Origin of the sequence: Streptomyces sp. URMC 124, from assembly GCF_051386455.1 — a bacterium.
Classification (GTDB): Bacteria; Actinomycetota; Actinomycetes; order Streptomycetales; family Streptomycetaceae; genus Streptomyces.
The window spans coordinates 56,271-112,387 of record NZ_JBPQTS010000001.1 but is presented as its reverse complement, the minus strand read 5'-3'; the positions used below and the strand labels follow the sequence as shown (position 1 = coordinate 112,387).

The following is a 56,117-nucleotide window of genomic DNA, read 5'->3' as shown; positions in this document are numbered from 1 at the left end:
CGTGATCCCCAAGGACCACGTCGTGGCGGCGGTCGAGGAGGTGTCCCCGGAGGACCTGGCCGACGAGATCGTGCTGCACCCCCTCGACGACGTCCTCGGCTGGGAGACGCTGCCCGGGCAGCCAGCGATCGAGCGCCCCGCCACGACGGCGGACGCGATCGAGCTGGTGGCGGCGGGCATCGGTGTGCTGATCGTGCCGCAGTCGCTCGCCCGCCTGCACCACCGCAAGGACCTCACTTACCGGCCGCTCTCGGACGCCCCCGAGTCCCGCGTCGCCCTGTCGTGGCCGCAGGAGGAGACCACCGACCTGGTGGAGCACTTCATCGGGATCGTCCGCGGGCGGACGGTCAACAGCTCGCGGGGCCGGCCCCTGCCCCAGGCGGCGCAGGGCGAAGGGAAGACCAAGGCGAAGGCCAAGGCACAGCCCCAGCAGAAGCGTCCCGGGACGGGCGGCGCGCAGCGCAAGCCCGCCGCCGGCAAGTCGGGCGGCAAGGGCCCCCGGGGCGGTGCGGCCGGCGCCAAGCGCGGAAAGCCGCGCCGCAAGTCGTGAAGTGACCCGGACGGCCCCGGTCCCGCACGGCGCCGCGCGGCGCCGGGGGACCGCCGTGCGCGTCGGCGCCGCGGGCCCCGGCAGGGCGAGCGATGGGAATGCGGCAAGGTTCGGCCGGGCCGTGCAGGCCTCTTGTCGCCGCAACCGGACGGGTGTTCGCTGGAACGAGGACACCGCGCGTCGAAGGAGGACAGCCGGCCATGACCCTTCACGAGCCCGCCCCGGCGAACAGCGACGGTTGCACGTGCGGACCGGGCTGCTCATGCGGATGCCAGTCGGGCGGCCCCTGCCAGTGCGGCGGATGACGTAGGAGACCCGGACGGCTCGGGACCGTCCGCAGGACACGGGGCCGGTCGGCCAGGCACCGACCGGCCCTTCGCCGTGCGCCCGCCCGTGGAATGATCATGCTCATGTGGAATCGCGGGGGCGCGTGCAGGCGCTGTGGAAGGGAAGGCCGCTTCCGACGGCGCACGTGCCGGCGCTGCCGGGGCCCGGAGCGCGCCGAGATGGCCGTCGACGCCGCGGACACCGCCATCGAGCTCGGTGCCCTGGGCTGGGTGTGGCGCGGCGTGCGGATCGTGGTGCGGGCCCTGACCGACTGAACGGCGGGCCCGCTCCGGAAGGGCCGTGCCCCGGGCTTCCGGTCGGCCGGAAACCGTCCGTGTCAGGCGCTCCCGGCCCGGCGGACCGTCACGTCGCCGACCGACGTGGTCGCGTACACCTCGGCCGTCTCGTCGGCGCGGCCGGGCCCGTCGGAAGCCGTCAGGAGGTTGTGGACGGTGCCGAACTTCGTCCGGACGTCGAGCCGCGCGGCCGTGCCGGAGCGGATGCCGATCTCGATCCCGCCGCTGGACGTGGCGAGCACGGCCGAGCCGCGCACGACCTCGGCGACGCGGATGTCGCCGTGAGCGGTCTTGGCCTCCACGGCGGCGTGCGCCGTGCCGATGGAGACGCTGCCGGCGGCCGACCGCACCCGCAGCTCCCCGGCGGCCTCCCCGACCCAGCTGTTCCCGTTCGAGTTCTTGATCACTGCGGGCCCCGCCAGCTCGCCGGCCCGGATCGCGCCGGTTCCGGTGGTGATCGTGGCGGGGCCGTCCACGCGCTCGGCCGTGATGTCGCCGAGGGAGGTGGTGGCGGTGAGCCGGCCGGTCTCCTGGACCAGGATGTCACCCGCCGACGTCCTGATCCGGCATTCGCCCAGCCGCCCGCCGCAGCGGAAGGCGGCCATCTGCCCCGTCCCCTCGACGGCCGAGCCCGAGGGCAGGCCGATCGTCACGTCGACGGAGCCGGTCCGGCCGAAGGTGCGCGCTCTGGGCCCCTTCACCAGCAGCCGGCCCCCGGCGTACTCGACGCGGGTGTCCTCGGCGGCCTTCGCGTCCGCCGCGCTGCCTGGGTCGCTCGGGCGCACCTCGACGACCGTGTCGGTGCGCTCCTCGGCCTGGAGGCGGACGTCTCCGAGCGCGAGGTCGACGGAGACGGAGATGGGCTGCGACGTCTCGAAAACAGGCATGGGGGTTCCCCGCTGGTCGGAAGGGTGGTGGTCTCCGGCTGCGGCCGGGGTCAGGTCACCCAGCCCGTGAAGTGCTGGCCGCCGCGCGGTGCGCGGCGCTCGGGGCGCCGGGCCTGCTCGTCGTAGTCGAGCATCGCGGACACCGCGCGGACGAGCCAGGCGTTGACCGACAGGCCCTCGCGTCCGGCCGCCTCCTCGATCCGCGCCTTCAGGTGCTCGGGCGGGCGGAAGTTGATGCGGGACGTGGCGCCGTCCTCCCCGCCCGCCGCCGGCGGGGCGGGCAGCGAGGGCACCGCGCCGGCGTGCGGGCGCTCGAAGGCGCCCTCGGCGTCGGCGGGGCCGGGGTCGGCGGGGGGGAGGGTGACGACGAAGCTCGGGTCGAGCCCGCGCAGCCGGACCTCGACCGAGCCCGGCGCCAGATCGCTGGTGATCTCGTCCGCGGCGGCGGACAGGGCGTCGAGCAGGACGAGCCGGACCGCGGAGGACAGCGGCGCGACGAGGCGCTCGGCGACCTCGCGGGCTTCCGCGTCGCCGGCCTCGGCTGCGACCAGGAGTTCCTGGCGCAGGTTGTCGACATACCGCATGAGTTCCATGGCGCCATCCTCACACCGTCGTGGCGCCATGTGCAAGCCGCCCGGCCCGCGGCCGGACCGGGCGCGGCCCGGCAGTCCTCTATTCGGAACGGGACTCCCGAATTCACGTTCCGCTTGAATATCGGATTCCGTGCCGAAAACCGCTGATCGCGAGCCGGTCCGGGGCCGGCCCCGGACCGCGATCAAAGGCCGCGACCGGACACGAATGCAGGAGAGTTCGCGGGTATTGACAGTCAACTCACCCTCGGTGATAGTCGGATACCAGCGAACATGCGAGCGACTGGGTGAGCCTTGCGATCTGATGCAAGGGCGAGAGAGAAGAGAAATTCTCCGCAGGTACCCTCCCTCAGCGTCTGCTGGGGGTGCTCCCGCACGACGTCCCTTTTCCGGTCCCTCATGCAGTCGACGCAGCCGGAGCAGCCGAAAAACAAGGGAATCGCTCAATGACCATAGATTTCGTGCCCACGGTGACCGCGGGCGCCATCACCAGGGAAGCCGTCCAGCAGCTCCTCGAGGAGTACCGGTCGGCATATGACCGCTGCGACCAGGGGTACTTCGACCTGTTCGCGGCCGACGCCACGTTCTTCATTCTGTCGTCGCCCACCCGCATCGACAGCCGTGAGGAATTCCAGCGGGTGTTCACCCTCTCCGCCGGTGCGGCCCGGCGCAGCCAGCTGCTCTCGCCCGAGATCCGGATCCTCGGCGACACGGCCCTCGTCAGCCTGCACTGCCGGGTCGCCCTCGGCGAGGAGCAGCACTACCTGCGCGAGACCCTCGTGGTGACCCGCGGGGCGCGCGGCGACCTGCGCATCGCCCACCTGCACGTCTCGCCCCAGGACATGCCGTCCGTACCCGACTCGCCCGAGCGCGCCGTCGAGGAGATCTCCGTCATCGAAGAGCGCACGGCCACCACGGCCAGCACCGTCGGTACCCCCAAGTAGCAGCGGGGGAACCGGAGCACCCGACGACCGCCGGGGCTCTCGTGCTCACCGGCGAGGGCCCCGGCGGTTCACGTCCGTCCCGCGCGCGATCGGCGCGGACGACGACGGAGACCATGGAGGGGAACGTTGCTGCAGCACCTTTCGTCCTGCACGCCCGCATACGCCCGGCGGCTGCCGCCGAAGACCCGGCCGCTCATCCGCTACCGCCGGGAGGACTTCGGCTGGCTGGCCGCATTCCCGGACGGTTCGGTGGCCATGTACGACGAGGGCGCCGAAGCCCTGCTGCGCGCGGGCGAGCCCCCCGAACGCTGCGCGGACCACCTCGTCGAAACGCTCTCCGTGGAGACGGATTTCCGCTTCCGGGCGCCCGCCATGGTCTGGCTGGAGATCACCCGCTCCTGCAATCTCCGCTGCCCGCACTGCTTCGTCGAGGGCGGCCGGGCGCGCAGCTCGGAATTGCCGACCGAACTCATCATGCGGCTGCTCGACGAATGGGCGGCCATGGGCGTCTTCTCGCTGATCGTGACCGGCGGCGAACCCACGATGCACCCCGATTTCTGCGACATCGTGCAGCGCGCGCACGACCTGGGATTCGTCATCGGCATCGCCACGAACGGCACGACGCTCGGCGAACGCCTGCTCTCCCGCATACCGCAGGACGACGTCATCATCAGCATGAGCATCGACGGCCTGCACGGACAGGGGAAGTACCGCAACGAGGGCGAATTCGCCTACGTCACCCGCCGGCTCACCGAACTCCGGGACCGTGGATTCAACACCAGCATCATGACCACCACGACCCACGAGAACGTCGACGACCTCCCCGTCATCATCGGCTGGGCCAAGGACAATGACATCAGCCTGCGCAGCGTGCCGTTCATCCCGATGGGGCGCGGCGCCCTCCACCGGGACCTCGCGAGCTCGATGCACGACGTCGAGCGGACCGCCCGGTTCTGGATCGACGAGGAGGAGTGGGGCCGCGAGAAGGACCGCGACCTCGGCCTGTGCGCGGGCAAGGTGCTCGACTTCCTCTACACCATGGTCTTCGCCACGCGCCGCTGCATGAGCGGACGCGGCGTCTGCTACGTGAACTCCGCCGGGGACGTCTTCCCGTGCAGCACCTGCGCGGGGAACAAGGTGCTGTGCGGCGGAAACGTCCAGCTGACGCCGTTCACCGGCATCTGGGAGAGCGAGGACTGGCTCGTCCGGAAGATCACCTGGGACAACTACCGCGACACCTGCGAAGGCTGCCCCATCAACGACGACAAGTACTTCTGCACCGGGCGCTGCCCGAGCCAGTCCAGCATCCTCAACGGCACCTTCGACGGCTGCGGCACCAGCGACTTCCAGCGGCAGAGCATCCTGCGCAGGGAAGAGCTCTTCCGCGAGCGCATCATGGCCGAGCCGCGCGTCGAACTGCGCCGCGGCGAACGGGCCGGGCCCGCGGAGCAGGGCGGGCCCGCGGAGCAGGGCGGGACCGCCGGGCGGGACGCGATCGCGGCCGGCAGCACCGCGCCCGGGGAGCGCTCGTGATGAGGGTCGCGCTCGCCACCAGCCCGCACCTCAACCACGGCGGGATGTCCCTGCGCACCGAGCCCGGCGACCCGCCGCCCATGCAGAACTTCGTCCCCGTCGGCCTGCTCTCCCTCAAAGCCGCCGCCGACGCGGCCGGGGCACCCGCCACCGTCGAGGTCGTGGAGACCAACCAGCTGCTCCTCGACGGCGCCGTCCCCAACGACGACGCCCTCTACGACCACCTCGCCCGGGCCGTGCTCGAAGCCGGCGACTCCCTGGTCGGCCTGATGACCGACGCGGACTCGCTCGTCCACACCGTCCTCCTCGGCCAAGCCCTGCGCAGGCGCTCCCCGGACACCCGGATCTGCCTCGGCGGGCCCGCCGTGACCCCCATCAGCGCCGAGTTCATCGACCGCTTCCCCTGGGCCGACTTCATCGTGCGCGGCGAGGGCGAGGCGACCTTCACCGAACTCCTGGAGACCCTGCACGCGGGCCGGGACCTCTCGGGGATCCGCGGCCTCACCCACCGCAAGGGCGGCCGGGCCGTCGTCAACGCCGACCGGCCGCTGGTCCAGGACCTCGCCGACCTGCCCTGGCCCGCCTACTACGCCTACGACATGTCCAAGGGCGCCCGCCTCTACCTGGACGTCGGCCGCGGCTGCCCCTTCCGCTGCTCCTTCTGCGCCACCGCACCCTTCTGGGAGCGCAAGTTCCGCATGCGGCCCATCGACGACATCATCCGGCAGCTGGAGTACGTCCGCGACGCGTTCGGCCGCACCAGCGTGAACTTCTCCCACGACATCTTCACCTGCAACCGCCCCTGGACCCACGAGTTCTGCGACGCCCTGATCGCCCGCGACCTCGGTGTCACCTGGGGCTGCAGCACCAGGACCGACCTCATCGACGCCGAACTCCTCGACAAGATGGGCGCGGCGGGCTGCGAGGAGATCTACTACGGCATCGAGAGCGGCTCGCCGAAGATGCAGCGCTGGATCAAGAAGAACCTCGACCTCGAACGCTCCCTGGAGGTCGTCCGGGCGACGAAGGCCGCGGGCATCCGCCCCGTCACCGGCTTCATCGTCGGCTACCCGACCGAGACCCGCGAGACCATGACCGAGACGCTGACCCGCTTCTTCCAGTTCCTGGAGGAGGGCCAGGGCCGCAGCCAGCTCTTCACGCTCGTCCCGCTGCACCAGTCGCCCATGTACAAGCAGTACGCGCCCACCCTCAACCGCCCCGCCGAGTACTACGACATCCCCGTCACCGACCGGCCCATGGCACAGATCCAGCAGTACCGGCGCGAGCACAAGGACATCTTCTGCACCGACTACCGCTTCGCCTGCCCGGACGTGGGCGACGCGCTGATCGACGCGGCCGAGGAGCTCTCGGGCCACGTCGTCGTCCTCGCGTCCCTGTGGCCGCGGCTCCTGCCGTACTACGACTCGCCCATGGACTGGTACGAGCGCTGGGTGGCCTGGATCGAGAAGTACAACGCCGAACACGCGCCCGGCACCCGCTTCCCCCACCAGAGCGAGGCCCGGGACCTGCTGGTCTTCGCCCAGGAGGAGACCGTACGGCTCGGCATCGAGGACTCCCCGGCCGCGTCCCTCGTGCGCTACGAGATGATGCGGCTGGCCGCGGCCGACCTGCCCGAGCCGCCCCCGCGCCCCGCCGCGCCCAGTGTCGGCCCCGAATCCGCCCTGCGCGCCGGGGACTTCCTCAGCGCCGAGTTCCCGCACGACCTGCACCGGATGCTGCGCGGCCCGGCCGACGCACCCGCCGCCGGGGACGGCACGGGTGCCGACGGCAGCAGCTATGTGGTCACCCGTAAGAGCGCCCACGACCGGATCGAGACCATCCAGCTGGGCCGCAGCGCGCGCGACCTGCTGGAGCGCGCCGACGGCAGGCGCACCGCCCGGCAGCTCATCGCCGAGGTCTTCCCCGAGGACTCCGGCGACCCGGACACCGCGCTGCGCCGCGGCCTGGAACTGGTCCGCTCGCTGGCCGGGATGGGCCTGCTGCTGGAAGCACCGGCGGGCGGCGACACCGATGCCCGCTGACGGCCCGGCGGGGGAGAGCGTCGCCTGCGAACTGGCCGTCGGCGCCGTGGTGCGGGCCGGCCCCCGCGGGACGTCCGTCCACCGCCTGTCCACCCGCATGGGCCGCCACGACCGGGGCCCGGGCCGCGGGACGCGCATCTTCTCCGGCGACCCGCCCGGCCCCTGGCGCATCGACCTCCCCGACCCGGAGCCGCCCGACGCCCCCGGGGACGTCCTGGCCGCCCTCACCGCCCTCCGCGACCACTTCGGGGGCCGCGCCGTCCTGCAGTTCACGCAGGTCTCCTCCGTCCGCGTCGTCGCGGGCACGGCCCACGGCACCGGCGCCCCCCAGGCGCGCCGCGTCTGGTCGCTGACCGGCGACCTGCTCACGCCCGGCGGACACGAGGTGCCCGTCGGGCGCAGCGGCCGCGGCCCGGCGCTGCCCCGGCTCACCGACCCGGCGTGGCGCGCGTCGGCCGCCCGGCTGCTGGACGCCGTCGACGCGGCTCGCGCCGCGGACCCGGGGGAGTGCGCCGCGGTGCTCATGCCCCAGGCCGCGGGCGTCCTGCTGCACGAGGCCGCGGGGCACTTCGCGGAGGCGCCCCCCGGCGGCGCGCCCGCCCTCGTCCACCGCCTCGGCTGCCGCGTGGCGGGCGAGCTGATCACCCTGGACGACGACCCCCTCGCCGAGGGCGGACCGGCCCGCTACGACACCGACGACGAAGGCGTCCTGTGCCTCGGCCGGCAGCGGATCGTGCACGAGGGCAGGCTGGTCCGCCAGCTGCACAGCCTCTCCAGCGCCGCGGCCGCGGGGGCGATGCCCACCGCCAGCAGCCGGGCCGCGTCGGTGCTGCACCGGCCGCTGCCCCGCATGTCGAACGTCGTCTGCCGGCCCGGCGACGCCGAGACCGGCGCGCTCGTCGAGAACGCCGGACACGGGCTCCTCGTCCACCGGCTCGCCGACGGGGTCCGCACCGGCGCCACCCTCGAAGCCCGCCTGGTGCTGGGCGAGCGGATCCGCTCCGGCCGCCGCACGGGCGAGTACGTCCGCGGCCGCCTGCGCGAGCGCGCCGACGTCCTCACCCGCGTCGCGGAGACGGGCGCGCACGCCGAGTTCGGCGACAACGCCCTGTGCGGGAAGGACGGCCAGCTGTTGTTCGACGTCGGCATGCGCGCACCCGCCCTCCGGCTCTCCCGCCTGCGGTGCACGCCGTGACCGCCGCCGTCACCGTCACCCGCGGCCACGACATCGTGCGCCTGGACCCCGGCACCGGCGAGACGCGCACCCGGCTCGCCGTGACCGCCGCGTCCGACGAGCCCGGCACGTGGTGGCTGTCGACCGCGGCGCCCCGCACCGGCGAGGACCCCGGGCGCCGCGCCCGGGCCGTCCACCGCGCGCTCCGCGACCGCGCCGCACCCGCGCTCGGCGAGGACGGCCTGCTCGTGGAGACCGGCCGCGTCACCACGGACGTCAGGTGCGAGGGCCGCCGCGTGGCCGCCTCCACCCGGACCTACCTCCTCGTCCGCGACCGCGACCGCGTCCTCCACCTGAAGGACGGGACGAGCCCGCCCCGCTCCCTGCCCTGGGCGTCCGCCGCCGCTCCCGGCGACATCCGCCCGGACGACCCCGTCGTCCTCGGCCCCGCCGCGCTGCTGGCGCTGACCGCCGCCGCGCAGGAGGAGGACGGCACGGCCGGCCCGCCCGGCAGCGGCTGCTCCTCCCCCTACCCGCCGCACGACTTCGCCCTCCGCGGGCTCGTCACCGCCACCGGCCGCCGGCACGCCGACCTCTGCCGGGCGTGCGAGCTGCTGGCCGAGCCGGAGCGCTGGCTGGTGCCGCACGGCACCTTCGGCACCGCCGGCCGCCCCGCGGCCGCGCCGGACCACCGCCCCCGCACGGCCTTCCCGCGGCGCGCTCTCCTCCTCGACTCCCTCACCCCCTGCGGCCGCTCCGCCGACGGCCGCCCCGACTGGCTCGCGGCGTACTGCGTCGTGGACGGCGGGGAACAGGCCCGGGGGAGAGGCCTCCTGCGGGCGAGGGGCGCGCCCGGGACCCTCCTGCGGGAGACCGGAGCCGCCTGCGCCCCGGCCCGCCCGGCGCTCGCCCGCGACCCGATCGGCCGGGAGTCCTACGCGCAGGTCCCCTGCGTGACCACGGAACTGACGGCCGGCCGGCTGATCGTCCCCGCGCATCCGTAACCCGCACAGCATCCGTAACCCGCACAGCGCCCGCAATCCGACAGCGCCCGTTCCCGCACGGCGCCCGTCCCCCGGCACCAGGACCCGGTGCCAAGACCGGTGACAAGCCCCCCGGTACAAGGAGGAACAGCCATGTCCCGCACGGCTCCCCACGAAGAGGAACAGCTCAACCTCGACGGCTCCCACGACGTGGCCCTGGCGCCGGTGCGCGGCACCGACACCCGGCGCGGCCTGCCGACGGCCTACTTCGAACGCCGCCCGCGCCGCTTCATCGCCAAGATCGCCGTCGCCTTCGCCGTGATCGTGGTCTGCTGGACGGCCCTGCTGGAATTCCGCAACCCCGTCACCTGCGTGGCCGCCGTCCTCGTCCTCGGCGTGATGTACGCCTACCTCGTGGAGCTGCAGCACGAGTGCCTCCACGAACACGCCTTCCACGCCCGGTGGGCCAACCGGACCTGGGGCTTCGTCTGTGGCGTGTTCATGTTCAGCTCCTACTCCCACTACAAGTACGAGCACCTGCGCCACCACGCCTTCCTCGGCACGCCCCGCAACCAGGAGTTCTTCAACTACCGCTTCCACGGCCTCGACAGCCTGCACGGCTTCGCCCTCGCCGCGTTCCACCCCGGCCGCTACGCCGACGTCCTGCGCAACCTGGGCCGCGGCGCCGCCCGGCGCCCCGTCCCCGGCGTCGAGCGGCCGCGCGCCGCACGCGCGATCCAGAACGAATACGCCCTGCTGCTCCTCCTGCTGGCCGGCGCGGTCGCGGCCGGCGTGCTGACCCGCGACTGGTTCGTCGTCCTGGCCTGGTTCGCCCCGGCGCTGCTCGTGAGTGAGGCGGCCCACTTCCTGATCGAGATGCCCGAGCACTTCGGGCTGAACACCCAGACCGACGACAACGTCCTCAGCAACACCAGGACCATCCACGCCTCACGCTTCGGCCGCTGGCTCACCAACTACAACAACCTGCACACCGCGCACCACTACCACCAGGGGGTTCCCATGGTGAACGTGCCGCGGCTGCACGCCGCCATGGAGGAGAAGATCCTCGTCACCGAATCCTCGTACTGGAGCTTCTACCGCAAGGTCCTCAAGGGCGAGATCGCCTACCAGGGCGGCCGGGAGAGCGGCGAGAACTGCATGACCCGCTAGCTCCCGCCCTGCCGCGCCCGCAACTCCCCTCAGGGACCTCACGGAAGGAAGTGCGCCATGCCCGTGGTCTCCTCGCACAACGAATGGGACCCGCTGGAGGAAGTCGTCGTCGGCAGGGTCGACGGCGCGATGACGTCGTCGTGGGAGCTGATCGACCGCATCTCCGTACCGCCCGCCGCACAGGAGCGCCTCAGCGCCTCGGCCGGCACCCCGATGCCCCAGGACGTGGTGGAGGAGGCGCAGCGCGGTCTGGAGGAGTTCATCGGCATCCTCCACGACGCCCACGTCACCGTGCGCCGCCCCGATCCGCCCGCGTCCTCCCGCCCGTTCGCGACCCCCGCCTGGTCGGTCGCCAACGGCATGTCCGCCGCCAACCCGCGCGACCTCCTGCTCGTCGTCGGCGACGAGATCATCGAAGTGCCGATGGCCGACCGCAACCGCTACTTCGAGACCTGGGCCTACCGCGGCCTGCTCACCGAGTACTTCGAGCGCGGCGCCCGCTGGACCGCCGCCCCCAAGCCCCGCCTCCTCGACGCGCAGTACCGCCCCGGCTACGAGATCCCGCCCCCGGGCGAAGAGATGACGTACCTGGTCACCGAGGCAGAACCGGTCTTCGACGCGGCCGACGTCATGCGCTGCGGACGGGACCTGTTCATGGAGCGCAGCCACGTCACCAACGCCCTCGGCCTGGAGTGGCTCCGCCGGCACCTCGGACCGGAGTACCGCGTCCACGAGGTCGTCTCGCGCTACCCGCGCGCCATGCACATCGACACCTCCCTGCTGCCCCTGGCACCGGGAAAGGTCCTGGTCAACCCCGAGTTCATCGACCCGGACGGGCTTCCCTCCGTCTTCCGGTCCTGGGACGTGCTCATCCCCCCGGACCCGGTCGTCACCCCGGTCATGCAACGGGGGCTGATGAGCGCGTGGAGCAGCCTGAACGTGTTCATGCTCGACCCGGAGCACGTCGTCGTCGAACGGTCCCAGACGCCGCTCCTGAAGGCCTTCGAGCAGTGGGGGTTCGAGCCCGTCCCCTGCTCGTTCGAGCACTACACGGCCTTCGGCGGCGCCTTCCACTGCGCCACCTTGGACATCCGGCGCACCGGGGCCCTGGAGACGTACTTCTGATGGCCGCGTTCGCGCAGCACGCAGCCCCGCATCCCGACGAGCCCGGCGGACCGGGGCGGCCCGCCCCGGCAGTGCCCTGGCCCGCCCAGCAGTGGTCGCCGGGCACCGAAGCCCGCCCGGCCCTGCCGTCCTCGTCCCTGCCCGGCCCGGTCACCGAACGGCTGCGCCGGCTCGCGCGGAAGGCCGGGCCGGAGCCGCTGTGCGCCTACGTCCACGACCCGGCCGCGGCGGGCCGCAGGGCGGCGCTGCTGCGCGCCGCCCTGCAGGACCGGGCGGACGTCTTCTACGCCGTGAAGGCCAACTCCTTCCCGGCCACGCTCGCAGCGCTCGCCCCCGGCGTCCACGGCTTCGACGTCTCCTCCGCGGGCGAGGCCGAGGCGGCCCGGGCGGCCTCCGCCGGGGCCCTGATCGCCACCGGGCCCGGCAAGACCGACGCCATGCTGACGGCCGTGGCCCGGGCGGGCGTCGACTTCGTCAGCGCCGAGAGCACCCTCGAACTGCACCGGATCGCCGCCGCGGCGGCCCGGGCCGGCCGCCGCATCCCGGTGGTGCTCCGCGTCAACGCCGCCACCGGGCCGCTGCGGGGCGCCCTGTGCATGGACGGCCACGCCACGCAGTTCGGCATCGGCGAGGACGCCCTGCCGGAGGCGGCCGCCGTCGCCCGCGCCCTGCCCGGCCTCGACCTCGTCGGCTACCACTTCCACGTGGTGTCCAACAACCTCGACGCCGACGCCCACGCCGCCCACGTGCAGACACGGCTGCGCTGGGCCGTACGGGCCGCCCGCGAGCACGGCTTCTCCCTGCGCGTGCTGGACGCGGGCGGCGGCCTCGGCGTCGCTCCGCGCGGCACGGCCCCCTTCGACCTCGGCAGGTTCGCCGCCCGGCTGCGCGCCGACCCGCCGCCGCCCGGCGTACGGGTGGTCCTCGAACCCGGCCGCTGGCTCGTGGCGGACAGCGGCTACTACGCGGCCCAGGTGACGGACGTCAAGGAGGTGGCCGGCACCCGGTTCGCCGTCCTGGCCGGCGGCATCAACCACTTCATGCTGCCCGCCCTCCTCGAAGTCGCCCTGGACGCCGCGGTCGTGGACGTCGACCACTGGCCGTACGCGTGCCCCCGGCCCGCCCTGACGGACACCACCGTCTCCCTCGCCGGGCCCCTGTGCACGCCCGAGGACATCCTCGCCCGCGGCATCCGGGTCCGCCGGCTGCGCGCCGGGGACCTTGTGGTCTTCCCGCTGGCCGGCGCCTACGGCTGGGAGTTCGCCCTGCGCGGCTTCCTCGGGCGCCGGGCGCCGGTGCACACGGTGGTGAACACGGAGGCGAGTACGCGAATGAGTACGGGGACGAGTACGGGGACGAGCGCTTCTCAGAGGGTGTCGGCCCGCTCCGGCACCGGCCCGGCGGCAGCGGCGGGCGCGGGACCGTCACCGGGGGAAGCCAGCAGCAGATAAAGGCCGGGCAGCCCGGCGCAGCAGGTCATCGTCACGGCCGCGGCGGTGAGGTTGCCACCCGCCAGCAGCGGGGCGGCGATCACCGATCCGAGCGGCGCCGTGCCCTGCATCAGCGTGCGCAGCCCGGCGAAGGCCCGCCCGTGCAGCTCCGGCGGGATGCGCCGCATCCGCAGCGACTGCGCCCACACGGTCATGGGCGCGCTCAGCAGCCCCACCGCGAAGAAGCCGGCGCCGACCACGACTTCCAGGGGCGCGCCCAGCACGGCGAGGAAGGCGAGCGCGGCCCCCGTCTGGACCAGCCCGATCAGCCGGACCGACGCGGGCCCGAGGCGGCCCCCGCCCGCCACCGCGGCGCCGAGGACCTCACCGGCCGCCAGGGCCGCGGTGAGCGCGCCCAGGACGGAGGCGCCGCCGTGCAGCTCGTTCTTCGCCAGCCACGGCCCGACGACCAGGACCAGCATTCCGTCGGCGATGTTGAAGAGCATGAACGCGACCGTCGTGGAGACGATCACCCGGTCGCGCGCGACGCCCTTCAGCGACGCCCTTGGCGTCTGCCTTCCGGCCTGCCGCCTGGTCCGCCCGGTCCGCCCGGGAGGTGCCAGCGGCCGGCGTACGGTCGCCACCAGCGCCGCGAAGACCAGGTACGACGCCGCGTCGACCAGCAGCACCCAGGGAGCGCCGACCGCGCCCACCAGGACGCCGGCCGCCGCCGGGCCCACGACGGTCGCCACGCTGAAGCTCAGCGATTCGAGGGCGTTCGCGGTGTCGAGGTCGCGGTCCCCGACGAGCTGCGGGATGGCGGCCGGGAAACCGGCGAGCGGCACCATCTTGAGCAGCCCGTAGACCGCCGCCACGAAGAACGGCAGCCACACCGGGACCCCGCCGACGGCTGCCGCGAGCGGAACCGACGCCACGCACGCCGCCCGGAACACGCTGTCCGCGATCAGCAGCACCCGCTTGTCGAACCGGTCGAGCAGCGGCCCCACGAGCAGGCCGCCCACGACGACCGGCGCCGTGAAACAGACGCCCAACAGGCCCAGTCGGCCCGTGCCGCCCTCGTCGAGCACCAGCCACGCCAGGGCCAGGAACGTCATTCCGTCGCCGAGCAGCGATACGGAGGCGCCCAGCCACAGCCGCCCGAAGTCCCCCGACCTCAGCACCCGCCAGTACGCGTTCACCTGCGGCCCGCACCCCTCTCGTGATCGAGCAGCCACCGCTTGACCGCGAGGCCGTAGTAGTAGCCCCCGAGCGTGCCGTCCGAACGGCGGATCCGGTGACACGGGACGACCAGCGGCACCAGGTTGTACGCGCAGGCGGCGCCCGCGGCCCGCGCCGCGCCCGGGCGGCCCGCGGACGCCGCCAGGTCCTGGTAGCTCACCGTCGTGCCCGGACGGACCCGGCGCATCTCCCGCCAGGCCGCCATCCGGAAGCCGCTGCCGCTCTGCACGACCGGCAGCGTGTCGATCGCCTCGACGTCACCGTCGAAGTAGGCGGCGAGCGCGGACGCGTACGGCTCGGGCAGCGCCGCGGGCACCGGCTCGCGGTCGCGCCACGGGGCGGGCAGCTCGGCCCGGAGCGCGGCAGGGTCCGCCGTGAAGCCCGCGGCGAGGATGCCGTCCTCGGTCGTCAGCAGGCTGAAGGGGCCCAGGGGGGTGGGCAGCGTGGCGCTGCGCATGCCTTGCGCTGTCATCGTTCTCCTCGGGCTCCGGGCTCCGCCCGGTGGCTGGTCGGTCGGCTGGGGGCCATGGGTGGCTGGTCGCGCAGTTCCCCGCGCCCCTTACGGGGCGTGAAGCCGCGGCGGTCGTCAGCGAGGTCGCCGGACCGGGATCGCGGGCCTTGCGCGCCCGGCCTCCCTCAGGTGCAGGGCCGCGTACGAGCGCCACGGCTGCCAGCCGCGGGCGTGTTCCGCCAGGCCCACGGCCAGGCCGAGGGCCTTCGCGGCGGTCCGTACCTGCGGGTCCTGGGGTGCGAACGCGTCGGGGTCGCCCAGTGCGTGCATCGCGATGCGCTGCGCGGCCCATTCGCTCACGCCGGGCAGCTCGCGCAGCCGCGCCGCGGTCTCCTCGCGGTCGGCGTCCCGTTCGAGGGACAGCTTCTCCGCGGCGACCGCGCCGGCCAGGGCGTGGACGGCGGCCGCCGGTCTCCCGGTGAGGCCGAACGCGCCCGGGCCGGCGTCCGCCAGCGCCTGGGCGGAGGGGAAGAGCCGGCAGGGACGGCCCTCGCCGGCCGCCGGGACCGGCTCGCCGCAGTGCGCGGCCATCCGTGCGCAGACCGCGCTGACCTCGGCCAGGGAGGTGAACTGTTCGAGGACGACGCGCAGGGCCGGCTCGAAGCCGTGCGTGCACCCGGGCATCCGCAGTCCGGGCGCGGCCCGCACCAGCGACCCGATCCACGGGTCGGGGCGCAGGGCGTCCCCGATCGCCGCGGGGTCGGCGTCGAGGTCGAGCAGGTCGCGGCAGCGCCGTACGGCGGCCGTCACGTCGCGCAGGTCGGCGAGCGTGAGCCGTAACGTCACGTGCTGCTGCCCGGTCCGGCCGCGGGCGGCCGCCGAGACGGTGAGGTCGAGTTCGGCGGTGCCGCTGCCGCGCGGCAGGCGCAGCGTGCGGCGGTAGCGGTTGCCGTCGGTCTCCTCGACGCCGGGCACGGCCCGCTCGCGCAGCCACGCCAGCATGCCCGCGCCGTCGAAGGGCGGGCGGTAGCGCAGGCGCAGCACCAGCGGCCCGGACCGGCCGGGCGTCCGCTCGCCCGCCCGCGGGTCCGCCCGGGCGCCGCAGGCCCTGCGCAGCTCCGTGGGCGAGCAGCCGAAGGCCGCGCGCATCCCGTCGTTGAACTGCCGCACGCTGGAGTAGCCGGCGGCGAGGGCCACTTCCGACAGCAGCAGCGCACTGGACTCGATCAGCAGCCGCGCCACCTGGGTGCGGCGGTTCAGCGCCAGGGCGAGGGGGCCGACCCCGACCTCCGCGACCAGCTGCCGGTGCAGGTGGCGCTCGCTGACGGCCAGCTGCCGGGCGACTCCGGCCACCCCGATCTCGTCGACGGCGCCGCCCGCGATGAGCCGCAGCGCCCGCGCCACGAGGTCCCCGCGCACGTTCCACTCGGGGGAGGAGGGCGCCGCTTCGGGACGGCACCTGCGGCACGCGCGGAACCCCGCGGCCTCGGCCGCCGCGGCGATCCGGAAGAAGCGCACGTTCTCCGGCTTCGGCGTCCGCGAACCGCACACCGGGCGGCAGTAGACGCCGGTCGTGGTCACCGCGACGTAGAAGGAGCCGTCGAAGCGCGCGTCGCGGCTGGCCATGGCCCGGTAGTAGCTGTCGAAGTCGAGCACGTGGTCATTGTTCCCAGGCCGCGGCCGCCTGTCTGGCGGTCATCGGACATCGTGATGGGGCGGCCCGGGGGCCTTTTGGCAGACTCCTTGGCCCTCCGCGACGGCGCCGCATACGATGTCCCGGCGCGCACTTCCGAAGGTCTTTCCCGGCCGCCCGGGCCGAAGCCGGCCGCCGGCCGGCGCAAGGTGGGGGCTCGATGACGACCGATCAGCGAAACGGGCGGCACCGGCGGGCCGTGGTGGACCAGGGGGAAGCGGAACGTTTCGTCCGGCAGTTCCACGACGAGTCCGGGCTGGACGACGACGCCCTCCACGCCCGCCTGATCGCGGTGCGCCGGCAGATCGCGGAGACCGGCACCTACCGCCACACCCCCGACGAACTGGCGTTCGGCGCCAAGGCCGCCTGGCGCAACTCCGCCCGCTGCATCGGCAGGCTCTACTGGCAGAGCCTGCGCGTGCGCGACCGCAGACACGTCACCAACGCCGCGGACGTCGCCGCCGAGTGCCTGGCCCACCTGCGGGTGGCCACCAACGCCGGACGGATCAGACCGGTCATCACCGTCTTCCCGCAGGACGACGCCGAGGGCCCACCCGTCCTCATATGGAACGAGCAGCTCGTCCGCTACGCCGGCTATCTGCGCTTCGAAGGCGGCTACACCGGCGATCCCGCCGGGTTCGGGCTGACCGAGCTGGCGACCGCGCTCGGCTGGGAGGGCGCGGGCGGCCGCTTCGACGTGCTGCCCCTGATCATCCAGACCCGGGGGAACCCCTTACAGATGTTCGAACTCCCCCCGGAAGACGTGCTGGAGGTGCGGCTGAGCCACCCCTCCCTGCCGTGGTTCGAAGAGCTCGGCCTGCGCTGGCACGCCGTCCCCGCCATCTCCCATATGCGGCTGCGCATCGGCGGGATCTCGTACCCCGCGGCCCCCTTCAACGGCTGGTACATGGGCACCGAGATCGGCGTCCGCAACCTGTGCGACACCGACCGCTACGACGTCCTGCCGGACGTCGCCCGCAGGCTCGGCCTGGACACCTCCAGCAGTCGCACCCTCTGGCGCGACCAGGCGCTCGTCGAAGTCAACCGCGCGGTCCTGCACTCCTTCGACACCGCGGGGGTGACCATCGCCGACCACCACACCGAATCCGCCCGCTTCCTGCGCCACGTGGCCCGGGAGGAGCTCGCCGGCCGCAGCTGCCCGGCGGACTGGTCGTGGATCGTCCCGCCCATGTCGGGCGCGCTCACCCCCGTCTTCCACCGCTACTACGACGAGAGCCGGCCCCGTCCCGACTTCCACCTCGACGACGCCGCCCGGCTGCGGGCCCGGGGCGTCCCCGCACCGCCGCACCGGCGCTGCACCGGCCCCGGCCCCGCCCGGTGCGACGCGACGCGGCTCAACGGCTCGGGCCGGGCCACCCCGTGAGCCCGCCCGGCGGCCGGACGACGGCGGGGCCGGCCAGGAAGGGCGCGAGGTACTGCTGCAGGTCGACCGCGGCGTTGCTGACGATGAAGGGCCGCAGCCCGCGTCCCGTCGCGCTCGCGTAGCCGAGCATCAGCACCGGTTGCGTCAGCGCGTCCAGGGACAGCACCAGATCGGCCTCGTCGAAGCCCGCCGGGTCACCGAAGTCCTGCGAGGCCACCGCCTCGAACCGCATGCTCGCCTTGAACGTGAACAGCCCCGGCCGGGGGATGTGGCCGTAGAGATTGGGGTCGTCGCCCATCGTGGCCCACGCGTACCCCTTCTCGCGGGCCACCCGCATCGTCGCGAGGTAGAGGTGGCGCGGCAGACTCGCCTGCCGGGTCTCCTCGGTGACCGCGGACCAGCGCAGCCTCACCGCGCTCTCGTCCGGGCACTCCAGCGCGAGCGTGCCGCCCTCCAGGGCGTCCCCGCGGTAGAGGAACACGCCGAAGTACTTCTCCGGGCCGTACAGGATCCTCTCCCGGTGCCTGCGCGCGAAGGCCACGCCGTAGGGCATCCGGGCCACGCGGTCCTCGTAGAGGTCCAGGAACAGGCCGAGGCTTCCGGGCGATATCCGGTCCTCGACCACTTCCCGCAGGCCCTCGCGCGCGATCAGTCTGCGCGCCTGGTGCACGTACTGCCGGCTCTTGCGGGGCAGCCGGCCCAGGAACTCCTCCTCGCTCGCCCCCAGGGCGGCCCGCCACGTCACGGTCGACGGTTTGCGGACGAAGCCGCGCCGCGCCAGCTCGCCGTGGAGCTCCGGTGGGGGGTCGGTCACCCGGACGACGGCCACGGCTCCGGCGGGGGCCCGGGTCCAGGGGGCCGAGCCGAGCTCGTCCGCGCCGATCGCGGCTACCGGAAGACCGAAGTCGTCGATGATCTCCATGGACCCAACTCCCCTCGCCCTGACCTGGATTCAGGGTTCCGGGGTCTATCAGTCCCGTAGGTCGGGGTCAAGGAATCCGGGGCGCCGCACGCGGCAATCAGACCGGGGGGACCAAGGCGGCGTAGCGGTCCAGGACGCCCCGGTCGCCCCGCACCGCGAGCCGGCCGGCGGAGATCCGCCCCCAGAGGAACAGCATCAGATCGGACGCGGTACCGGACACCTCGACGTCCCAGGAACCACCGTCGCCGACCCGGTCGCCGGCCGGGCCACCGACCCGGACGTCGTCCCCGTCGAAGCACACCGTCCACACGCCGGCGCCGTCCGTCCGCCGGAAGCGGTAGCGCTCGCCGGAGCCGGGCGGCGCGGCGCTGCGGGCGCGGGCCCACGGCACCATCACCTCGAACGAGTGGTCCACGGCGTCCGCCGCGAGTGCGGCGTCGACGGGCCGGGGTGATCCCAGGGCGTTCTCCGCGTCCCAGCGGTGCACGGCCGCCTCGATCGTCTGCACCCGCAGCCAGAACCCGGTGGTCCGCTCCCGCGACCACGTCCACGCGGGCTCCTGCGGATCGCGGCTGCGGAAGAGCGCCTCCAGCGCGGCCGCCCCCTCCGCGAACCAGTCGGCCAGGCCCGGCGGCAGCGGCCCGCGGTTGGGCGCCTGCTCCGGCCGCGGCCAGCCCGCGGTGTCCTCGGGAAGCCCGGCGGAGAAGGCCGGATCGGAGGGGTCCGGCGGGCCCTGGAGCCGGTCCCGGATGATGTGCGCGACGCCCCGGTGCACGCTGCCCAGGTGCACGACCAGGTCGGACACCGACCAGCCGGGGCAGGACGGGACCAGCGGCGCCCCGCCGCCGGCGGCCGCCCGGCGGGCCGCGGCCTCGAACGCCCGCACCTCGCGGTGGAAAGCGGAAAGCCGGGAAGGAAGGTCCACGTGCCCCATCCTTCCCGCGACTCTTCCGGAACAAGCCGGTGAACCTGCTGGCCACGACGGCGCTCCTGAGGGATCTTGTACTGGCCGATCGTTTCGGCACCCTTCCGCGCTGCGGAGACGTCACACACGAGAGGACCTCAGAACTGTGAGCTCGCGAACCACGGGGGACCCGGGCGCCGGCACCGAGGGGTACAAACGCACCCTGGGCTCCCGGCAGATGCAGATGATCGCCATCGGCGGCACCATCGGCACCGGTCTCTTCCTCGGCGCCGGCACCGCGATATCGCAGGCCGGCCCCAGCCTCATCATCTGGTACGCCGCCGCCGGCATCGTGCTCTTCTTCGTCATGCGGGCCCTGGGCGAGCTGCTCACCCACGACCCGGTCTCCGGCAGCTTCGCCGACTACGCCCACCGCTTCCTCGGCCCCTTCTGGGGGTACGCCACCGCCTGGACGTACTGGATCATGTGGGTCACCACCGGCATGGCCGAGATCACCGCGGCCGGGCAGTACGTCAACTACTGGGCGCCCGGCTTCGACCAGTGGAAGACGGCGCTGATCTCCCTGGTGGTGCTCGCCTGCGCCAACCTGATCTCGGTGAAGATCTTCGGTGAGCTGGAGTTCTGGTTCGCCATCATCAAGGTCACGGCCATCATCGGCATGATCCTCATCGGCCTCGGCGTGCTCATCATCGGCTTCGGCGACGCCGGCGACACCGCGTCCGTCAGCCACCTCTGGGCCGACGGCGGAGTCGCCCCGCACGGCGTGTGGAACTCCCTGATGACCCTGCAGATCGTCCTCTTCGCCTACCTCGGCGTCGAGCTCGTCGGCGTGACCGCGGGGGAGACCAAGGACCCCGAGAAGAACATCCCGCGCGCCATCAACAGCCTGCCCCTGCGCTTCGGCCTGTTCTACCTCGGCGCGCTCTTCGTCATCCTGTCGGTCGTCAGCTGGCAGGAGTTCCAGCCGGGGACGAGCCCGTTCGTCGCCGCCTTCACCAAGATCGGCATCCCGGCCGCGGCCGGCATCGTCAACTTCGTCGTCCTCACCTCGGCGCTGTCCTCGTGCAACGCCGGCGGGCTCTACGCCACCGCGCGCATGCTGCGCACCGCCGGATCGAACGGCCACGGCCCCGCGGCCCTCGGCCGGCTCAGCAAGCGCGGCGTGCCCGCCACCGCCGTCGTCGTCTCGGCGCTGGTCATGGCCCTGGGCGTGCTCGTCAACGCCATCGACCCGGAGCACGCGTTCGCCTACATCACGGCGGTCTCCACCGGTGGTGCCATCACGGTGTGGAGCATCATCCTCGTCACGCACCTGCGCTACCGCCGGGCCGTGGCCGAGGGCAGGGCCGTCGCCTCCGGCTACCGGATGCCCGGCGCCCCGTACACCAACTGGCTCGCGCTCGCGGCCTTCGCCTTCGTGACCGTCCTGGTCGCCTGGGACTCCGACACCCGCATCGCCCTCTACGTCATCGCCGTCTGGTTCGTCCTGCTGGGCCTGGGATACCCGCTCGCCCGCAGGCGCCGGGCCGCCGTGGCTCCCGGGACGGCCGTGGAGGAGGCCGTGAAGTCCACCGCACGGAGCTGAGGGACCGGCGCCCCCGCCCGGGGGCGCCGACCGCCGGTCCCCCTTACCAGTTGCGGCTGAACGCTCCCGCAAACGGCACCCCGCGTGGCAGCATTTTCAGCACGGTCGGTGGTGACACGCGCCGACCCGAGGGGGGCTGAGTGACGTGCCGGAGCCTGTGAGACGGCCCTTGGGGATCGAGGGCATCGAGGCGCTTTTCCAGGAATGCCGCACCAGGGTCCAGGACGGCCGCGCGGGGCAGGGCGGGCGCGGACTGCCCGTGCTGGTGCTCGCCGGCACCCGCGGCAGCGGGCGCACCGCCGCGCTGGCCTGGCTCGGCTATCTCGGCTCCCACCGCCCGCACGCCTTCTACGACTTCGCCTCCGCCGGGCCGCGCCGGCCGCACGAGGTCGCGGGCCGCCTCGCCTACGGGCTCTCGCACCGCTTCGCCCGCCAGCCCGCCCTGCTCTTCCCCCGCCTCACCCTGGGCCTGCTCGTCGTCGACCCCGGGCTCTCGCTGGACGCCAACGACGCCCGGCGGGCCGGCCACCAGCTGCGCCGCGCCCTGCAGAACGCCCGCGAGAACACCGCGGCGGCCGACCGGGCCGCCGACGTCGCCGGGCTCCTGCAGGACCTCAACCTCCTGCAGATACCCGGCATCGGCCTGCTGGCCGGGCTGATCCGCCGCCCGCCGCGGCTGCCGCTCGGCATCGCCCGGCGCACCGGCTTCTCCTGGTACGCCGGCCCGCACACCCCGATCGACGAACTCGTCGCCCTCAACCGGCTGAGCAAGAGCGGCACCGACGTCGACCGGGCCGCCGTGGACCGGCGGCTGTGCGAGGCCTTCCTCGCCGACCTGCGCGGCGAGTACGCACGCCGCCGCCGCGACCGCAACTGCGTGGTCCTCCTGGACAACGTCGACGCCCCCGGAGGCCGGGACTTCCTCGACCTGCTCGTGCGGCTGCGCGACGAGAGCGGCGCCCCCGACCCGCTGCTGGCCGTCGCCACCGCCTCCGACACCGGAAGGATCCCCGGCCCCTTCGCCCGCGGGCCGGCCGGCGTGTGGATCCGTTCGCCGGAGCAGGCCTCCTACGCCGACTGGGAGCAGTCCGTCCCCGATCCGCCGCCCGACGCCTCCTGGCACTGGTACTGCGTCCAGCTGCGCGACCTGACCGCCGCCGAGGTCTCCCAGCTCGGCGCCGGGATCGCCGACCGTCTGCCCGAGGCGGCGCCGCTGGCCCACCGGCTGACGCGCGGTCACGCGTGGAGCGCCGGCCGGCTGCTGGAGGCGGCGGCGCGCATCCCCGGCCGCGGCGACACCGAGGCCCTGCTGCGCGGCATCCTCGCCACCCCCGTCCCCCGCGCCGACGACGACTCCGAGGCCCTGCCGCTCGACCGCGTCATCCTGCGCGACCTCCTGGACGGCATGAACGAGGAGCAGCGCGCCGCGCTCGTCGTGTGCTCCGCCGCCCGCGAGTTCGACGCCGCCTGGGACGCCGACCTGCTGGAGTCCTTCACCCTCCGCACCCGCAACGGCCTCGCCCGCGAGACGGGCACCCGGCTCTGGCTCCTCGACCCCGTCCCCCAGGACGCCGGCGCACGCGGCGGCCGCGGCTCGGGCTACCTGGAGAACACCCACCCGCGCCCGCTGTCCGCCAGACCCGTCCTGCACCCGTGGCTGCGCCTGCTGCTCCTGCAGGAGCTCGCCCGCAGCCGCTCGCGCTGGGACGAGACCCACGAGCAGCTGCAGGTCTGGCACATGCTCTACGGCCACCCGCTGGACGTGCGCTACCACGCGCTCGCCCTCGGCCAGCTCGACGACGTCGTCGACCACCTCGCCCGCAGCCTGACGGAACTGCCCGGCACCGACGCCTGGCTCTACGAGCTGTACGCGGTCACGGCCGCACCGATGCGCACGCCGGTGCTGCCCGAGCGGACGGCCACGCTGCGCGTGGACCGGCTCGCCGAAGAGCTGGCCCCGCGCTCCTTCGCCGAACGCCGGGCGCTGACCATGCTGGTGGCCGCCCTGTGGCTGGCGGGCGACGCGCGCAACCGGCTGCCGGCCGCGCGCCCCGAACTCAACGGCACCATCGGTTTGATGTTCCAGAGCCTGGCCATGCACTCCGATCCCCGCAGGGTGGCGCTCCGGCACGAGGCCGAGAAGTACATCTGAGCGCGTCCCGGCGCGTGACCACCGTCGTCCGCAAGGAGCCCGCAGCATGCCTGAGAACCCACTCGACGAACTGCCTCCCTGGTGGAAGGGGTGGCAGGGGCTCGCCGCGCTGGTCGTCGTCCTGGCCCTCCTGGCCGGCGGCGCCTTCTGGCTGCTGCGCACGGACGACGAGGAGGACCGCTGCGCCGACGACGTGCCGGGCCTCGTGTGGGCCGGCTCCGGCCGGGACCGCGAGTGCGTCGGCGTCCTCGACGAGACGCCCTACGCCTTCGCCCCCGAGCTCAAGGACATCACCGAGAAGATCGCCGCGGAGAACCGGCGCGTGCGCGACCAGTGGGAGAAGCCGGGTGCCGGCAAGACCCCCGTGCCCTACGTCAAGGTCGGCCTGCTGACCCCGATGACCGCGAGCGACAGCAGCGTGCTGCCCATCGAGGAGATCAGGAGCAGCCTCGAGGGCGCCTACACCGCGCAGTGCCGCGCCAACGCCTGCCCGTCCCTGTCCGCGGTGAACGCCACCGGCGTCCACGGGCGCGCCCCGCAGATCCAGCTCGTCCTCGCCAGCGAGGGCAGGAACCAGCTCCACTGGCGGCCCGTCGTCGAACAGCTCGCCGGCATGACCGGCGGGGACCATCCGCTGGTCGCCGTGGCCGGCATGGGGGTCAGCGTGCCCGAGACGCAGAGCGCGGCCGACGAGCTCTCCAGGCGGAAGATCCCCTCGATCGGCGCCGTCCTGACCGCGACCAACCTCAACTCGGAGCGCCTGTTCAAGGTCTCGCCCTCCAACACCGACTACGCGAAGTCGCTGCGGCAGCGCCTGGACCGGCTGCCCGCCGAACAGCGCCGCGGCTACCTGGTCTTCGACAGCCGGGACGACAACTACGTACGGACCATGCGCAAGGCATACGACGAGGTCTTCGCCGACTACATCGACAAGCGCCGGGTCTCCTTCGTGGGCACCACCGGTCCCCGCACCGAAGGCGTGCCCAGCCTGTTCTTCAACGCCTTCAACAACATCTGCCTGACCAAGTCCGAGCTGGTCTTCTACGCGGGGCGCGGCCGGGACCTCTCCGACCTCGTGCGGTCGCTGTCCTCGCGCAGCCAGTGCGGGCACGACAAGCCGATCACGATCCTCGCCGGCTCTCAGGGCGCGGTGCAGCAGGCGAACGACGTGATGGGGCTGCTCAAGGACAGCAGGATCACCATCCTGCAGGCCTCGGCCACCAACGCCGAGCAGTGGATCAAGGGGGTGGAGGCGCCGAGCGGCTTCAAGTCCTTCTACCAGAGCTTCCGCGACCTGAAGTTCCCCGACCGGCAGCTGACCGACGGCTACGCGGTCATGCACCACGACTCCGTGCTGACGGCCGTGTGGGCGCTGCGCATGGTCACCGGCCAGACCGGCCGGGAGACGCCGACCGTGCAGGACGTCTTCAACCAGCTCACCAACCTCCACGACGCCGCCGTGGTCCCCGCCGCGAGCGGGGACCTCAGCTTCGACGACGCCTCCGACGGCTGGCCGCACAACAAGCCGGTGCCCATCATCCAGGCGCCCGGCGGCTCCCCGGACTCCGGGCCCCTGTACAAGACCCGGTAGGCGGCGTCCCGGGCGTGCCCGGCCGGGCCTACCGCCCCAGCTTCCGCTTGAGCTCGGCCTTGTTCATGTTCGACCGGCCGTGGATGTTGCGGCGCTGCGCCTCGGCGTAGAGCTGGTCGTAGGTGGGTCCCTCGGAGCCGCTGTGGGAGCGCTGCCCGCCCCGTTTCGAGGAGGACATGTCCTGGGTCGAGGACTTGCTCGCCGTCTTCGACTCCCCGGACCTGGCCCGCTCCTTGTTGACGGTGCGCGCGGCGATCTCCTTGGCGCGCTTGGTGCTCTCCCCACGATCCTCGGCGCTCTCCTTGATGTGCTCGTACTGCCGTTCCCGCTTGGGGCTCGAACCTCGGGGCATGATGTCCATCCTTGGTGTGGTATGTCCTGGTGTCCCACCCTGCCCGCGGCCCCCGGCGCCTGCAACCGGTCGGCCCGGACGCGGACGCCGGCCCGGCGGGTCACCACAGGGCCAGCAGCGAGACCAGCCCGATGCCGGCCATCGTCCAGGCCACGTAGTCGCCGACGTGCCCGGAGTGCAGCCGCCGCAGCGGCGCGCTCCAGGGCACGGTCCGCGACGACGGGCCCACGGACCGGGCGGCGAGGGCGACGGCGAGCGCCGTCGACAGCAGGCCCAGACCCGCACCGGCCCACGTCCACCAGGCGTACGGGCCCTGCGGCCGCCCGGCCGGCCCGCCGTCGAGCACCGCCGCCGCGTAGCCGGCGTGGTCCATGAAGAACTCCGCCGCAGCCGTGACCGCGCCGGTGAGCGCGGGCACCGTCCCCACGGCGAGCGAGCCGGCCAGCAGGAGCGCCGCCACCGTCACCATGGGAACGGGAGGGCGGCGCACGCGGCGGCCGGTCTCGGGCTCCTCCCGGCCGCCGGTGGTCTCCGGCCCCTCGTCGTCCTCGCGTCCCGCCTGCCCCGCTCCGAGGAAGACATGCGCCGCCACCCGCAGCACCGCTGCGCCGGTCACCGCCGAGACGAGCACGAACAGGGCGGGCAGCCAGGGCGACTGCTCCTCCACGAGCGCCTTGCCCAGGCCCGTGCCGAACGGCGGCAGCCCGGCGAGCGCGAGCCCGCCGACGGCGAAGAGCAGGCCGGTGTACGGGATGTCGCGGCCCTTGCCGTGCAGCTCGCACTCGTCGACGCTGCCGTGGCGGTCGAGCAGGACGCCGGTGCACGCGAACAGCGCCGCCTTCGCCCCGGCGTGCCCGAGCACGTAGAGCGCGGTCCCGGCGATCCCGTGCGGGGTCAGCAGGGCGATGCCGACGAGGAACAGCCCGGTGTGCGCCACCGTGGAGAAGGCCAGCAGCCGTTTGACGTGCCGCTGCTGCCAGCACATCAGCGCACCGACGAGCGCGCTCGCGACCCCCAGGACCATCAGCGTGCGCCGGGCCCCGGCCGCGGGCACGCCGCCGGGCCCGGCGAAGACGGTCGTCCACACGCGTGCGGCGCCGTAGCCGCCCATCTCCACCATCACGCCGGAGAGCAGCATGCACACCGGTGTCGGCGCCACGGCGTGCGCGTCCGGCAGCCAGAAGTGGAACGGCACGGCCGCGGCCTTGACCAGCAGGCCCGTCAGCACCAGCACGAACGCGGCGACGACGAGCGCGTCCCCGCCGCGCCCGGAAGGCGAGGCCGCTCCGGCCGCTCCGACTGCTCTGTCCAGTTCCCGCCCGACCTGCGCCATGCCGAGCTCGCCCGTGCGCGCGTACAGCAGGCCGATGCCGAGCAGGGTCGCGTACCCGCCGAGGGAGTTGACGAAGCCGAACGTCAGCGCCCCCTGCACGGGGCGGGCCTCCTCGACGCGGTAGCCGGTCAGGGCGTATCCGACGACGCCCATCAGCTCGAAGAAGACGAACGCGTCGAAGAGGTCCCCGGTCAGCGCGAAGCCGCACATGCCGCCCTGGAAGAGCAGCACCAGGGCGGGGAAGGCGCCGCCGTGGCCGTGCGGCGGCTCGTCGAAGTAGCGCCAGGAATAGGCGAGCACGGCGACGACCAGCAGCGAGGTGAGGGCCGCCAGACCCAGCCCCACGCGGTCGCCGACCAGGACGATGCCGACGCTGTGACCGCCCTGCGGCCGCCAGGCGCCGACCCAGGAGACCCCCGGGGGAGCGGCGAGCGCGGCGGCGGCGAGGGCGGCGGAGGCCGCGGCGGCCAGGCCCGCGACCGCCTCCGCCACCGGCCGGGGCACGTGCCGCCCCGCCGCCACCAGCACGGCCGCCCCCAGCAGCGGCACGACGACGATCAGCGGGAGCAGCCGGTCCACCGCGGCTCAGCCCTTCAGCTCGGACAGCTCGTCGGGGTCGACGGTGCCGTGCCGCTTGGCGGTCTGGACGACGAGGGCCAGCAGCAGGGCGGTCACCGTCGCCCCCACCACGACGTCGGTGAGGGCGAGGGCCTGGACGACCGGGTCGACGACGGGCGCGCCGGTCGGCAGGTCGGAGAAGACGGGCGCCGTGGCGCCCTTGCGGTAGCCGACGGCCAGCAGCAGCACGTAGGTGGAGGACTGGGTGACGGCCAGGCAGCCGACGGCGTGGACCAGGTTGCGGCTGGTGGCCATGCCGTGGACACCGACGAGGAAAATCCAGCCGGCGGTCAGGTAGGGCAGCAGGCTCACGCGGCGCGTCCTCCGTCCTGCGCGTCGTCCTCGCTCTCGATCTCCAGCGCCTGACGGAGGAAGTGCGCCAGCAGCACGACGACGGCCGAGGTGACCTCCACCCCGACGGCGGCGTTCAGCAGCGGCACCGTGCCGCCCGAGGAGAGCGTGTTGAACGTGCCCAGCGGCAGCGTGTTGGCCAGGTACGCCGAGCCGGCGATCAGCCCCGCCGCGCCCAGCAGGACGTACGCGGCCTCCCCGGTGCCGTCCGCCAGCTCGAACAGCCCCAGCGGGCGGACGCGCTCCAGCGCCTTGTAGTCGACGGCGACGTACAGCAGGTGCAGGGACGTGGCGACGACCACCCCGCCCTGGAAACCGCCCCCGGGGCTGAGCTGCCCGTGCGCGATCACGTAGAGGCCGATGAGCAGGGTGACGGGCAGCACGAGGAGGCCGTAGCGGCGCAGCGCGGCCGGCACGTCGGCCGGCTCGGGCGCGCTGCGCCTCTCGCCGCGGGTCTGCCGCAGCAGGACGACGGTGCCGAGGACACAGGCGAACAGGACCGTCTCCTCGCCGAGCGTGTCGAAGGCGCGCTGGTCGAAGTTGACGGAGGAGACGGCGTTCGCGGTGTGCTGCTGCAGTGCGGCGCGCACCGCCCGGTCGCCGTAGGGGTGGTGGGAGCCGCCGAAGCCGGGCAGGTCCGTGCAGGCGGCGACGTACAGCGCCGCCGTGGCGAGCAGGCCGGCGGTCAGCAGCCACAGCCGCACCCGGCGCGTCACTCCCGCCGCCCGCCGCGCCGGATCTTGCGGACCGTCAGCAGGATCATCAGCGGGGTCACGGCCGAGCCCACGGCGAGCTGTGCGAGACCGACGTCGGGGGCCTGCAGGACGGTGAACAGCGCGGCGAGCGCCAGGCCGAGCACGGAGAGCACGACGGCCTGCCGGGCCGGGTCGCGCTGCAGCACCGCGACCGTGGCCGCGGCCGCGACGAGCAGCAGCACGACGGCGATCAGCACGTCAGCCATGGCGCACCGCCGCCGAGGTGACGACCCCTCCGGCGATCAGCAGCAGGCCGATGAGCACCAGCTTGCCCGTGGCGCGGCCGGGGCCGGTCGCGACGCACAGGGGGACGACCGTCGCCGGGGTGGCGATCAGGACGGCGGGGGTGAGCAGGCGCAGCCCCGGTGGGCGCTCGCCGGGCTCGTCGCCGAGGAGACGGGTGAAGACCAGCGTCCCGGCGGGCCCCAGCACGGCCACGACCAGTGCGAGGTCCACGTAGGAGGGCCGCCCGTACCCCTGGGCCAGCAGGAGGAGGACCAGGCACAGCAGGAGCGTGGCCATGTTCTGCGCGAGGACGCGCTGCCCGGCCGTGCCGCGCGCCGACCCCCACAGGCACGGGCCCAGACCGCCGGCGACGAGCGCGCAGGCCGCCGCCAGCCACCAGTTCACCGGTCCGCGGCCCGGCGGGCGCCGCGCGCGGCCCACGCCGAGACCAGGGCCGCGCCGGCTCCGACGGCGATCTCCAGCGTGTCGGCCCGGCTGATGAGGAGGGTCCACACCGCGGTGAGGCCGGCCCACCACGCGAGGATCTCCGCCGCGGCCCGGACGATGCCGCTCAGCATCCGTTCACCTCCGCTTTCCGCGGGAATGCCCCAGTATCGGCCTGACGGCCCCGCGAACCGCGGGACGTCGCCGGGGCGTGTCGCACCGCGTGTACCCGCGCCTTCGCGAGGTATGGCGGGCGGGCGCATGACCGGTGCGGGCGGGGGTACTCCGGGCTCCGGGGCGAGGCGGAAGGACGGCATGGCAGCGAGACCGCAGGAGGACGGCCCCGGCGGGCCCCGGCTCCCCGGGGCTGCGGCCGGCCCCGGAGGGCGCGACGAGACGCCCGAGGAGCGCGCGGACCGGCGCTGGGGCGAACTGCTGCAGGAGGTGCGGGTCACCCAGACGGGCGTGCAGATCCTCTTCGGTTTCCTGCTCACGGTGGTCTTCACCCCGCGGTTCGCCACCCTCGGCGACACCGACCGGGCGATCTACGTGACGACGGTCGTGCTCGGCGCCGCCACCACCGGCGCCCTGGTCGGCCCGGTCTCCCTCCACCGCATCGTCAGCGGCCGCCGCATCAAACCGGAGACGGTCATCTGGGCCGCCCGGCTGACGATGGCGGGCATCGTGCTGCTGCTGTGCACGGTCACCTCGGCCCTGACGCTGATCCTGCGGCTCGCCCTGCACAACAGCGCGGTGCCCTGGCTGGTGGCGGGGATCGTGGTCTGGCTGGTGCTGTGCTGGTTCGGGCTGCCGGGCTGGCTGCTGCACCACTACCGATCGAAGGAGTGACCCCACACATCCGTACGAGGGATTCGCCACGCCGGGCGTTTCCCCCGCCCGGGACCGGTCACCCGTAGCACTGTGGCGGGACGCCCGTACCCGTCCCGCGACGACCGCGCACCCCGGGCGAAGGGAGACCCATGTCCACGAAGGTGTCCGACCACCTCCTGCAGCGCCTGCGCGAATGGGACGTCGACCGGGTGTTCGCCTACGCGGGCGACGGCATCAACGGCCTGCTGGCGGCGTGGGGCCGGGCGGAGGACAAACCGCGGTTCATCCAGTCGCGGCACGAGGAGATGTCCGCCTTCGAGGCCGTGGGGTACGCGAAGTTCTCCGGCAAGGTGGGCGTGTGCGCAGCGACCTCCGGGCCGGGCGCCATCCACCTGCTCAACGGCCTCTACGACGCCAAGCTCGACCACGTGCCGGTCGTGGCGATCGTCGGCCAGACCAACCGCAGCGCGATGGGCGGCTCCTACCAGCAGGAGGTGGACCTGCTGAGCCTGTTCAAGGACGTCGCCTCCGACTTCTGCGAGATGGTGACCGTCCCCGAGCAGCTGCCGAACGTCCTCGACCGGGCGATGCGCACCGCGTACGCCCGGCGCACCGTCACCGCGCTGATCATCCCCGCCGACGTGCAGGAGCTCGACTACTCGCCGCCGCAGCACGCCTTCAAAATGGTGCCCTCCAGCCTGGGCGTCGCGCCCTACGCCCCGGTGCCCGCGGAGAAGGAGATCACCCGGGCGGCGGAGCTCATCAACGCGGGCCGGAAACCGGCCATCCTCGTCGGGCAGGGCGCCCGCGGCGCCCGCGCCGAGGTCGAGCGGCTCGCCAACGTGCTCGGCGCCGGCGTCGCCAAGGCCCTGCTCGGCAAGGACGTGCTCCCCGACGACCTCCCGTACGTGACCGGCTCCGTCGGGCTGCTGGGCACCCGCCCCTCCTACGAGCTGATGCGCGACTGCGACACGCTGGTCGTCATCGGGTCGAGCTTCCCGTACACCCAGTTCCTGCCGGAGTTCGGGCAGGCACGGGCGGTCCAGATCGACGTCGACCCCTTCATGGTCGGGCTGCGCTACCCCTTCGAGATCAACCTGGTGGGCGACGCGCGCGAGACCCTGACGCGCCTGCTGCCCCAGCTGGAGGCCAAGAAGCACGGAGACTGGCGGAAGGGCATCGAGAAGAACACCGCCCGCTGGTGGGAGGTCATGGAGCGGCGCGCCGCCGTCTCCGCCGACCCCGTCAACCCCGAGTACGTCTTCCACGCCCTGGACCCGCTGCTGCCCGACAACGCGGTGCTGACCGCCGACTCGGGCTCCGCCGCCAACTGGTACGCGCGCCACCTGCGCATGCGCGGCACGATGCGCGGCTCGCTGTCGGGCACGCTCGCCACCATGGGACCCGGCGTCCCCTACGCCATCGGCGCCAAGTTCGCCCACCCGGACCGCCCGGCCATCGCCCTGGTGGGCGACGGGGCGATGCAGATGAACGGCATGGCCGAGCTGATCACCGCCGGCAAGTACTACAAGGAGTGGCAGGACCCGCGGCTGATCGTGGCCGTCCTCAACAACCAGGACCTCAACCAGGTCACGTGGGAGATGCGCGCCATGGAGGGCGCCCCGCAGTTCCTGCCCTCGCAGGCCATCCCCGACGTGCCCTACGCCGACTTCGCCCGCTCCATCGGGCTCGACGGCGTCCGCGTGGAGGAGCCGGGCGGGGTCGTCCCCGCCTGGGAGCGCGCCCTCGCCGCCGACCGGCCCTTCGTCATCGACTTCCGCACCGACCCGGCCGTCCCGCCCATCCCGCCGCACGCGACCCTCGACCAGATCGAGGCCGCCGCCGCGGCGGTCCTCAAGGGCGACAGCGACCGCGCCGCCGTCGTCCGCCAGGGGCTCAAGGCGAAGATCCAGGAGATGCTGCCCGGCGGCCACAAACACCGCGGGCACGGGGCGGGTGACGGGGGATGAACCCGCTGCCGCGCAGGGGACGCAGCCGGCCGGCGGACCCGGCGCCGTACGCCCTCGACCGCATGGTGCGCAACGTCCGCCACGGCCGGTTCGAGCGCACCCTGTCCCTGCTGACGGCGGTGGGATCCCTCGTCACGGCGGCGGAGATCTACCTGGAGCACGACCGCGCGAGCTTCGGCAACCGCGTCATGTGGTGGCCGGTGCTGCTCGGGCCCGTCGGCGCGGCCGCGGGCATCGCCGGCTTCGCCAGCGAGCGGATGGCGAAGACCGCCCTGCCGCTGGCCTCGGCCGCCATCGCCGCCAACGGCCTGCAGGGCACGTACCTGCACGTGCGCGGCATCGCCCAGAAGCCCGGCGGCTGGTCGATGGCCCGGTACAACATCGAGCTCGGGCCGCCCCTGTTCGCGCCGCTGCTGGTGACGATGGTCGGCGGCATGGGCCTGCTCGCCGCCCTGCTGCGCAGGGAGCGGTGACGGTGACGACGCCCGGACGGCACGGGAGCGCCTTCGCCGGCCACGACGTCCTCGCCCACGCCGGCACCTGGGACGCCGCCACCTCCGGAGTCGTCCTCTCGCGCACGGCCGTCCAGCCGGACCTGCGCTTCTTCACCCTCGCCGAGGAGGCCGTGGCCGGACCGCTCTTCGACCACCTGCTGGCACAGTGGGACGACCCCAAGGTGCCGGTGCTGCAGATGATCGACGCCCGGCTCGCCGAACTGCAGACCGACGGCTGGCGCTTCGCCGACATGCCCGAGGACGACGAGGCCTGGCGGTGCTCGCTCGCCGCCCTCGACGCCGACGCCCGCGCCGCGCACGGCACCCCCTTCGCGGGGCTGACCCGCGAGCGGCAGGCCGCGCTCGTCCGGGCCGTGCGCGAGGCCGGCTCCGCACGCTGGCACGGCATGCCGGCCGGCCACGTGTGGGGGCTGTGGACGCGCTACACCGCCACCGCCTTCTACTCCCACCCGTGGGCGTGGAACGAGATCGGCTTCGGGGGGCCGGCGTACCCGCGGGGGTACGTGCGGCTCGGCCTGGACCTGCGGGAGCGGTGGGAGGTGCGCGAGCAGCACCCGGTCGACCCCGTCGCGGAGGGGCCCGAGGAGGAGCCGCCGCCCTACGAGCCGCTCCGCGAACCGCCGCGCTCTCCCGGGACGCGCCGCCCCTCCGTCAGGACCGCCGTCCGGGCGGCCGCCGCCACCCTGCGGCAGAGCACGGCGTCCCACCGGCCGGTCCGCGACCGCAACGCCTCCGCCTGGCTGCTCCCCCGCGGGGACACCCGCTTCGACCGCTCCCTCGTCGACGGCATGCGCCGCTACGCCGACGCCGACGAGGTCGACCTCGTCGTCATCGGCTGCGGCGCCGGCGGCGCCACCCTCACCCAGCGCATGGCCCGCCACGGCTGGTCCGTGGTCTGCCTGGAGGCCGGCCCGTTCTGGGACCCCGGCACCGACTGGGTCAGCGACGAGGCCGGATCGCACCACCTGTACTGGACGGAGCCGCGCGTCGTCTCCGGGGAGGACCCGGTGCCGCTCGGCGCCAACAACTCCGGCCGCGGCGTGGGCGGCTCGACCACCCACTTCGCCGGCTACGCCCCGCGCTTCCACCCCTCGGACTTCTCGACGCTCACCGACGACGGCGTGGGCGCCGACTGGCCGCTGGACTACGAGGAGCTGCGCGGCCCGTACGAGCGGATCGAGCAGGAGCTGCCCGTCGCCGGCCAGTACTGGCCCTGGGGCGACCCGCACGCCTACCCGCACGCGCCCCACCCCGTCGGCGGCAACGGCGAGGTCTTCCTGCGCGGGGCGGCCGCCCTGGGCATCGCGGCGCGGGTGGGCCCGGTCGCCATCACCAACGGCCGCTTCGGCAACCGCCCCCACTGCGTCTACCGCGGCTTCTGCCTGCAGGGCTGCAAGGTCAACGCCAAGGCCTCCACCCTGATCACGCACGTGCCCGACGCGCTCGCCCACGGGGCGGAGATCCGTGCGCAGTCGATGGTGACCGGCATCGAGCTGGACGCGCAGGGCCGCCTGGCCACCGGGGTCCGCTACGTGCACGCCGGGAGGGAGCGGCTGCAGCGCGCCCGCATGGTCGCCGTCGCCGGCTACTCCATCGAGACGCCCCGGCTGCTGCTGAACTCGGCGTGCCGCCGCTTCCCCGAGGGGCTGTGCAACGACTTCGACCTGGTCGGCCGGTACGTGATGGTGCAGGGCGCACCGCAGACCTCGGGCCGCTTCGCCGAGGAGGTGCGCGCCTACAAGGCGCCGCCGCCCGAGGTGTCCTCGGAGGGACTTCTACGAGACCGACCCCGCCAAGCCCTACAAGCGCGGCTTCTCCCTGCAGACCGTCTCCCCGCTGCCGATCGTCTGGGCCGAGCACGTGGCCGCCCAGGGCCACTGGGGCGAGGACCTGCGCACGTACATGCGGGACTACGTCCACTGGGCGACCCTGGGCGCGCTGTGCGAACTGCTGCCGCTGCCGGGCAACCGGGTGACCCTCTCGCAGGAGAAGGACCGCTACGGGCTGCCCGTCGCCCACTTCTCCTACAGCCAGTGCGACAACGACCGCATGCTGATCCGGGCGGCGCGCACGGTGATGGAGGACGTCCTGCGCGCGGCCGGCGCCACCGAAGTGATCACGATCAACCGGTACGCGCACCTCGTCGGAGGCTGCCGGATGGCCGCGGGCCCCGAGAACGGCGTCGTCGACGCGGACCTGCGCACCTTCGCCGTGCCCAACCTGCTCGTCACCGACGGCAGCGTGCTGCCCACCCAGGGCAGCGCCAACCCCGCCCTGACCATCATGGCGCTCGTCGACCGCGCCGCCGGACGGCTGGCCGCCGGAGCGCGCGGCGGCCTGCGCTCGCCCGCCGGAGCCCGCCGGTGACCCGCCCGGGCGCGGACGACCCCGCCGTCGAGGAGGTCACGACCGCCGTCTACACCGTCCCCACGGACGCCCCCGAGGCCGACGGCACGATCGCCTGGGACGCGACCACCCTGATCCTGGCGACCGTGCGGTGCGGCGAGACCACCGGCACCGGATGGACCTACGGCGCCCCCGCCACCGCCGACGTGATCACCGGCCGGCTCGCGGACGTCGTCACCGGCCGCTGCGCCTTCGACGTGCCGGCGGCCAACGAGGCGATGAGCCGCGCGGTGCGCAACACCGGCCGGCCCGGCCTGGTCGCCGGCGCCCTCTCGGCCGTCGACGTCGCGCTGTGGGACCTCAAGGCCCGGCTCCTCGGCCTGCCCCTGGTGCGGCTGCTCGGCGCGAGCCGGGCCGAGGTGCCCGTCTACGGCAGCGGCGGCTTCACCACCTACGACGACGACCGCCAGGACCGCCAGCTGCGCGGCTGGACCGAGGAGCTCGGCATCCCCCGCGTCAAGATCAAGATCGGTGAGGACCGGGGCGGGGCCGAGGACCGCGACCGCCACCGCGTCGCCCGCGCCCGGCACAGCATCGGCGACGGCGCCGAGCTCTACGTGGACGCCAACGGCGCCTACGCCCGCAAGCAGGCGGTCCGCGTGGCCCGCCACCTCGACGCCCACGGCGTCGTGTGGTTCGAGGAACCCGTCTCCTCCGACGACCTGACCGGCCTCGCCGGGATCCGTGGCGCCGTATTCGCCGACGTGGCCGCCGGCGAATACGGCTACGCCCTCCCGTACTTCGGCGCCATGCTCGCCGCCGGCGCCGTGGACTGCCTCCAGGCCGACGCCACCCGCTGCGGCGGCATCACCGTCTGGCTGCGGGCCGCCGCCCTCGCCGAGGCGGCCGGGCTGGAGATCTCCGGGCACTGTGCGCCGCACGTCCACGCACACGCCGCGGCCGCCGTGCCCAACCTGCGCCACCTGGAGTGGTTCCACGACCACACCAGGATCGAGTCGCTGTTCTTCGCCGGAGCCCTCGACCCGGGCGGGGGAAGCGTCCGCCCCGGGGCGGAGGGCACGCCCGGGCACGGCCTGGTGCTGCTCGCCGGCCGCGCCGAACCGTACCGGGTCCGGTGACCGCCCGCCCCCTCCGCCCCGAGCACCGGCCTCGGGACGGGACGAACACCGCCCCCGGGAAAGGAGTCCCATGAGCCAGACCGTCGTCATCACCGGCGCCAGCGCCGGGATCGGCCGCGCGACGGCCCGCATGTTCGCCCGCCGGGGCGCACGGGTGGCGCTGCTGGCCCGGGGCGACGGCGGGCTGGCCGCCGCCGCGGCCGAGGTCGCCGAGCTGGGCGGCAAGGCCCTCGTGCTGCCCACCGACGTGGCCGACCACGCCCAGGTCGAGGCCGCGGCGGACGCGGCGGAGGAGGCGTTCGGCCCGATCGACGTGTGGGTCAACGCGGCCTTCGTCTCCGTCTTCGCCCCCTTCACCCGGATCGAGCCGGACGAGTACGAGCGCGTCACCGCCGTCACCTACCTCGGCTGCGTCCACGGCACCCGGGCGGCCCTGCGCCGGATGCTGCCGCGCGACGCGGGCACCGTGGTCCAGGTCGGCTCGGCGCTCGGCTACCGCTCCGTCCCCCTGCAGTCCGCCTACTGCGGCGCCAAGCACGCCGTCAACGGCTTCACCTCGGCGGTACGGACGGAGCTGCTCGCCCGCCACAGCAACGTGCGCGTGACGGTCGTGCAGATGCCCGCGGTCAACACGCCGCAGTTCTCCTGGGTCCTCTCCCGGCTGCCGAACCACCCCCGGCCCGTCGCGCCCGTCTACCAGCCCGAGGTCGCCGCCCGCGCCGTCCTCCACGCGGCCGCGCACCCGCGGCGCAAGCAGTACTACGTCGGCGCCTCCACCGTCGCGACGATCCTCGCCGACAAGGCCGCCCCCGGTCTCCTGGACCGCTACCTGGCCCGCACCGGCATCGACGCGCAGCAGACCGACGAGCAGGTGCGGGCGGACCGGCCGCACAACCTGTGGGAGCCCGTGGACGACACCGGCGGGGGCGACTACGGCGCCCACGGCGTCTTCGACGCCGAGTCCCACGCGCGCTCCCCGCAGGCCGCCCTCGCCCGGCACCCGCTCCTCCTGCCGGCCGCGGCGCTGCTCGGCACGGCCGCCGCCGTCCGGACGCTGCTGCGGCGGCGCCGGGACTGACGGCCCGGTGTTTCCCCGCCGCCCGTGTGGATACCCAGGGGCCCGAAGCCCCGCCCTCCAGGAGGACACCCCCGATGACGGAATACGGCTACTTCCTGTCCACCGAGGAACACGGCCCCGCCGACCTGGTCGAACAGGCGCGCATGGCCGAGCAGGCCGGCTTCACCTCCCTGTGGATCTCCGACCACTTCCACCCGTGGAACTCCGCCCAGGGGCAGAGCCCCTTCGTCTGGTCGGTGATCGGCGCGCTCTCGCAGGCCACCTCCCTGCCCGTCCGGACGGCCGTCACCTGCCCGATCATGCGCCTGCACCCGGTCGTCACCGCCCAGGCGGCGGCCACGGCCGCCGTCCAGCTCGGAGGGGGCTTCCGGCTCGGCGTGGGCAGCGGCGAAGCGCTCAACGAGCACGTCCTGGGCGGCGCCTGGCCGCAGGCGGCGGTCCGGCTGGAGATGCTGCAGGAGGCCGTCCAGGTGATGCGGCTCCTCTTCGAGGGCGGCGAGGTCAGCCACCACGGCAAGCACTACACCGTGGAGAACGCCCGGCTGTACACCGTGCCGGACGAGCCGGTGCCCATCGACGTCTCGGCCTTCGGGCCGACCGCGACCGAGCTGGCCGGGCGCATCGGCGACGGCTTCATCACCATGGCCCCCGACGCGGAGGCGGTCGACCGCTTCCGGCGCAGCGGAGGCGGAGCCAAGCCCGTGCACGGCGGGCTGAAGGTGTGCTGGGCCACCGACCGCGAGGAGGCCGAGCGCACCGCGCACCGGCTGTGGGCCAGCGAACAGCTCCCCGGTGAGCTGCCCCAGATCCTGCCGACCCCGCGCCACTTCGAACAGGCGAGCGAGCTGGTCCCGGTGGAGCGCGTGGCCGACGCGGTCACCTGCGGGGACGACGTGGACGCGCACCTGGCCGCGGTGCGCGCCTACGCCGACGCCGGCTTCGACACCGTCTTCGTCAACCAGATCGGGCCCGACCAGCGCGGCTTCTTCGACTTCTACCGCAGCAAGGTGCTGCCGCAACTGCCGGACTGAGCGCCCCCGGCGCCCGGCCGGACCGAGGAAAGGGAGCTTCATGACCATGCGGATCGCGTTCCTGGCGGCACCCGAGGGTGTCGAGCAGGTCGAGCTGACCGAGCCCTGGCGGGCCGTGCTGGAGGCCTCCGGCGCGCCGCGGCTGGTGTCCACGAAGGCCGGTCGCATCCAGGCCTACCACCACCTCGACAAGGCGGACACCTTCGCCGTCGACGAGGACGTGGCCACGGCGCGCGCCGGCGACTTCGACGGACTCGTCCTGCCCGGCGGCGTCGCCAACCCCGACTTCCTGCGCATGGACGAGCGGGCCGTCTCCTTCGTCAAGGACTTCTTCGAGGCCGGCAAGCCCGTCGCGGCGATCTGCCACGCCCCCTGGACCCTCATCGAGGCCGGCGTCGTGCGCGGACGCACCCTGACGTCCTGGCCGAGCCTGCGCACCGACATCCGCAACGCGGGCGGCACCTGGGTGGACGAGGAGGCCAAGGTCTGCACCTGCGCCCCCGCCACCCTGATCACCAGCCGCAAGCCGGACGACCTCAAGGCGTTCTGCGCGGCCTTCATGACCGAGTTCCGCAAGGCGTCGGGCGACTGATGCCCGGTCCGGAGGACTACGACGCGGGGCCCTTCGTCCCCGGCGGGGCGGATCTGCGGGGCCTGCGGGACGCCGCGGCCGGCTGCCGGGGCTGCCCGCTGTTCCGCGAGGCCACCCAGACCGTCTTCGGCTCCGGCGACGCCTCCGCCCGGGTGGTGCTCGTCGGCGAGCAGCCGGGCGACCAGGAGGACCGCAAAGGGGAGCCCTTCGTCGGCCCGGCCGGAGGCGTGCTGACCCGGGCGCTCGCGGAAGCCGGCATCGACCCGGCGGAGGCGTACGTCACCAACGCCGTCAAGCACTTCAAGTTCGAGGTGCAGGCGCGCGGCAAGCGCCGCATCCACAAGGCGCCCAACCTGCACGAGATCAGCGCCTGCCGCCCCTGGCTCGCCTCCGAACTGCGCCTGATCGGCCCGGAGGTGGTCGTCGCCCTCGGCGCGACCGCGGGCAAGTCCCTGCTCGGCTCGTCCTTCCGGGTCACGCAGCAGCGCGGCGTCCCCCTGGCGCTGCCGTCACCGGACGGCGGCGGGGAGGGCGAGGGCACACTGGTCGCGACCATCCACCCCTCGGCCGTCCTGCGCGCGGACGCCGCGGCCCGCGCCGACGCCTACGCGGGCCTGGTCTCGGACCTCGGGGTGGCGGCCCGGCTGCTGCGTGACGGGAGCGCGTGAGGGGGCCGGGGCCGGGAAAGCACCCGGCGGGAAGGGCGTTTTCCTGCGCGGGAGCGGCCTTGCGCGACATGCTGAGTGCATGTCCGATCACAGCGAGCGAGTGCCGGGGTACCGGCAGATCAGGATGGCTGCGCCCGACGCCCCGGTCGCCGCCCTGGCGGACGAGGAGGCCTGGCGGGCACGCGAGGCGTACCCCGAGATCCTCGGGGGCGGCGGACCCGTCTTCGGCGTCGTGCGCGAGCGGGAGGAGGGCGGCTGGCAGGTGCTGACCCCCATCGGCGACCGCGCGCCCCAGGACTCCCGCGACACCATGGCCGCCCTCTTCCGCCGGGCCGCCCGCGCCGCGGAGGAGTCCGGCGACGGCGCCGCGGCGCAGGAGTACGGCGCGGCCGCCGAACGGCTGGACTGGGAAGCCGTCGACGAGATGACGGTGCGGGGCAGCCGCCACCGGGTCGTGCGCGCGGAGCAGTTCGTCCGGACCGGCCCCGACGGGCCCGAGCCGCCGCGCCCTTCGGACCCCGACCCGGCCGCGCCCGGCCGGTCCCACGAGGTGCCCGACCCCGTCGAGGGAATGGTCCTCGACACCCTCACGGCCACGGGCCTGTCCGAGGGCATCCTCAAGGCCGAGCTGCTGTCGCTGGTCCAGGGCCCCGGCACCGTGCCCCCCGGCGTGCGGGCCGACTCGCTGCGGGCCGCCGCCACCCACCCGGGCGGCGTGCTGCTCCCCGCCGCGTACATGATCACGGAGTACTCGGGCGGGCAATGGGAGCCCGTGACCACCGGCTGCCCCACGCCCCAGGCGGCGCGCGACGCCCTCGCGATGGACCTGCGGGTCATGGCCCCGGTGCTGCTGCGGCTGGACGAGGCGGAGCGCGAGGAGTACGCCCGGGCGGCGGACCGGCTGGACGCCGAGTGCGGCGCGGAGGCGGAGGCGGCCGGCCGGCGCTTCCGCGTGGTGCGCATCGAGCGCCTGGTGCGCGTCGGACCGGACGGCCCGGAGGGGCCGCGCCCCTCCGACCACGACCCCCAGCCGCCCGTCAAGGTGCACGACCTGCAGCTGCGCGAGCAGGGCCTGATCGGTGACGACGAGGACGACGAGGACTTCGAGCCTTCCGCAGAGGCGAAGGAGATGATGGCGCTCGCCCGCAAGGAGCAGGAGCGCAGGCGCCGGCTCGACGAAGCCGGGCGCGGCGGGGCGCCGCAGGGCCCGGATCCGCAGGACCAGGCCCGTCGTGCCTAAACTGGTGCCGTGCAGAGGGGGGTTGGCAGACGATGAGTGAAGAGAGGGACGGTCCTGACCGGCGCCGGCTGACGGTGGCGCAGAAGCTCGACCACCTGCTCAAGATGCGAGCCGGTCCCAGCGAGAACGGGAAGCCGTCCTACAAGAAGCTGGCGGCGGAGATCGCCGCGCAGTCGGGCGAGACGTTCTCCAGCGTGTATCTGTGGCAGCTGCACCGCGGCGAGCGCACGAATCCGACGCTGCGGCACCTGCGCGCGCTCGCGACCTATTTCGACGTGCCCGTCTCCTACTTCACCGAGGACGACGTGGCCCGGCGGATCATCGACGAGGAGGTGCTGGCCGGCCGCGAGCTGGACCAGGCCATGGCCGATGCCGGGGTGAGCGCGGTCTATCTGCGCGGCGACCTCGCGGCGCTCTCCCCGGAGGGGAAGCGGATGGCCGCCGACATGATCCGCCAGCTCCGCGAGCTGGAGCAGGGCACGAGGCGCGCGTAGCGCCCGCGGCTTCGCCATGCGGTTGAAATGCCCCAACTCTCAAGTTAGGGTCACTTCTTGTGTCGCCATAAGCTACGGTGAACCAACTATTGGTCAGCTTGTTCATATGAGTTAACGTCTTCGACTTCACGGTCCGGCCTCCTGAGACACATCACTACCCACGGCGTCACGGCAGCAAAGACCGGGCCGAGCGCGGGGGACCCGGGGGAGTGGCAATCGGCTCCGGGACGGCCCCGCCGCCTTACGGGGAGGGCACGCGCGTGCACGACATCCTGAAAGCCGCCGGTGACGGCCGGGGCCAGAGCATCCTCATCGAAGGCACGGCCGGCATGGGGCGCACCAGACTCCTGCGCCACGCCATGGACCAGGCCGGCGAGCACGGCCTCCACCTGCTCTCCGCACGGGCCCGCGCCTCCGAGCAGGACGTCGAATACAGCATCGCCCAGCAGCTCATGGCCGGGGCCCGGAGCATCCTGGACGGCACCGACGCGGGCCGGGAGGGCCCCGGCGGCCGGGCGGCAGCCGACCCCTGGGAGACCCACCTGAACTGCCCCGCCCCCTACGCCCCGCACGCCGCGCCCGGCGCCGGCGCGGTCCACCCGCTCGCCCGCCTGCTGTCCGCGGGCACCCCGCTGATGCTGGCCATCGACGACCTCCAGTGGGCCGACACCGCGTCCCTGCGCTGCCTCGGCTATCTGATGGCCCGGCTGGAGAACACCCCGGTCGCCCTCGTCGCCACCGTCGCCCTCGGCGAGACCCCCGGCGACCCGGTGCTGGCGGAGGTGCTCTCCTCGTTCCGCCACCGCGTCCTCTTACGGGACCTCACCACCGAGGACACCGCCCGGATCGCCGCCGCCACCTTCACCGTCCCGGATGCCGCCGACACGGCGCCCGACCCCCGCTTCGTCGCCGCGTGCCGCACCGCCACCGGCGGCAGCCCCTACCTCCTCGAAGCCCTCTTCCGCGTCATGCGCCTGCACGGCCTGCGGCCCGACGCCGACGCCGCCGGCCGCATCGGCGAACTCGCCCCGGTGGAGGTCGCCGACACCCTCCTGCCGCGCTACGACCGCGCCTACCCCGGCGCCGCCGCCGTGCTCCAGGCCACCGCCGTCCTCGACGGCTCCGCCACCACCCCCATGATCGCCCGGTTGCTCGGCCTGGACGCCCTGGACGCGGCCGACGTCGTCGACGCCCTCGTTCGTGCCGGCGCCCTCACCGGGCAGGACACCGTCGTCCGCTTCGCCCGACCGGTCCTGCGCACCGCGGTCCTGGCCCGCATCCCGCCCAGCCGCCGCGACGCCCTGCACGCCCGCGCCGCCCAGCTCCTGCACGAGTCGGGCGCCCCCGCCGAGCGGGTCGCCGCCCAGCTCCTGCGCGTCCGCAGCACCCTCGGCCTGCACTGGACCTGCTCCGTGCTGTGCACGGCCGCCGGAGAGGTGATCCAGCGCGGCGAGCCGGACCGGGCCCGGGCCTACCTCCACCGCGGCCTGGAGGAGTGCGAAGGCCGGTGCCGGGCCAAACTGCTGCGCGCGCTCGGCGAGATCGAGCTCGCCGCCGACCCGGCCGCCGCCGTCGAGCACCTGCGGCGCGCGCTCGCCCTCCAGCCCGACGCCGCCGGGCGCGCCGACATCCGTCTGTGCATCGCCCACGCCCTGCAGCTCCTGGGCCGCCCCGAGGAGGCCGAGCACGTCCTCCTGGAAGGGGTGGCGGAGGCCCGCAGCGCCGAGGAGCCCTCCGCGGCCGTGCTGCGCGCCGAGCGGTGCCTGCTGCGCGAGCTCAACCACGCGGTCGACGCGGCCGTCGAGGCGGACTGCGCCGGAGTGGGGGACCTGCTCCCGCTGGAGGCCGGAGCCACCCCGGGCGAGCGCCACACCCGGCTGAGCCTGGCGGCCCTGCGCTCCTCGCGCCGCGGCGAGGAGCGCGACCGCGCCGTCCACCAGGCCCGGCAGGCGCTGCAGGAGGAGCACACCAGCCTCGACTGGCGCATCGCGACCCGCACCGTGCCGCTGCAGGTGCTCGCCCGCGCCGACGAGCTCGACCTGGCCCTGTCCGAGTGCCAGGCGCTGCTGGACCGCGCCCGGGCCGAGGGCTCGCGCACCCTGCTCACCATCGCCCACAGCATGCGCGCCGAAGTGCGCTACCGCACCGGTGACATACCCGGCTGCCTGGAGGACGCCCGCAGCGCCCTGGAGCCCGCCGGGACCTCGCCCTCCGGGCACTGGAGCCGCACCGGCCAGGCGGTGGCGGCGGTCGTCGCCTCGCTGCTGGAGACCGGCGAGCTGCGCGAGGCCAACCGGGCCCTGAGCGACTTCGCCCTGGACGGCGACGTGCCCGGGGGCGCGGGCTTCGCGGCCCTGCTCTTCCACCGCGGACGGCTCCGCGTGGCCTGCGGCCATCCGCAGGCGGGGCTCGCCGACCTGCTGGAGTGCGGCCGCCGGCTGGCCGCCGCCGGCCAGCTCAACCCCGCCGTGCTCTCCTGGCGTTCCGAGGCGGCCCTGGTCCACGCCGCGCTCGGTGAGCGCGACGCCGCGCTCGTCCTGGTCGACGAGGAGCTCGCCCGCGCCCGCCAGTGGGGCGGCCGGCGGGCGACCGGCCGGGCCCTGCGGGCGAGCGGGCTGCTGGCCAAGGGCCTGGGCGGCGAGGAGGCGCTGCGGGAGGCCGTCGAGGTCCTGGAGGAGTCCTCCGCCCGGCTGGACCTGGCGCGGGTGCTCACCGACCTCGGCATCCTGATGCGCAAGTCCAGCCGGCTCGGCGAGGCGCGCGAGCACCTGCGGCGCGCGCAGTCGCTGGCCGAGCAGTGCGGGGCGGCCGTGCTGGCCCAGACGGCCCGTCAGGAGCTGCTGGTGGCCGGGGCCCGGCCGCGGCGGCCGACCGAGGTGGGCATCGACGCCCTCACTCCGACCGAGCGCCGCGTCGCGCTCATGGCGGTCGCCAAGTTCACCAACCGCGAGATCGCCGGGAAGCTCTTCGTCACCCAGCGCACCGTCGAGCTGCACCTGAGCCGCGTCTACCGCAAGCTGGCGGTGACGGGCCGCTCCGGCCTGGCGGACTATTTCGCGGAGCTGCAGGACGGTGGCCCGGCAGGGTCCGAGCGCTCCGCGGAGCGGGTCTGGCCGGAGGTCCGCAGCGGTGCCCGTGACCGGGCGGCCGTCTGAGGCGGCCGGCGCCGCGCGCCGCCGGCCGGGTGCGGTACCTCACGCGCCGCGCCGGCCGGCGAAGTCCAGCCGCTCCTCGACCGCGATGCCGTACCAGCTCAGCTGCCGCACCTTGTCGGGGTTGCTGGTCAGCAGCCTGACCCGGCCGACCCCGAGGGCCCGCAGCATCTGGGCGGCCGCGTGGTAGTCGCGGGCGTCGTCCGCCAGGCGCAGGCCGTGGCCGGTTCCGGCGCCGCCGGGGCCGCGGTCCTGGACGCTGTACGCGTCGAGCTTGTCGTAGAGGCTGAGGTCCGCGCCGCCCGTGCTCTCCTGGCGCAGGTAGATCAGGATGCCGCCGTCGGCGGCCACCCGCTGCAGCGACTCGTCCAGCTGCGGCCCGCAGTCGCACCGGCCCGAGCCGAGGACGTCGCCGGTCAGGCACTCCGAGTGGACGCGGACCAGCGGGACGCCCGGGTCACGGCTGTAGGACACCGCGATGTGCTCCAGGCCGTCGGAGAGCCCGTCGAAGGTGATGACGTGCGCGGTCTGCCAGGAGCCGTCGGCCAGGTGGAGCGGGATCTCGACGCGGGAGCGGATGCGGGCCCCGCCCCGGCGGGGGTCCGCCGGGGACGGGGACGGGCCCCACGTCTCGCCGTTCAGCACATCGCAGTTCAGCACTTCGGGCACGGCTGCCTCCCACGGAGATGCACAACCGGCGCGTCGTTCGCCCCGGGTCACTCCAGCATCACGGCCGGGGTGGTGGTGCACAGCACGGACCGGCCCGGTACAGCGACCGAAGCTTTTCCGCGCCGCGCACCGAACCGGGTGCCCGCGGGGGCGGGAATCAGGCGGTGCGCTCCGATTCCTGCAGCGGTGCGGCGGCCGCGGGCGCCTCCTCCTCCCCGGGCTGCCCGCCGTTGCCCGCGAACTTGCGGACCGCGGTGCGCAGTCCCGCGGCGATGCCGAGGAAGGCGCACACCGCGGCGATGACGTAGATGATGCCGAGCCCGCGGCTGTCGTTCCAGTCGTGCGAGGAGCCGTAGGCGGTGATGGCCGTGCCGAGGCCGGTCATCACGGCCACGGACAGCGTCTCGCACAGCTGCAGGCTGGAACTGGCCGAGCCCTCCTTGCCCTTGGGGGCCAGCGACAGGACGATCGTGGTGACGGCGGGGTAGACGAAGCCCATGCCGAGACCGGCGACGGCCCAGCCGACGATCGCGAGCGGGACGCTCTTGAGGCCGGTGCCGACGGCCAGGGCGATCAGGGCGTCACCGGCCACGAGGAGGACGAAGCCGAGGACGACGCGGGCGTGCCGGCCCTTGCCGCCGCTGCGGGTGTCCAGCTTGGCCTGCAGCCAGGCGCCGCTGACCCAGGTGAGGGCGCCCGCGGACAGCGCGAGGCCGGAGCCGAGCGTGTTGAGGCCGAGGACGCGGGTCATGCTGAGCGGGAAGAAGGACTCGCCTCCGTAGTAGGCGGCGCTGACCAGACCGCGCACGACCATGCCGGCGGGCATGCCGCGGCGGACGGTGAGCGTGCCCGCGGGGAGCAGCTTGTTCAGCACGGGCAGGGTGATCGCGATGCCGACCACGACCAGCGGCACCAGCACGGCGATGTTGCGGTTCTCCAGGCCGGCGAGCAGTGCGCCGACGCCGAGCACCAGCAGCACCGTCAGCGGCAGCCGGTTCTCGCCCGGCGTGCCGTCGCCGGTGGGCTTGAGCTTGCGCATCGCCGGCAGGGTGAGCAGCGCGGCGACGGGCACCAGGGGGACGAGGATCAGGAAGACCACGCGCCAGTTGGTGGCGCCCGCGATCGCGCCCGCGATGGCCGGGCCGAGCAGGGCGGGCAGCGTCCAGGCCGAGGCCACGAGCGCGAGCATCCGGGCGCGCAGGGCGTCGGGGTAGGCGAGGCCGACGATCAGGTAGGCCAGGGCCAGCACGCCGCCGACGCCCAGGCCCTGGAGGATGCGGCCCGCCAGCAGGATCCACCAGTTGGTGGCCACCGCGGCGACCACGCAGCCGATGACGAAGACGATGAAGGCCTGCACGTAGGGGCGGGTGGGCCCGGCCTTGTCGGCGCCCTGTCCGGCGGCGATGGTGCCGAAGAGGTTGGCGAGCATGAAGGCGGTGAAGGCCCAGCCGAAGAGGTGGACCCCGTCCAGGTCCTCGGCGGCCTCGGGCAGGACGGTCGCGACACCCAGCCAGAGGAAGGCCACCAGGGTGACGGACGTGATCAGCCCTAAGGACAGCGCGCGGTACTGCGGCGAGAGGACGCCGCCCTCGGCGGGGTCGGCGGCGGGCGCCTCGGTCTTGTCGGTCATCGGACCTCCGAACCAGCGGTACATAGGCAATTTGCTATTTAGGAGATCCACTATATAGGCGCTGTTTGATAGCCTGTCAAACGTGAGAGACACTGCGGAGGACAAGACGGACGTCGCCATGCTCCGGGCGCTCGGCCACCCCGTGCGGCTCGGCATCATGCGCGCGCTGGCGGCCGAACCCGAGACGTGCGCCTGTGACTTCACCGAGCTCTTCGAGGTCACCCAGCCCACCATCAGCCAGCACCTGAAGGTGCTGCGCGAGGCCGGCCTCGTGGTCACCCGCCGCCGCGGCACCCAGATCTGCTATTCGGTCCGCCCCGACGGGCTCGACCGGCTCCACCAGCTCCTGGCGGCCATCCAGCCGCCCCGGCTGGCCGCCGCCGGCTGACCGTACCGCCCCGCCCCGGTGCCCGCACGGTCACCGGGGCCCACGGCGCGCCGTCAGCGGACCGCCTCGAACATGACGATGGGCGGGTTGGCCAGGAACCCCTCCCAGTACGCGGCCCCGAAGCGCTCGACCGCCGCCTCCGGCACGTGCAGCGGCACCCACGACAGCTTCGTGAACCCCGCCGCCGCGAACGCCGCCTCGTACACCTCCGGCCGGATCAGGCACGTCTCGAAGGTGATCGGCGGCTCCAGCGCCGCGGTGACGCGGATCCGGGTGCCGAAGCCCGAGGTCTCCAGGGCGTCGAAGACGAAGCCGTACGGGTCGGGCCGCGGCCCCTCGAAGGAGAAGTGCGGGTTCTGCGTGACCCCGACGAACCGCCCGCCCCGCGGCAGCCGTTCGAAGGCGCCGCGGCACATGGCCGCGAGCGTCGCCTCCTCCCGCGCGTAGTTCAGCAGGTAGGCCGCGGTCACCAGGTCGAAGCGGCCGAGGTCCGGCAGGTCCGCGGCGTCCGCGGCCACGTAGCGGGTGCCCAGCGGCGCCCGCTCCTCGACCGCCCGCGCGGCCGCGACCATCTCCTCGGAGACGTCCGCGCCCACCACACGCCGCGCGCCCAGCATCTTCGCCTGGCGGGTGTAGAAGCCGTCGCCGCACGCCAGGTCGAGGACGTCCAGCCCGCTCACGTCGCCGAGCAGGGCCAGGAAGCTCGCGCGCTCGGGGTGGACCGTGGGCAGCGACCGCGCGTCCTCCCAGCGGGCTCCGATCACGTCGTACTGCGCAGCGGTGCGCTCTTGGGTCATGAGGGGTCTCCTCCGGTGGGCGGGGCCCCGGCCGCGACCGGCTCGGGGAGGGCGGTGGCGTCGTCCGCGGCCGTCAGCCCCGCCACGTCCTCCGGGCGCAGCGGAATGCGCGGCAGGGCCAGGCCGGTGGCGTCGCGCACGGCGGCCGCCACGGCGGCGGGGCTGGAGATGTTCGGCGGCTCGCCCACGCCGCGCACGCCGTAGGGGGCGTGCGGGTCGGCCAGTTCGAGCACGTCCACGTGCATCGGCGGCACGTCGTGGACGGTCGGGATCAGGTAGTCGGTGAACGAGGGGTTCTGCATCAGGCCGCCCTCGACGCGGATCTCCTCCATCAGCGCGAGCCCCAGGCCCTGCACCGTGCCGCCGTGGATCTGGCCCAGCAGAGCCTGCGGGTTGACGGCCTTGCCGACGTCCTGCGCGGTGGCGATCTCGACCGTCCGCACGAGGCCGAGCTCGACGTCCACGTCCACCACCGCCCGGTGCGCGGCGAAGGCGAACTGGAAGACCGAGTCGCCCTGCCCCGTACGCGGGTCCAGGGGGAACGTCGGCCGGTGGTGCCACTCCACGGTCTCCTCGACGGCCTCGTCGCCCAGCACGTCGGCCAGCTTGCACAGCACCTCCCCGCCGGCTCCGGTCACCGCTTCGCCCGACAGGCCCGTGGCGGCTCCGGGCCGTCCCAGCAGCCGCTCCGCGTGCTCCAGGACGCGGGCCCGCACCGCCTCGGCGGCCGCCTTGACCGCACCGCCGGTGACATAGGTCTGGCGGGAGGACGAGGAGGGGCCGGCCGAGCCGAAGGCGCTGTCCCCGAACTCCACCGCCACCTGCTCGACGCCCAGTTCGGTGCGGGCGATCTGGGCCTGGACGGTCACCACGCCCTGGCCGACCTCGGCCGCCGCGCTGGTGACCACCGCCCGCACCTGCCCGCCGCCGGCCTCCAGCCGCACCCGGGCGGTGGAGTAGTCGTCGAAGCCCTCCACGAAGCCGACGTTCTTGAAGCCGACGGCGTAGCCCACGCCGCGCACGACCGACTCGCCCCGCGAGGTGGTGCCGGCCAGGTGGCCGCCCTCGGGCAGCGACGGCCCGGGCATCGGCCGCTCCCGCACCCGGCGCAGGAGCTCGGCGACCGGCGCCGGGTGGTCCAGGACCTGGCCGTTGGCCACCGCCGAGCCCTCGGCGACCGCGTTGCGGATCCGCAGCTCCACCGGGTCCATGCCGAGCTTGCGGGCGAGCCGGTCCATCTGCGACTCGTAGCCGAAGCAGGCCTGCACGGCACCGAAGCCCCGCATCGCCCCGCACGGCGGGTTGTTGGTGTAGACGACGCGCACGTCCACCTCGGCGTCCGGCACCTCGTACGGGCCCAGCGAGCAGGTGGCGACGGTGCCGGCCACGGCGGGGGAGCTGGAGGAGTACGCGCCGCCGTCGAGGACGATCGACGCCTTGACGTAGACGAGCCTGCCGTCGCGCGTGGCGCCGTGCTCGTAGGCCATCTTCGCCGGGTGGCGGTGGACGTGGCCGACGAAGGACTCGCCGCGGGTGTAGCACATCTTCACCGGGCGGCCGGTGCGCAGCGCCAGCAGGCAGGCGTGCGCGTGCATCGACAGGTCCTCGCGCGCGCCGAACGCCCCGCCCACGCCCGCCAGGTACAGCCGCACCTTCTCGCGCGGCAGGCCGAGCGCCGCCACGACCTGGTCGTGGTCCACGTGCAGCCACTGCGTGGCGACGTGCAGGGACACACCGCCGTCCGGGTCGGGCACGGCCAGGCCGGACTCGGGCCCGAGGAACGCCTGGTCCTGCATGCCGACCTCGTAGACGCCGCGCACCACGACGTCGGCGGTGAGCGGCTCGCCGCGCGCGGCGCGGCCGCGGCGCAGGGGGACGTGCCGCAGCAGGTTGCCGCCCGCGTGCACGGCGGGGGAGTCCGCGGCCAGGGCCGCCTCGGCGTCGGTGACCGGCGGCAGCACCGCGTAGGCGACGTCCACCAGCTCCGCGGCGCGGCGGGCCGTCTCCGGGTCCTCGGCGGCCACGACGGCGACCGGCTCGCCCTCGTAGCGCACGGTGTCCACGGCGAGCACCGGCTGGTCGACGACCATCGAGCCGTGCAGGTTGCGCCCGGGCACGTCGCGGTGGGTCAGCACCGCGTGGACGCCCGGCAGCGCCAGCGCGGCGGAGGTGTCGACGGCGAGGATGCGGGCGCGCGGGTGGGGGCTGCGCAGCGTCGTGCCCCACAGCATGCCCTCCGCCTCCAGGTCGGAGGAGTAGGCGAAGGCGCCGCGGACCTTCAGCGGGCCGTCGGGGCGGGGTGCGCTGTCCCCGACCGTCCCGGGGGCGCGGCGGGGATGCGGGGCGTACGGGGTCACGGGCGCGACTCCAGGGCTCGCGTGCGGGCGGCGGCCAGCCGGACGGCTTCGAGGATGTGCCGGTAGCCGGTGCAGCGGCAGAGATTGCCCGCGAGGGCGTCCTTGATCTCCGCCTCGCCCGGGTCGGGGCAGCGGCGCAGCAGGTCCTCGGTGGCCTTGAGCATGCCGGGCGTGCAGAAGCCGCACTGCACGGCGCCGCAGGCGAGGAAGGCCTCCTGCACCGGGTGCGGCCCGTCCTCGCCGGCCAGGCCCTCGACCGTGCCCACGCTCCGGCCGTGGGCCTGGGGCGCGGGCACCAGGCACGCGCACACCAGCACCCCGTCCAGGTGGACCGAGCACGAGCCGCACTGGCCCTGCTCGCAGGCGTTCTTCGCGCCGTGCAGGCCGAGGCGCTGCCGCAGCACGTACAGCAGGCTCTCCGTCCCGGCCACGCCCTCGACGTCGCGCTGCTCGCCGTTCACCGTGAAGGTCAGGCGCATGACTCCTCTTCCGTCCGCCGGCGCGTGCGGTGCTCGTCCCACGCCCGGCCCAGGGTCCGGCGCGCCAGCACCGCCACCGCGTGCCGGCGGTAGGCCGACGAGCCGCGCACGTCGTCGGCGGGTGCCGTGGCCGCCGCGGCCAGCTCGCCGAAGCGCACGAGCACGCCGCCGGGCAGCGGTCCCCTCGTTTCCCACAACCGGCGCTCGGTGAGCTCGCCGGCGACGAACCGCTCGGCCTCCAGGGCCGGCAGGGGCACCGGCGCGGCCGAGCCGATGCCGGTGCCCACCCACGCGCGGGAGGGCCACAGCGCCACCGCGAACGAACAGGTCGCCATCACCACGGCGCCGCGCCGCGCGGCCTTGGCGTAGGTCTGCGGGCCCTCCGCCTCGCGCACCCGCACCGCGCGGATCAGCTCGTCCGGTGCGCGGACGGTGCGGCCCGGGCCGGTGTAGAAGTCCCGCACCGGCACCCGGCGGGCGCCGCGCACGGAGATCAGCTCCACCTCCGCGCCGCACGCCAGCAGCACGGGGTGGACGTCGCCGGTGGGGGAGGCGGTGCCCAGGGCGCCGCCCACCGTGCCGCGGTTGCGGATCTGGCGCGAGCCCACCGTGCGGGCCGCCGCCGCGAGGCCGGGCAGCGGCGCGGCCAGTTCCTCCGCGATCCGCGTGTACGGCACCGCCGCGCCCAGCCGCACTTCGCCCGCCGTCCGCTCCCAGCGGGCCAGGGGGGCGATCCGGGTGAGGTCGACGGCGGCCGGAGGGCGTTCGCGGCCCGTGCCGAGCCGCACCATCACATCGGTGCCGCCCGCCACGGGAACCGTGCCCGGGCGGGCGGCCAGGGCCGTAAGCACCTCGTCCAGGCGCTCGGGGAGCAGGAAGTCCATGGTGCGGGGGGTCCTGGTCCGCGTGCTCACCCGCGGCTGTCCCCGGCGCCCTTGACGCAGCGGAAGAGCACCCACGGCGGGTTGGCCGTGAAGTCGTCCCAGTACTCCGGGCCGAACTCCAGGACGCCGTCGGCGGACAGCTGCACCGGGCTCCAGGCGCAGTCGCGGAACCCGGCGGCCGTGAACGCCTCCTCGTACACCCGCCGGGCGGGCAGGTAGGCGCTGAAACTGACCGGCGGCTGCGAGTGGGCCGTGACCCGGATCCGGCCGTCGTGCGCCGGGTCCGCCTCCCGCTCGAAGGAGAAGCCGTACTTGTGCGGCTGCGGCCGGGTGAAGTCGTACTCCGGGCGCGCGACCAGGGCCCGCAGCTCGCCGCCCTCGCGCAGGTTGCGCGCGCAGGACCGGGCCATGAGCGCCATCGTCTCCGGCGAGTCGGCGTAGTTGAACAGGTACGCCGCCAGCAGCACGTCGAAGTCGCCCAGCCGCGGCAGCTCGGTGCCGTCGCCGACCGCGTACTCGACACCCAGCGGCTCCCGCTCCTCCGCCGCTCGGCCGACCTCGACCATCTTGGAGGAGATGTCCACGCCCAGGACGCGCCGCGCGCCCAGCCGCCGGGCGTACCGGCTGTAGACGCCCGTGCCGCAGGCGAGGTCGAGGACGCTGCGGCCCCGCACGTCGGCCAGCAGGCCCAGCACGCTGGGCCGCTCCACGAACCGGGTCGCCGGGAGCAGCTTGGCGAGCTCGTAGTCCCCGCCGATCCGGTCGTACTGCAGATCGTCGTGGGCGGCGTGCGCTGCGGGGCCGTCGGCGGCGTCGGTCATGGGGCGCGTCTCCTTCGTCCGGACGTTCAGGACTCCACGATTCCGTTCGCCGCGCGGCACATGGATCACGGAGCACCCCGTAACACGCCCCGGAGCATTTGGGTGCCGGTACCGAGACAACAGCCCGGGCCGGGCCAGACTGGCGCCGTACCCACGCGGCCGGGAGAGAGGCGGTGCCCATGGAAACCCGGGTCACGGAGATCGCGCCGGACGTCTACCGGCTGTCGACCTACATCAAGGAAGCGGACTTCACGTTCAACCAGTTCCTCGTCGATGCCGAGGAGCCGCTGCTGTTCCACTGCGGGATGCGGGCGCTCTTCCCGCTCGTGTCGCAGGCCGTGGCCCGGGTCACGCCGGTCGCGAACCTGCGCTGGATCACCTTCGGGCACGTCGAGGCCGACGAGTGCGGCTCGCTCAACTCCTGGCTCGCCGCCGCCCCGCGGGCCCGCGCGGCGCACGGGGCCATGGGCTGCCTGGTGTCCGTGAACGACCTGGCCGACCGCCCGCCGGTGCCGCTGCGCGACGGCGAGGTGATCGACCTCGGCGGGAAGCGGGTCCGGCGCCTGGAGACCCCGCACGTGCCGCACGGCTGGGACGCCGGGCTCCTCTTCGAGGAGACCACGCGCACCCTGCTCTGCGGCGACCTCTTCACCAGGATCGGCGACGCGCCCGCCCTCACGGAGCAGGAGATCGTGGGCCCGGCGGTCGCCGCCGAGGACGTCTTCGGGGCGACCTGCCTGACGGCCGCCACCGCCCCGGCCATGCGCCGGCTCGCCGAGCTGGAGCCGGTCACGCTGGGCCTGATGCACGGCCCCGCCTACAACGGCGACTGCCCGCAGGCGCTGCGGGACCTGGCCGGGGCCTACGACGAGCGGTTCACCGCCTCGGTGGAGCGCGAAGGGGGCCTGCGCTGAGGTCCCGCGGGCACGTCAGCGGCGCTCGCCCGTACGCCGCGCGGGGCAGGAGAGGTCGGTGCGCGGCAGCGTGCCCCGGGTCAGCCAGGCCGTCGCCGCGCCGCCCGCGCACGGCTCGGCCGTGAACCCGTAGACGCCGTGCCCTCCCCGGGCGGCGTCGACCATGACCGCGCGCCTGCCCAGGGCCTTCCGTACGGCCCGCGCCCCCGCGTACGGAGTGGCGGGATCACGGCGGTTCTGCAGCATGAGGATGTTGCGCGGGCCCCGGTCGCCGATGCGCCCGGCAGGCTCCGCCGGGCGGTACGGCCAGAAGGCGCACGGCCAGATGTTCCCGGTCATGGCCCCGGCGACGGGATAGCGCCACGCGTCGTGCTGCTGCGCCCGGCGGTAGGTCTCCACCGAGCGAGGCCACGGGGTGTCCTGGCACAGGACGGCCAGCATGGTCGGCAGGACCATCTGCTGCACCCGCGGCTCCAGGGGGACGGCCGCCTGCAGCGGGGCCAGGGCGTGCTCCGCCCCGGCCTCGCCGGGCGCCTGCGGTGCGCGGGCCAGGTAGCGCCACACGTCCGCCAGCTGCGGGAAGAAGGCGTCCGCGAACAGGGCCTGCAGGGTGATCTGGCGCAGGACGTTGTCGTCCACCGTGTAGTGGCCGACGTCCCTGGGACGGGCGGCGGTCTCCGTGAGCAGCCGGGCGTACGTCTCGGAGACCTCGTCGGCCGTCGCGCCCAGGTGGTAGACGGCGTCCCGCTCGGCGACGTACGCGGTGAGGTCCGGGAAGCGCTGCTGGCTTCCCGGACCGAAGGCGCGCAGGGCCTTCCACCAGCCCGCCCGGGCGTCGGGCGCACTGTCCAGGACCACCCGGTCGGTGCGGCCGGGGAAGGCCGCGGCGTACACGGCGCCGAGGTGGGCGCCGTAGGAGACGCCGTAGTACGAGATGCGCTGCTCGCCCAGCGCGCGCCGGATGCGGTCCATGTCCCGGGCGGCGTTGGCCGTGTGCATCGTCGGCAGCAGGTCACCGGCGTGCCGGGCGCAGGACCGCGCGATGCTGCGGTGCAGTTCGGCGGTGGCGGCGAACGGCTTGTCGGGGAGGGGCATGGACACGGGCGCGTGGCGCAGCTGCGCGGCGCTCAGCCGGCAGGAGACCGGGGTGCTGGTGAACAGGCCGCGCGTGTCGAAGCCGATGAGGTCGTAGGCCGCCCGCACGGACGCGGGCACGTGCGCCGCGAACCACAGCGGCATCGGCGTGCCCGGGCCGCCGGGGCCGCCCGGGTTGAGCAGGAGGACCCCGCGCCGGGGCCCGGGGCCGGTGGCCGCGAGCCGGGAGACGCCGAGCGTAATGCTGCGGCCGGCCGGTTGGGCGTAGTCCAGCGGCACCCGGACCGTGGAGCACTGCAGACCGCTGCCGGCGGGCGCCGCGACCTGGGCCGGGCACGGCCCCCAGCGCAGGCGGTGCGGTGCGGGCGCGGCCGGGCGGCCACCGGCCAGCAGCACCACGGCGACCGTGACTCCCGCGGCCCAGCGGCACGCCCGGCGACATCTCACGAAGGCCCCTCTCCACTGGATCTGACGGGGAGTTATGTCCGGTTGGTGCCTGCTTCAAACGGATCGGAGCGCCGGGTGGATCCGGTCGGCGTACCGCAACGCCCGCCCCGGCCGGCCGGCGGCGGTCCGCCTCCCCTTCCGCCGGGGACCCGGGGAGAGGCGGCGGGCCGCCGCCGTCATGCGCAGGACTCCGTCGCCTTGTGCTGCGGGTGCAGGCCGGACGGCGACGGCGGCCGCTGATCGCCCGTCACCAGGCGCAGGGCGCGGCGGTCGGAGATCGACAGCTTCCGGTAGACCCGGCTCAGGTGCATCTCCACCGTGCGCCGGGTCACGTACAGCCGCCCGGCTATCTCCTTGTTGGTGAGCCCCTCCGCCGCGAGCAGCGCGGTCCGGCGCTCGGCCGGGGTGAGCGAGGCGGGGCCGATCTCGGTGTCGCGGCGCGGGCGCGCCCCGGCCTCGACCATGTCCTGCCGCAGCTCCTGCACCAGGACGTGCGCCGCGCACTTCTCCGCCAGCGCGGCCGCGGCCCGCAGGTGCTCCCGGGCCTGGCGGGCTCTGCGGGTGCGCATCAGCTCGCGCCCCAGGTCGCGCAGCGCCCGCGCCTCGTCGAGCGCCGCACCCGCCTCCCGCAGCAGCTGCACGGCCTCGGTGAGCAGCGCCGCCCGCTCCTCGCCGGGCGCCAGCAGCCCCGCCGCGCGCAGGGCGACACCCACCGCGTGGGGCGCGCCGAAGGCCCGCGCGAGGGCCAGCTCCTCGCCGACGAGCTGCCGGGCCGCCTCCTCGTCGCCCAGCCGGGCGTGGGCCAGGGCCGCCTCGGAACGCCAGGGCCACAGCGCCGGGTTGGTCCAGCCGCGGTGCAGCAGCAGCCGCCCGCACTCCTCCAGGTCCGCCAGCCCCGGCCCGACCCGCCCCAGGGCGACCTGCAGCCGCCCGCGGTGGAAGAGCAGGCCCGGCAGCGTCACCGCCGGCACCGTGCCTTCCAGGCCGGGTTCCAGCAGGACCCGCTGCGCCTGGTCCAGCTCTCCGGACTCGTGCAGGGCGCTGCCCAGCCAGCCGCGGGCCATGGCGGAGCCCAGCCACTCGTGCCCGGCCGGCTCCGGGCCCCGCTCCAGCACCTCCTGCGCCGCGTCCAGGCACTCCGTCAGCCGGCCCGCGCGGTAGGCGCATTCGGCGAGGACGGCCCGGGCCAGCGCCGCCACGGTGCGCGAGCCCTCCGTGGTCGCCGCGCTCAGCAGGGCCGTGCCGTTCTCCAGGGCCTCCTCCTCGGCGCCCGAACGGGCCAGGACGAGGACGAGGCCCAGGCGCATCAGCGCGTGGTCGTTGACGGTGGCGGCCGGCTCGCCGAGCGCCAGGCGGGCCTGCTGGAGCGCCTCGGCCCGCTGCGTGCCGCTCCACTGGGCGCTCGCGGCGGCCAGCGCGGCCTCGGCCCGGCGCACCCACGGGCTCCGGGCGACCTCGCTGAGCTGCGCGGGGGAGGACGAGGAGGCCGGCGCGTGGTGCGTCCCGCGG

Annotated in this window: 50 protein-coding genes and 1 pseudogene (2 of these 51 cut by a window edge); 28 read left to right on the top strand and 23 right to left on the bottom strand. The window is 74.5% G+C overall.

The genetic code is table 11. The features are described from left to right. Positions 1 to 550, top strand: partial view of a LysR family substrate-binding domain-containing protein gene (locus tag ACSNOG_RS00485; RefSeq protein ID WP_436750462.1) — the 3' portion only. It extends 242 nt beyond the left edge of the window; 550 of the gene's 792 nt are visible here — the last part of the coding sequence; its start codon lies off the left edge, out of view; its stop codon occupies positions 548 to 550. A gap of 664 nt (positions 551 to 1,214) precedes the next feature. Here the strand turns inward: ACSNOG_RS00485 and ACSNOG_RS00480 are convergent. After that, positions 1,215 to 2,060, bottom strand: coding sequence for a DUF4097 family beta strand repeat-containing protein (locus ACSNOG_RS00480; protein ID WP_436750461.1), 846 nt, complete (start codon positions 2,058 to 2,060; stop codon positions 1,215 to 1,217). Positions 2,061 to 2,110: 50 nt separating this feature from the next. Then, positions 2,111 to 2,653, bottom strand: a complete 543-nt coding sequence (locus ACSNOG_RS00475; protein WP_436750460.1) for a hypothetical protein — start codon at positions 2,651 to 2,653, stop codon at positions 2,111 to 2,113. Positions 2,654 to 3,096: 443 nt separating this feature from the next. Between ACSNOG_RS00475 and ACSNOG_RS00470 the strand changes: the two genes are divergently transcribed. The 8 genes from ACSNOG_RS00470 (at position 3,097) to ACSNOG_RS00435 (ending at position 13,072) form a co-directional block, all read left to right on the top strand. Next, on the top strand, positions 3,097 to 3,594 hold the full coding sequence (locus ACSNOG_RS00470; protein WP_436750459.1) for a YybH family protein: 498 nt from the start codon (positions 3,097 to 3,099) through the stop codon (positions 3,592 to 3,594). Between the two features lie 126 nt (positions 3,595 to 3,720). Further along, complete coding sequence (locus ACSNOG_RS00465; RefSeq protein WP_436750458.1) at positions 3,721 to 5,127, top strand: radical SAM protein; 1,407 nt, start codon at positions 3,721 to 3,723, stop codon at positions 5,125 to 5,127. Then, entirely contained in the window at positions 5,127 to 7,169 is a 2,043-nt protein-coding gene (locus tag ACSNOG_RS00460) for a radical SAM protein (protein WP_436750457.1), read from the top strand. The genes ACSNOG_RS00465 and ACSNOG_RS00460 overlap by 1 nt, the downstream gene beginning before the upstream one ends. Beyond that, the gene (locus tag ACSNOG_RS00455) at positions 7,159 to 8,364 is read left to right on the top strand and encodes a metallopeptidase TldD-related protein (RefSeq protein WP_436750456.1); all 1,206 of its coding nucleotides are present in this window, start codon (positions 7,159 to 7,161) and stop codon (positions 8,362 to 8,364) included. Before ACSNOG_RS00460 ends, ACSNOG_RS00455 begins: the two co-directional genes overlap by 11 nt. Continuing rightward, positions 8,361 to 9,347, top strand: a complete 987-nt coding sequence (locus tag ACSNOG_RS00450; protein ID WP_436750455.1) for a hypothetical protein — start codon at positions 8,361 to 8,363, stop codon at positions 9,345 to 9,347. Before ACSNOG_RS00455 ends, ACSNOG_RS00450 begins: the two co-directional genes overlap by 4 nt. Before the next feature lie 132 nt (positions 9,348 to 9,479). Further along, complete coding sequence (locus tag ACSNOG_RS00445; RefSeq protein WP_436750454.1) at positions 9,480 to 10,496, top strand: fatty acid desaturase family protein; 1,017 nt, start codon at positions 9,480 to 9,482, stop codon at positions 10,494 to 10,496. Positions 10,497 to 10,553: 57 nt separating this feature from the next. Then, complete coding sequence (locus tag ACSNOG_RS00440; protein ID WP_436750453.1) at positions 10,554 to 11,621, top strand: amidinotransferase; 1,068 nt, start codon at positions 10,554 to 10,556, stop codon at positions 11,619 to 11,621. Next, positions 11,621 to 13,072 carry an alanine racemase gene (locus tag ACSNOG_RS00435; protein WP_436750452.1) on the top strand — a complete coding sequence of 484 codons (1,452 nt, stop codon included), beginning with the start codon at positions 11,621 to 11,623 and terminating at the stop codon, positions 13,070 to 13,072. Before ACSNOG_RS00440 ends, ACSNOG_RS00435 begins: the two co-directional genes overlap by 1 nt. Here the strand turns inward: ACSNOG_RS00435 and ACSNOG_RS00430 are convergent. From ACSNOG_RS00430 to ACSNOG_RS00420, 3 genes are all read right to left on the bottom strand, one after another. Further along, positions 12,988 to 14,250, bottom strand: a complete 1,263-nt coding sequence (locus ACSNOG_RS00430) for an MFS transporter (protein WP_436750451.1) — start codon at positions 14,248 to 14,250, stop codon at positions 12,988 to 12,990. The genes ACSNOG_RS00435 and ACSNOG_RS00430 overlap by 85 nt on opposite strands. Next, the gene (locus ACSNOG_RS00425; protein ID WP_436750450.1) at positions 14,247 to 14,762 is read right to left on the bottom strand and encodes a methylated-DNA--[protein]-cysteine S-methyltransferase; all 516 of its coding nucleotides are present in this window, start codon (positions 14,760 to 14,762) and stop codon (positions 14,247 to 14,249) included. Before ACSNOG_RS00425 ends, ACSNOG_RS00430 begins: the two co-directional genes overlap by 4 nt. A 114-nt stretch (positions 14,763 to 14,876) precedes the next feature. Next, on the bottom strand, positions 14,877 to 16,397 hold the full coding sequence (locus ACSNOG_RS00420) for an AlkA N-terminal domain-containing protein (protein ID WP_436750449.1): 1,521 nt from the start codon (positions 16,395 to 16,397) through the stop codon (positions 14,877 to 14,879). A gap of 197 nt (positions 16,398 to 16,594) precedes the next feature. Between ACSNOG_RS00420 and ACSNOG_RS00415 the strand changes: the two genes are divergently transcribed. Continuing rightward, on the top strand, positions 16,595 to 17,818 hold the full coding sequence (locus ACSNOG_RS00415) for a nitric oxide synthase oxygenase (RefSeq protein WP_436750448.1): 1,224 nt from the start codon (positions 16,595 to 16,597) through the stop codon (positions 17,816 to 17,818). Here ACSNOG_RS00415 and ACSNOG_RS00410 read toward each other — a convergent pair. Beyond that, positions 17,790 to 18,740, bottom strand: a complete 951-nt coding sequence (locus ACSNOG_RS00410) for a hypothetical protein (RefSeq protein ID WP_436750447.1) — start codon at positions 18,738 to 18,740, stop codon at positions 17,790 to 17,792. The genes ACSNOG_RS00415 and ACSNOG_RS00410 overlap by 29 nt on opposite strands. Before the next feature lie 97 nt (positions 18,741 to 18,837). Continuing rightward, positions 18,838 to 19,674: a maleylpyruvate isomerase family mycothiol-dependent enzyme gene (locus tag ACSNOG_RS00405; RefSeq protein WP_436750446.1), complete on the bottom strand. Its 837-nt coding sequence runs from the start codon at positions 19,672 to 19,674 to the stop codon at positions 18,838 to 18,840. A gap of 136 nt (positions 19,675 to 19,810) precedes the next feature. On the opposite strand from ACSNOG_RS00405, the gene ACSNOG_RS00400 reads away from it, so the two are divergent. The 3 genes from ACSNOG_RS00400 to ACSNOG_RS00390 all read left to right on the top strand — a co-directional run bounded on the left by ACSNOG_RS00400 (position 19,811) and on the right by ACSNOG_RS00390 (position 24,993). Continuing rightward, positions 19,811 to 21,250: an amino acid permease gene (locus ACSNOG_RS00400; protein WP_436750445.1), complete on the top strand. Its 1,440-nt coding sequence runs from the start codon at positions 19,811 to 19,813 to the stop codon at positions 21,248 to 21,250. A 145-nt stretch (positions 21,251 to 21,395) separates the two neighbouring features. Continuing rightward, positions 21,396 to 23,402: a hypothetical protein gene (locus tag ACSNOG_RS00395; RefSeq protein WP_436750444.1), complete on the top strand. Its 2,007-nt coding sequence runs from the start codon at positions 21,396 to 21,398 to the stop codon at positions 23,400 to 23,402. Between the two features lie 46 nt (positions 23,403 to 23,448). Next, positions 23,449 to 24,993, top strand: coding sequence for a hypothetical protein (locus ACSNOG_RS00390; RefSeq protein WP_436750443.1), 1,545 nt, complete (start codon positions 23,449 to 23,451; stop codon positions 24,991 to 24,993). Positions 24,994 to 25,021: 28 nt separating this feature from the next. On the opposite strand, the gene ACSNOG_RS00385 is transcribed toward ACSNOG_RS00390, so the two are convergent. From ACSNOG_RS00385 to ACSNOG_RS00355, 7 genes are all read right to left on the bottom strand, one after another. Further along, a complete protein-coding gene (locus tag ACSNOG_RS00385; RefSeq protein WP_436750442.1) occupies positions 25,022 to 25,345 on the bottom strand; it encodes a plasmid stabilization protein in 324 nt (107 codons plus the stop codon). A gap of 100 nt (positions 25,346 to 25,445) precedes the next feature. After that, positions 25,446 to 27,257 carry a complex I subunit 5 family protein gene (locus ACSNOG_RS00380; RefSeq protein ID WP_436750441.1) on the bottom strand — a complete coding sequence of 604 codons (1,812 nt, stop codon included), beginning with the start codon at positions 27,255 to 27,257 and terminating at the stop codon, positions 25,446 to 25,448. Positions 27,258 to 27,263: 6 nt separating this feature from the next. Further along, positions 27,264 to 27,608, bottom strand: coding sequence for a sodium:proton antiporter (locus tag ACSNOG_RS00375; RefSeq protein WP_436750440.1), 345 nt, complete (start codon positions 27,606 to 27,608; stop codon positions 27,264 to 27,266). After that, entirely contained in the window at positions 27,605 to 28,363 is a 759-nt protein-coding gene (locus ACSNOG_RS00370; RefSeq protein ID WP_436750439.1) for an MnhB domain-containing protein, read from the bottom strand. Before ACSNOG_RS00370 ends, ACSNOG_RS00375 begins: the two co-directional genes overlap by 4 nt. Then, positions 28,360 to 28,608: a Na(+)/H(+) antiporter subunit B gene (locus tag ACSNOG_RS00365; protein WP_436750438.1), complete on the bottom strand. Its 249-nt coding sequence runs from the start codon at positions 28,606 to 28,608 to the stop codon at positions 28,360 to 28,362. Before ACSNOG_RS00365 ends, ACSNOG_RS00370 begins: the two co-directional genes overlap by 4 nt. Beyond that, a complete protein-coding gene (locus tag ACSNOG_RS00360; protein ID WP_436750437.1) occupies positions 28,601 to 29,032 on the bottom strand; it encodes a monovalent cation/H+ antiporter complex subunit F in 432 nt (143 codons plus the stop codon). The genes ACSNOG_RS00365 and ACSNOG_RS00360 overlap by 8 nt, the downstream gene beginning before the upstream one ends. Continuing rightward, a complete protein-coding gene (locus ACSNOG_RS00355) occupies positions 29,029 to 29,205 on the bottom strand; it encodes a hypothetical protein (protein ID WP_436750436.1) in 177 nt (58 codons plus the stop codon). Before ACSNOG_RS00355 ends, ACSNOG_RS00360 begins: the two co-directional genes overlap by 4 nt. 181 nt (positions 29,206 to 29,386) lie before the next feature. Here ACSNOG_RS00355 and ACSNOG_RS00350 point away from each other — a divergent pair, with 181 nt between their 5' ends. From ACSNOG_RS00350 to ACSNOG_RS00290, 13 genes and pseudogenes are all read left to right on the top strand, one after another. Next, the gene (locus ACSNOG_RS00350; RefSeq protein ID WP_436750435.1) at positions 29,387 to 29,920 is read left to right on the top strand and encodes a DUF6328 family protein; all 534 of its coding nucleotides are present in this window, start codon (positions 29,387 to 29,389) and stop codon (positions 29,918 to 29,920) included. A gap of 131 nt (positions 29,921 to 30,051) precedes the next feature. Next, entirely contained in the window at positions 30,052 to 31,872 is a 1,821-nt protein-coding gene (locus ACSNOG_RS00345; RefSeq protein ID WP_436750434.1) for a thiamine pyrophosphate-requiring protein, read from the top strand. Then, positions 31,869 to 32,345, top strand: a complete 477-nt coding sequence (locus ACSNOG_RS00340) for a hypothetical protein (RefSeq protein ID WP_436750433.1) — start codon at positions 31,869 to 31,871, stop codon at positions 32,343 to 32,345. The genes ACSNOG_RS00345 and ACSNOG_RS00340 overlap by 4 nt, the downstream gene beginning before the upstream one ends. Then, a pseudogene (locus ACSNOG_RS00335) lies at positions 32,342 to 34,003 on the top strand (gluconate 2-dehydrogenase subunit 3 family protein); the annotation flags it as partial. The gene ACSNOG_RS00340 and the pseudogene ACSNOG_RS00335, both read left to right, overlap by 4 nt. Positions 34,004 to 34,289: 286 nt before the next feature. Then, complete coding sequence (locus ACSNOG_RS00330) at positions 34,290 to 34,754, top strand: GMC family oxidoreductase (RefSeq protein ID WP_436750483.1); 465 nt, start codon at positions 34,290 to 34,292, stop codon at positions 34,752 to 34,754. Continuing rightward, positions 34,751 to 35,872 carry an enolase C-terminal domain-like protein gene (locus ACSNOG_RS00325; protein WP_436750482.1) on the top strand — a complete coding sequence of 374 codons (1,122 nt, stop codon included), beginning with the start codon at positions 34,751 to 34,753 and terminating at the stop codon, positions 35,870 to 35,872. The genes ACSNOG_RS00330 and ACSNOG_RS00325 overlap by 4 nt, the downstream gene beginning before the upstream one ends. Before the next feature lie 70 nt (positions 35,873 to 35,942). Continuing rightward, the gene (locus tag ACSNOG_RS00320; protein ID WP_436750432.1) at positions 35,943 to 36,950 is read left to right on the top strand and encodes an SDR family oxidoreductase; all 1,008 of its coding nucleotides are present in this window, start codon (positions 35,943 to 35,945) and stop codon (positions 36,948 to 36,950) included. Positions 36,951 to 37,024: 74 nt separating this feature from the next. Beyond that, on the top strand, positions 37,025 to 37,981 hold the full coding sequence (locus tag ACSNOG_RS00315; RefSeq protein ID WP_436750431.1) for a TIGR03557 family F420-dependent LLM class oxidoreductase: 957 nt from the start codon (positions 37,025 to 37,027) through the stop codon (positions 37,979 to 37,981). A gap of 46 nt (positions 37,982 to 38,027) precedes the next feature. Continuing rightward, the gene (locus ACSNOG_RS00310) at positions 38,028 to 38,573 is read left to right on the top strand and encodes a type 1 glutamine amidotransferase domain-containing protein (RefSeq protein ID WP_436750481.1); all 546 of its coding nucleotides are present in this window, start codon (positions 38,028 to 38,030) and stop codon (positions 38,571 to 38,573) included. After that, the gene (locus ACSNOG_RS00305) at positions 38,573 to 39,241 is read left to right on the top strand and encodes a UdgX family uracil-DNA binding protein (protein ID WP_436750430.1); all 669 of its coding nucleotides are present in this window, start codon (positions 38,573 to 38,575) and stop codon (positions 39,239 to 39,241) included. The genes ACSNOG_RS00310 and ACSNOG_RS00305 overlap by 1 nt, the downstream gene beginning before the upstream one ends. 79 nt (positions 39,242 to 39,320) lie before the next feature. Continuing rightward, positions 39,321 to 40,481: a DUF5954 family protein gene (locus ACSNOG_RS00300; protein ID WP_436750429.1), complete on the top strand. Its 1,161-nt coding sequence runs from the start codon at positions 39,321 to 39,323 to the stop codon at positions 40,479 to 40,481. 32 nt (positions 40,482 to 40,513) lie between these two features. Then, on the top strand, positions 40,514 to 40,975 hold the full coding sequence (locus ACSNOG_RS00295) for an XRE family transcriptional regulator (protein ID WP_436750428.1): 462 nt from the start codon (positions 40,514 to 40,516) through the stop codon (positions 40,973 to 40,975). 260 nt (positions 40,976 to 41,235) lie between these two features. Beyond that, positions 41,236 to 44,130: a helix-turn-helix transcriptional regulator gene (locus tag ACSNOG_RS00290; RefSeq protein ID WP_436750427.1), complete on the top strand. Its 2,895-nt coding sequence runs from the start codon at positions 41,236 to 41,238 to the stop codon at positions 44,128 to 44,130. Between the two features lie 39 nt (positions 44,131 to 44,169). On the opposite strand, the gene ribA is transcribed toward ACSNOG_RS00290, so the two are convergent. Both ribA and ACSNOG_RS00280 read right to left on the bottom strand, forming a co-directional pair. Beyond that, entirely contained in the window at positions 44,170 to 44,796 is a 627-nt protein-coding gene (ribA, locus tag ACSNOG_RS00285; protein WP_436750426.1) for a GTP cyclohydrolase II RibA, read from the bottom strand. Positions 44,797 to 44,953: 157 nt separating this feature from the next. Then, positions 44,954 to 46,426, bottom strand: coding sequence for an MFS transporter (locus ACSNOG_RS00280; RefSeq protein WP_436750425.1), 1,473 nt, complete (start codon positions 46,424 to 46,426; stop codon positions 44,954 to 44,956). Between the two features lie 82 nt (positions 46,427 to 46,508). Between ACSNOG_RS00280 and ACSNOG_RS00275 the strand changes: the two genes are divergently transcribed. Continuing rightward, positions 46,509 to 46,814 carry an ArsR/SmtB family transcription factor gene (locus tag ACSNOG_RS00275; protein ID WP_436750424.1) on the top strand — a complete coding sequence of 102 codons (306 nt, stop codon included), beginning with the start codon at positions 46,509 to 46,511 and terminating at the stop codon, positions 46,812 to 46,814. A 53-nt stretch (positions 46,815 to 46,867) separates the two neighbouring features. Here ACSNOG_RS00275 and ACSNOG_RS00270 read toward each other — a convergent pair whose 3' ends face one another. Genes ACSNOG_RS00270 through ACSNOG_RS00250 form a run of 5 tightly spaced genes read right to left on the bottom strand, consistent with a single transcriptional unit; the run spans position 46,868 to position 52,152 of the window. Further along, entirely contained in the window at positions 46,868 to 47,611 is a 744-nt protein-coding gene (locus tag ACSNOG_RS00270) for a class I SAM-dependent methyltransferase (protein ID WP_436750423.1), read from the bottom strand. Then, positions 47,608 to 49,968, bottom strand: a complete 2,361-nt coding sequence (locus tag ACSNOG_RS00265; protein ID WP_436750422.1) for a xanthine dehydrogenase family protein molybdopterin-binding subunit — start codon at positions 49,966 to 49,968, stop codon at positions 47,608 to 47,610. The genes ACSNOG_RS00270 and ACSNOG_RS00265 overlap by 4 nt, the downstream gene beginning before the upstream one ends. Next, entirely contained in the window at positions 49,965 to 50,447 is a 483-nt protein-coding gene (locus ACSNOG_RS00260) for a (2Fe-2S)-binding protein (RefSeq protein ID WP_436750421.1), read from the bottom strand. Before ACSNOG_RS00260 ends, ACSNOG_RS00265 begins: the two co-directional genes overlap by 4 nt. Next, positions 50,438 to 51,331 (bottom strand): FAD binding domain-containing protein, encoded by an 894-nt coding sequence (locus ACSNOG_RS00255; protein WP_436750420.1) that lies wholly within the window; start codon positions 51,329 to 51,331, stop codon positions 50,438 to 50,440. The genes ACSNOG_RS00260 and ACSNOG_RS00255 overlap by 10 nt, the downstream gene beginning before the upstream one ends. Positions 51,332 to 51,357: 26 nt before the next feature. Next, positions 51,358 to 52,152: a class I SAM-dependent methyltransferase gene (locus tag ACSNOG_RS00250; protein WP_436750419.1), complete on the bottom strand. Its 795-nt coding sequence runs from the start codon at positions 52,150 to 52,152 to the stop codon at positions 51,358 to 51,360. Positions 52,153 to 52,331: 179 nt separating this feature from the next. On the opposite strand from ACSNOG_RS00250, the gene ACSNOG_RS00245 reads away from it, so the two are divergent. Next, complete coding sequence (locus tag ACSNOG_RS00245) at positions 52,332 to 53,066, top strand: MBL fold metallo-hydrolase (protein WP_436750418.1); 735 nt, start codon at positions 52,332 to 52,334, stop codon at positions 53,064 to 53,066. A 15-nt stretch (positions 53,067 to 53,081) separates the two neighbouring features. Here the strand turns inward: ACSNOG_RS00245 and ACSNOG_RS00240 are convergent, their stop codons facing one another. After that, positions 53,082 to 54,608 (bottom strand): alpha/beta hydrolase, encoded by a 1,527-nt coding sequence (locus tag ACSNOG_RS00240; protein ID WP_436750417.1) that lies wholly within the window; start codon positions 54,606 to 54,608, stop codon positions 53,082 to 53,084. A gap of 176 nt (positions 54,609 to 54,784) precedes the next feature. Continuing rightward, positions 54,785 to 56,117, bottom strand: partial view of a helix-turn-helix transcriptional regulator gene (locus ACSNOG_RS00235; protein WP_436750416.1) — the final stretch only. The gene runs 1,520 nt beyond the window's last position; the window shows 1,333 of its 2,853 coding nt (coding positions 1,521-2,853); the start codon falls outside the window, past its right edge — the gene reads right to left on this strand; it ends in the stop codon at positions 54,785 to 54,787.

Bases quoted from the DNA above. Each gene is read 5' to 3' on its own strand.
- ACSNOG_RS00480 (WP_436750461.1), bottom strand. From the start codon at position 2,060: ATGCCTGTTTTCGAGACGTCGCAGCCCATCTCCGTCTCCGTCGACCTC.
- ACSNOG_RS00475 (WP_436750460.1), bottom strand. From the start codon at position 2,653: ATGGAACTCATGCGGTATGTCGACAACCTGCGCCAGGAACTCCTGGTC.
- ACSNOG_RS00470 (WP_436750459.1), top strand. From the start codon at position 3,097: ATGACCATAGATTTCGTGCCCACGGTGACCGCGGGCGCCATCACCAGG.
- ACSNOG_RS00460 (WP_436750457.1), top strand. From the start codon at position 5,127: ATGAGGGTCGCGCTCGCCACCAGCCCGCACCTCAACCACGGCGGGATG.
- ACSNOG_RS00455 (WP_436750456.1), top strand. From the start codon at position 7,159: ATGCCCGCTGACGGCCCGGCGGGGGAGAGCGTCGCCTGCGAACTGGCC.
- ACSNOG_RS00445 (WP_436750454.1), top strand. From the start codon at position 9,480: ATGTCCCGCACGGCTCCCCACGAAGAGGAACAGCTCAACCTCGACGGC.
- ACSNOG_RS00440 (WP_436750453.1), top strand. From the start codon at position 10,554: ATGCCCGTGGTCTCCTCGCACAACGAATGGGACCCGCTGGAGGAAGTC.
- ACSNOG_RS00435 (WP_436750452.1), top strand. From the start codon at position 11,621: ATGGCCGCGTTCGCGCAGCACGCAGCCCCGCATCCCGACGAGCCCGGC.
- ACSNOG_RS00425 (WP_436750450.1), bottom strand. From the start codon at position 14,762: ATGACAGCGCAAGGCATGCGCAGCGCCACGCTGCCCACCCCCCTGGGC.
- ACSNOG_RS00415 (WP_436750448.1), top strand. From the start codon at position 16,595: ATGACGACCGATCAGCGAAACGGGCGGCACCGGCGGGCCGTGGTGGAC.
- ACSNOG_RS00410 (WP_436750447.1), bottom strand. From the start codon at position 18,740: ATGGAGATCATCGACGACTTCGGTCTTCCGGTAGCCGCGATCGGCGCG.
- ACSNOG_RS00405 (WP_436750446.1), bottom strand. From the start codon at position 19,674: ATGGGGCACGTGGACCTTCCTTCCCGGCTTTCCGCTTTCCACCGCGAG.
- ACSNOG_RS00390 (WP_436750443.1), top strand. From the start codon at position 23,449: ATGCCTGAGAACCCACTCGACGAACTGCCTCCCTGGTGGAAGGGGTGG.
- ACSNOG_RS00385 (WP_436750442.1), bottom strand. From the start codon at position 25,345: ATGCCCCGAGGTTCGAGCCCCAAGCGGGAACGGCAGTACGAGCACATC.
- ACSNOG_RS00365 (WP_436750438.1), bottom strand. From the start codon at position 28,608: ATGGCTGACGTGCTGATCGCCGTCGTGCTGCTGCTCGTCGCGGCCGCG.
- ACSNOG_RS00355 (WP_436750436.1), bottom strand. From the start codon at position 29,205: ATGCTGAGCGGCATCGTCCGGGCCGCGGCGGAGATCCTCGCGTGGTGG.
- ACSNOG_RS00350 (WP_436750435.1), top strand. From the start codon at position 29,387: ATGGCAGCGAGACCGCAGGAGGACGGCCCCGGCGGGCCCCGGCTCCCC.
- ACSNOG_RS00345 (WP_436750434.1), top strand. From the start codon at position 30,052: ATGTCCACGAAGGTGTCCGACCACCTCCTGCAGCGCCTGCGCGAATGG.
- ACSNOG_RS00340 (WP_436750433.1), top strand. From the start codon at position 31,869: ATGAACCCGCTGCCGCGCAGGGGACGCAGCCGGCCGGCGGACCCGGCG.
- ACSNOG_RS00330 (WP_436750483.1), top strand. From the start codon at position 34,290: ATGCGGGACTACGTCCACTGGGCGACCCTGGGCGCGCTGTGCGAACTG.
- ACSNOG_RS00320 (WP_436750432.1), top strand. From the start codon at position 35,943: ATGAGCCAGACCGTCGTCATCACCGGCGCCAGCGCCGGGATCGGCCGC.
- ACSNOG_RS00315 (WP_436750431.1), top strand. From the start codon at position 37,025: ATGACGGAATACGGCTACTTCCTGTCCACCGAGGAACACGGCCCCGCC.
- ACSNOG_RS00310 (WP_436750481.1), top strand. From the start codon at position 38,028: ATGCGGATCGCGTTCCTGGCGGCACCCGAGGGTGTCGAGCAGGTCGAG.
- ACSNOG_RS00305 (WP_436750430.1), top strand. From the start codon at position 38,573: ATGCCCGGTCCGGAGGACTACGACGCGGGGCCCTTCGTCCCCGGCGGG.
- ACSNOG_RS00300 (WP_436750429.1), top strand. From the start codon at position 39,321: ATGTCCGATCACAGCGAGCGAGTGCCGGGGTACCGGCAGATCAGGATG.
- ACSNOG_RS00295 (WP_436750428.1), top strand. From the start codon at position 40,514: ATGAGTGAAGAGAGGGACGGTCCTGACCGGCGCCGGCTGACGGTGGCG.
- ACSNOG_RS00280 (WP_436750425.1), bottom strand. From the start codon at position 46,426: ATGACCGACAAGACCGAGGCGCCCGCCGCCGACCCCGCCGAGGGCGGC.
- ACSNOG_RS00270 (WP_436750423.1), bottom strand. From the start codon at position 47,611: ATGACCCAAGAGCGCACCGCTGCGCAGTACGACGTGATCGGAGCCCGC.
- ACSNOG_RS00260 (WP_436750421.1), bottom strand. From the start codon at position 50,447: ATGCGCCTGACCTTCACGGTGAACGGCGAGCAGCGCGACGTCGAGGGC.
- ACSNOG_RS00255 (WP_436750420.1), bottom strand. From the start codon at position 51,331: ATGGACTTCCTGCTCCCCGAGCGCCTGGACGAGGTGCTTACGGCCCTG.
- ACSNOG_RS00250 (WP_436750419.1), bottom strand. From the start codon at position 52,152: ATGACCGACGCCGCCGACGGCCCCGCAGCGCACGCCGCCCACGACGAT.
- ACSNOG_RS00245 (WP_436750418.1), top strand. From the start codon at position 52,332: ATGGAAACCCGGGTCACGGAGATCGCGCCGGACGTCTACCGGCTGTCG.